The organism is Enterococcus sp. AZ011 (assembly GCF_050548355.1).
Lineage (GTDB): Bacteria > Bacillota > Bacilli > Lactobacillales > Enterococcaceae > Enterococcus > Enterococcus faecalis.
This window is the reverse complement of sequence record NZ_CP172959.1, coordinates 1,677,399-1,735,069: the sequence shown is the minus strand read 5'-3', so window position 1 is coordinate 1,735,069 and position 57,671 is coordinate 1,677,399. Positions and strand designations below refer to the sequence as shown.

The window sequence follows — 57,671 nt, the reverse complement described above, 5'->3', positions numbered from 1 at the left end:
TGTTCTTGAAGAATACGTCAAAAAAGGCTTGCTGAATGATGAAATCTCAACGGTTATTAAAGATTTAGGCTATGCAAAAGAAGTTATCACTGCAGATTCAGCTGAAAAGAAATCTATTGCAGAAGTCAAGAAGAACGGAATTACTAGAATACGTGCAGCTAAGAAAGGCCCTGATTCAATACGACAGGGGCTTTCTTTTTTATTGCAATATGAGCTAATCGTAGACGATCGTTGCGTAAAACTGATTGAGGAATTAGAAAACTACACATGGGCTAAAGACAAGAAAACAGGGGAGTACACCAATGAACCTATTGATAGCTATAATCACGTGATAGATGCTTTACGATACGCAGTAGAACATCGTAGTAAAAAATCACGAGGAATTAAGCTACAGAGCGTGAAGGGGGTTATTTAATGACAGAAAAAGTAAGTAGACCAAATACTGAAAGTAAAATACGTGAATTCGTTGACCTTTTAGGAAATCGTGTCTTTTATTGTGATAAAAACGCAAAGATTGACGAACGCTTGGTGGATAAATACATCAATAAGCATCGAAAATTAATTGGGTTTTACGAAGAATTAGAAAAGCTCTACAACGGTCAACATGATATTTATTATCAAAAAAATAAAGGAATTGGAAAACCTGACCATCGAATTGCAGTCAACTTTGCCCGTTATGTTGTAGATAGTTCTGCAGCTTTCTTTAACGGTAAACCAACAAAGATTACTCATCCAGATGGTGAGGTAAAAGAATTTGTTCAAAATTTCCGTAAACGAAATGAGGAAGAAGACAACGATGCAGAGCTTTCTAAGCTAACTGCTATTTATGGACATGCTTATAAGCTTTTATATCAAAACGAAGAAGCAGAAACGTGCGTGACTTATTTAAAACCTACGCAAGGATTCATTGTTTACGCAGATGACTTATTAAAAGCGCCTATGTTTGCGGTTCTTTACAACAAAATGACAAAGGACGAGCTAACAGCAACTGTTTATCCACAAAATAGCACAGAAACGTTTATTTTTACACAAGACAAGACTTCTAAACGATTGGAAACTAAGAGAGGACCAACCGTTTTTCAGAAAGCCTTGTCTTATTTATTAGGTGGAAAAGAGGCAATCGCTAATCCGTACGGTGAAGTGCCTATGATTGAGTTTATGGAAAATGACGAACGACAAGGACGTATTGAGTCTGTGTGGTCGCTGATTAATAATTACAACGAAGCTCTATCAGAAAAAGCGAACGACGTGAGTTATTTTGCGGATGCCTACTTAAAAATGATAGGGGTAGATTTAGCTGATGAAAACGTTGCTGCCTATTTACGTGATAACCGAGTGATTAATAGTCCTGATCCTTTAAACGAAGGTGAGACTGTAGACATTAATTTTTTAGATAAACCTAGTTCGGATACAACACAAGAAAATCTGTTAGATCGATTAGAGCGGTTAATTTATCAAATGTCTATGACTTATAACGCAAACGATGAAAGTTTTAGCAATAACGCTTCTGGGATTTCGCTAGAATTTAAAATGCAAAATCCTAGGAATTTAGCACAAGCGAAAGCTAGAAAATTTAAAAAAGGGTATGCGCAAATGTACAAAATGATTTTTTCATTGCCTACGAATGTACCTGCTAATAAAGCTAAGGAATGGTTTAATTTAGAATACACTTTTGACTTTAATATTCCGCGCAATATTAAAGACGAAGCGGAAACTGCACAAAAACTTGAAGGGATTGTTTCAAGAGAAACGCAATTAGGCGTATTATCGATTGTTCCTGACGTAACTCAAGAAATGGAACGTATAAAGGACGAAGAAACGGAAGAACGTTTAAATCCACAAGTTGATTTCGGTAAATTTACTCGAACTACGGAAGAAGTGACCGAAGAACATGAGTAATTATTGGGCGGAACGAGAAGCAAAACATATCGAAGAAATGCTGAAACGACATGTGAATTACGAACAAGAAATTCATAGACGGTATTTACAGTTATGGAAAACGATAGAAGCAGAAATTCAACAGTTTTACGTCGCTTATGCAGGGAAAGAGAAGATTAGCATTGATGAAGCGAAACGACGTGCAAGTAAACATGACGTACAAATTTTCGCGGAAAAAGCGAAACGTTATGTACAAACAAGAGATTTTTCAAAAGAAGCTAACGAGCAATTAAGGTTATACAATTTAACGATGAAGGTTAATCGTTTAGAGCTTTTAAAATCGAAAATAGGTTTGTATTTAACAGACAACACTAATCAGCTACAGACCTATTTTACAGCAATGTTAACAGAGGAATCTGTAGCGGAGTTTGTACGACAAGCGGGGATATTAGGCGAGTCTGTTCTTTCCGAAGAAACTTATCGATTGTTTGCTAAAGCGATTATTGAGGGGTCGTTTCATAACACGACATTTTCTCAACGTTTGTGGGCAAACCAAGATGTTTTGAAAGCGAGTATCGATCGCTTATTAACAGTTGGGCTAGTAGCAGGTAAGCATCCAGATATTCTAGCTAGGGAATTACGCAAATTAGTTGTGATTGACAGCTTGCGAGGAAAGGAAACGGCTGATTATGTCGCACGTCGACTAATGATTAGTGAATCCGCAAGAATACAAAGTGAAGTACAAAAGCAAAGCTACGAAAAATATGGGTATGAAGAATACAACCTAATTGTAGAACCAAGCGCTTGTCCTATTTGTGTAGGAATAGCAAGTGCAAATCCACATAAGGTTTCTGAAATGAGTCCAGGAATCAACGCAAGTCCCATTCACAACTGGTGTCGGTGTAGTACTGCACCTGCTTATAAAGACAAAAAGTTCTAGCGAAAGTTAGGCTTTTTTTATTTGCCTTCTTACTGCTTACAGGCGTTAAAGAGAAAGCTGTTTCGATTGATAGGCGTAACCTATTAATTTCGATTAGCCACGTAATGGTTGGAGGTTTTAACATGAACGAAGAAAAACACTTATTATTACCGATGGATTTACAATTTTTTGCAGATGAGCCAAATTCTGATGAGCCAAACTCTGACAATTCAAACGAATCTGGGAATTCATCGACAAAGAATTCTCAAAATCCCAAAAATGAAAATCCAGACGGAAAAGAAACTGGAAAGACTTTTACCCGTGAAGATGTATCAAAAATGATTGCAGCAGAAACTAAGAAAGCAGTGGAGCAAGCAAAATCTGATTGGGAAAAGCAAAAATCTTACGAGCAAATGACTGCGGAAGAACGTGTTAAGGCGAAAGAACAAGAAGCCGCTGACAAAGAAGCACTAGCGGAAAAACGAGAAATGGAAGCCCAAGCCCGCCTCGACCGTTTAACGCGTGCCGAATCTGTTCGTAATGATTTATCCGAGAATGGTCTTTCCGACTACGTAAGTGCTGCACAAGCCGATTTATTGCTTGTGAAAGATACGGACGAGGATACAAAGAAAGCTGTAGATGAATTAAAACAAATTATTTCAAAAGCTAGAGATGGTATCCAAAAAGAATTGCTGAAAGGTCAAACTGTAAACATTGCTACAGCAACAAAAGAGACCGATTGGCGCAGCAATTTGACTAAAAATTTAGAAAAGAAATAGGAGATGAAAATTATGCCAGTTATTTTAGATAGCAAAGATTTAAAAGCAATTGACAAAGAATTTGCCGCAGGCTCTCAGGTTTGGGATTTATTGAAAGGTGGAGCTGCTGCAGTAACTGAAGCGGATTTTGTAGGCGCAAAAGAAGTCCGCATCAACAAAATGAAAGGTTTTACTGCTAGTGATTATAAACGTAACGAAGACAATAAACGTTCTAAAATTGATGTGGCAAAAGAAACGTTTAAACTAGAGAAAGAGCGTTGGTTTGGTTATGACTTAGACACATTAGATCAATCAGAAAATGCTTCCTACGAAGTTCAAGCGCTTGTGGAAGAGCATACTCGTTTAATTGCGATTCCTGAAAAAGATCGAACTGCTGTACAACGCTTATTAGAAGCGGCATTTGCTGAGGCTGCGGATGATGATAGCGAAGGAAAATACGTTGGAAAAACGGTAAAAGAAACCATTACTACAGAAAACTCTTTAGCTTCTTATGACGCAGCAGAAGCGTATATGACAGATGCAGAAATTGTCGGTCCGTTTATTATGTTTGCATCCACTGACTACTATTCAGCATTAAAAAATGCAAAAGGTGTTTCAAAAACATTTACTACGAACGAGCAACAAATTTCAGGTATTAACCGTAAAGTTGCGCAGTTAGACGGTTCAGATACTATTATTCAAAAAGTTGCAAAATCTCGTTTACAGGTAGATTCTACGAAGAAAATTAATTATATTCTTGTGCCTTTGATGGTTTGTTCGCCAGTTGAAAAATACAACTCTATTGATCTAATTCCAGCTTCACAAGACCGTGATGGCTACAGAGACACCATCAAAGGATTAAACTATTATGATGCTATCGTAACTGAAAAAGCTCGTCCTGCCATTTACGTTTCTTACGATTCAAAGTAAGCGCCCCGACCGTTAAAAAGGTAACACCAACGGCAGATGGGGCAGTTGTTGAAGCAGAGTAGGTGAAAAAATGACTCTTTCAGATTATCGCGTACTACTGGATATTTCAGAGGATACCTACGAAAAAGATAAGGCAAAAATTATCAAAATCTGGGACATTACTGAAAAACAGCTGCGAGTAAAATTGAAAGCTGATAAAATACCAGAAAAATTGGACTATATTGTTCCGTCAATTGTAGTGAAACGATATAACCGTTTAGGTTTTGAAGGCATGGAACAACACTCTCAATCAGAAGAAACAATCTCTTATAATTTGGATGACTTCGGGGAATTTCAAGATGAGATTAACGATTATCTTGAAGAACAAGGCTTGATTCGTAAAAGGAAGGTGTCCTTTTTATGAGAACCTGCATTAATTACTACAACAAAAAACACGAGCTGATTTCGGAAAAACTGATAGGTAATGTAACCGAAGTCGGAACGGAAAAACAAATGACCATTTTCCCTAACATAAAGGAGCAGATGGTCATTTTTCGTTTTAGAGATCGCCTAGCTATTCGTTCAGGATTTCTTGAATACTACGATGAAGAAGAACAAAAAAATCGAAAATTTACCGTTGTTAAAAATTTGCGTGTTAGCAAAGGAACTTCGGTTTATGGAAGCGAATATCGATGACTTACCGAGTAGATATTTCAGGATTGGATGATTTAATCGAAGCGATTGAAGAAGCGAAAAAGCTAGACGATGTAAAAGAGGTCGTCAAAAATGATACTGCTTATATGGCAAATCAAATTGCAGAAGAAACACCAGTCAGAAGTGGATACTTAAAACGAAGTGAGACACCTTCTATTAAAGATGATGGAATGACTGGTGAAGTCGAAGCGATGGCTGATTATTCGCCATATGTAGAGTATGGAACGCGTTATATGTACGGACGTTTCTATATGAAAAAGGGCCATGCGGCAGCTGCTAAAAGATTTCTTGATAATATGGAGGCGTTAGTAAAATGACCTTTAAAGATCCGTATTCAGAGCTTTACGAAGCATTATTTATCACTCTGGAGCAAGCAGGCTATGAAACCTATGGGCATTTGCCAGATGATGAGGCTTCTTATCCGTTTGTTTTCTTAGGTGAACAATGGTCTAAGGATAGACAAACAAAAACAAGAACGTTAGGTTCAACAAATATTATGATTCATGTTTATGATCATGACGACAAACGTCGAGAATTAAATCAAGTATTAGCCGATGTGCGAAAAATCGTTCATGAATTGCATCAGACTAAGAACTTTAATTGGTTAGTAACGGAAAGTAGCACAGAAGTGATTTATGAAAATACAACCAATTTTGGTACGAGCCTTGCACACGGTGTACTTGACATCACGTTAGAATTTGAATAAAGAAAGAAGGAAACTAGAAATGGAGAAAGCAATCCAAGGTAAAAAAATTAAGTTAATGTTTCGATTAACACGTGAACGTGCGACAACAGCAGCGAAGTTATTAGCTTTAGAAATTTCACACGAATATAAGTCAGAAACAAAAACAGATACGCAATCAACAAAAGATGGGAATATTCCTACATCAGGAATGCCGTCAGCTTCCATCGAAATGGAATTTTTACGGACAGGCACAGAAACTTACAACATGTTGAAATATGCGTACCGTAACGGGCTAGAAATTGATGTATGGCGCATTAATTTTGATAAAAAAGACCCAAAAACAGGGAAATACGAAGCGGAATTTGGCACAGGTTTATTGGATTCATTCGGAGATTCTGCTGAATCTGATTCTAATTCAAGCATTAAGCCAACTCTAGTTTTAAATGGTGATTTAGTGGAAGGATGGGCAACAGTTGACACTGAAAACGAAGAACTTGCGCGTGCTTTCTTCTACGACACTGTAGCTGGTGCGGAACCAGAGGAGCCTGTAGAAAAATACACACCAAAAACAATTGAAGTACCTAAAGTTGAAAGTATAACGCCGACATCAGATGGCGCCGTTGTAAAAGTGAAGGAGGAAGAATAATCATGGCAATTACTTATCGTATTTACAAAGGTAGTGAAAAAGTAGTTGAAGGAGCAAGTCCATTAACTATTACAGGACTTGATGCAGGAGCAAAAGTAGCAGCAGGAACGTACCATATTGTACGTGTGCAAGATGAAAAAGAATCTGAAAAAGTAGCTATTCCAGCTTTTACCGTATTGGCGGGGCGCTCTTTGGAAAATAAACCAACAGAAGCAAATACTATTCCTGAAATCAAAGAATGGTTAACTGCTCACAGTATTGATTTTACAGGAAAAACAACGAAAACAGATTTATTAGCATTAGTACCATAATTAAAAATTAGGAAGTAGGCGGCAATGTGAAGGCATTGTCGCTTTTTTAGGAGGAATTTTACATGTCAACAAACGTAAAACCTGTCGCAACAATTAACGGAAAAAAATATCCTTTGGTTTTCGGTTTTAAATTTTTAAATGAAATTAACGCATTAAAACCTGACGTTGAAGAAGTGGAAGGCTTCGTTCAATTGGTTGGCGGATTACAAGATGGCGACGCTTTTGCCTTTCAAAAATTAATGCATGCAGCGTTAATTACTTATGATGACTTAACAACGAAAGAAATTGACGACTACTTAGAAACGTCAGATGAGGCTTTAACGTTGTTTGAAAATTTTATCTCTTTCTTGGAGCAAGCACCGTTAACGGCTCTTCGAACGAAAAAAGCACTAGAAGCAATCAAAAAAATCATGGCTTACATGGAACAGATACAAGCCAATCAACAAGAAACGACAGCCTAGATTATGACGAAATAGTTGTCACTTGTTTTCAACATTTCCCCAATATCACTTTAAAAGAAATTGAGCGTATGACTCCTTATGAATTTAATTTACGGATAAAAGCTGTAAATTTACGTGCAATTAACGAAGAAAGGAAACTATACGTTAACGCATTAGCTACACGTATTTTTACAACACCAGATGAAAAAGGGCAACGCTATATTTTTAACGAAGTGAAAGATGTCTATGACTTTGAAAAGCTTGAACGCGATGTGCGAGGGGAAATCTCGCAACGAGAAGTGGAAAAGCTAAGTGAGCTAGAAGAAAACGCTCGTCGATTAGAACAAGCAAGAAAAATTGTTGAGGAAAGGAGGAAACAACGTGACACAAAGTAAAACGGTAACAGCCATACTTACAGCACGTGATAACAATTTTACCAGTGCGATGAATGGCGCTGTGTCTTCGCTAAAAAAACTTAATTCAAATGCTTCTGATATTCCTAGTAATTTGAATACAGTGAATGGTGCGATGAAAAGTTTCGGTGATAAAACCGCAAGTATCGGCCAAAGCATTGAAAAAGTCGGCGGTTCGATGACTAAAGGTATTACACTCCCAATTGCGGGTGCCGTTGGCGCAGTAACAACCGCAGCGGTAAAATGGGAAAGTGCCTTTACTGGAGTTAAAAAGACCAACGATGAGATGGTCGATTCTAACGGTAAAGTCATTTATTCTTATGATGATTTAGAAAAAGGCCTTAGAGATTTAGCAAAAGAATTACCCACTAGTCATGAAGAAATTGCAAAAGTAGCAGAAGCAGCTGGACAGTTAGGAATAAAAACTGATAAAGTTGTCGGATTTACTAAAACAATGATCGATATGGGCGAATCAACAAATATGTCTGCAGATACAGCGGCTACATCCCTAGCTCGTTTTGCTAACATTACGCAAATGTCACAAGATAAATTTAGCAATCTTGGTTCAGCGATAGTTGACTTAGGTAATAATTTAGCGACTACCGAATCAGAGATTACAGAGATGGGCTTACGTTTAGCAGGTGCAGGAAAACAAATTGGCATGACCGAAGGAGACATTGTAGGTTTTGCGGCGGCGTTATCATCTGTTGGTATAGAAGCCGAAGCGGGCGGATCGGCATTCTCTAGATTAATGGTACAAATGCAATTAGCAACTGAAACAGGAGTTGAAGCTTTTGCGCCTCTGAAACAAGCAGTAGCAGAGCAAGGCGTGTCTTGGGAATCTTTTGTGCATGCTGTAAACTGGGGTGGAAAAGAACTGACGGCAGTTTCTAAGCAAATGGGAATACCTACCTCAGAATTAAAGAAAATGTATAAAGAAGCTAGCAAAGCATCAGGTAGTCTGGAAGATTTTGCAAATGTAACAGGTCGAACTAGTGAAGAGTTTGCACAATTATTCAAAAGCAATCCATCTCAAGCACTAATTGAATTTATCCAGGGCTTAAAAGACTCGGAAAAACACGGAATATCAGCTATTAAAGTGCTCGACGATATGGGAATTACAGAAGTTAGATTACGTGATAGTTTATTACGTGCAGCCAATGCAAGTGATGTCTTTGAAGGGGCTGTAAAACGAGGTAACGAAGCGTTTAACGAAAATACAGCTCTAGCAGAAGAAGCTGGTAAACGATACGGAACTACAGAATCACAGTTAAAGATTTTACGTGGTCAATTAAATGATGTAGCAATTACGTTTGGCGGTCCATTAGTAGCCGCATTAAATAGCGCGATAAGTGCTGCTAAGCCTATGATTGAAGCTTTAGCAAATATGGCAGAAGCTTTTGCATCAGCTGATCCAAAAACGCAAGAGTTCATTTTGAAAATGGCTGCGTTAGCCGCTTCTGCTGGCCCTGTGTTAAAAGTTTTTGGGAAAATGACAAGATTTTTCGGCAAAACGATTTCGACAATGTTTGAAACCGCAGGGAATATTGATAGCAAGTGGCAGCAATTTATTATTAAACCTATTGTTAATGGCTCTGGTAGTGCATTACAAGCTGTAAAAGGGTTTGTTTCTAAATATAAATCAAATCTAGCAGGGCTTGAAAGCGCAGGAGTTAATGTAAATGTATTAACAAGATTTACCACGTTAGGAGAGACTATTTCAGGTCTTTTTCCTACGCTAGATACATTTAGAGCAAATCTACGAGCAAGTCAAAGACAGCTAAATATGCTAGGGGAAGGGAATAAAGTTACTAACTTTTTCCGTTCTTTTTCTGCTTCTTTACAATTATCTAACAGCAAATTAGCGAAATTTGCCTCTGTTGTTATTAATCCTGTAGGGTCGCTAAGAAACCTATCCTCTGCAGCTGGCAAATCGGGAACGGTTTTATCAGGGCTTGGCGTAGCCACCTCAAAAGCAGGTGGAGGTTTTAGAACATTTGCGGTAACGGGTATACGATCTATAGCTAGTTTAACAGGAGCTATGTTGAGCAATCCCATAACAGCAATTTTAGTAGCAATAACCGCTACGATAGTTGGTGTAGTGCAAGCTTGGAAATCCAATTTTATGAACATTCAAGGCTACGTGAAAACTGCTTTTAGCGGAATAGTAAAATCGTTTAAAAGTGTACTTCCTAGCTCTGCGAGTGTTACTAAAACAATAAAAGGATTAGGAAATACATTTAAATGGTTAGGTATTGGCGCAATTGTTGGTGTCACTTTTGCAATAGCAGGTTTTGTAGATGGCTTACGTACTATCGTTACTGTAGGAAAAACGGTAGTAAATGCAATAATGGCAATTTCAAACGGTGTAAAAGGACTTTGGAAACGATTAAAAGGCGATTCTAAAGGTGCTGATAAAGCATTTAAAGATATGAAGAAAAGCTTATCTGATATTGAAAAAGATTGGGATACAATGTTTTCTGATTCTGCCTTAAAAAAAGCTGCTAAAAGCACCGAAGAATTAGGTAAAAAGTCCAAAGACACTACTAAAGCAATTTCGTTAAATATGGAAGAATCCTCTTCAAGTGTTGAAAATTATTCTTCAAAACTTGATGAAGCTAAACAGGCAATGACTGAACTTTTCTCACAGCAAAATGGTAGTACGGCTGGCGTAGAAACTTATTTCAAGAATACACTTGATTTAGTTACGAATTTAAAGGAACAACAGAAAAAGGCTGTTGAAACCTATAACAAGCAAATTGAAGCGGCAGAAGGAAAATCAGAAGCAGAGAAGCAAAAGATTTTTGCCAATGCTTCAAGCCAGTATATGAAAGCTGTTCAAACGAATAATAGTGATTTATTGAAGGTATATACTGATTATTCTAACCAATTGAAGAATAATAAAACAGTAGAGGGTCAAGAATTGACAGAACAGCAAAGAGCTACTTTGCAAAATCAAACGAATATTATTCGTGATCAATTATTACAACAGAACCAACAATTTGTTGAGGCTGGTATGAATAAGTTGGCTAATAAACAAGCATTAAGCGAGCAAGAAAAAGAACAAACTTTGACAAGCTTGCGAACGCTTGGGGAAATTCAAGCGCAACAAGTGCAAGAAAATAACGCCCAAATTCAGCAACTAGAAACACAAAAGAACCAAGCAAAAACAGAATCTGAAAAAGCAGCTTTCCAAAATCAAATTACACAATTACAAACGCAAAATGCTCAAATACGACAAAGTGAATTAGAGCAAGGAGCTCAACTTCTATCGATTATTTCACAAAATGGTGCAAATAAAATTGCAGTGACAGCTGATAATTTAGCACAACTTAAAGGCGTTACAGACCAACAGCTTTTAGGCATTTATCAATCTTATGTAAATAATGGTGCTAGCATTGACCAACAAATGGCTTTATTGGCAGGAATGCTACGTCAACGAGGGATTGATGGCTCTAACGGACTGGTTCAGGGATTGCAAAGTAATGATCCAACGAAGTGGGCGAATATGTCAAGAGCTGACATTGTGAATACTTTACAAGCGTTGCCTCCTGACTTATTTAGAAATGGTCAAGACGGGAAAAACCAGTTAATTGATGGATTAAACTCTGGAAAAACACAACTTAATAATGTTGGTAAAGAATTGATGTCTTCGATGAATAGTGGTCAATCTTCGCAAAAATCTAATTCTAAGAAAGCTGCCGCTGATAATAGTAGTGCAGCTGCTTCTGGAACAAGAAGTAAAAGTAATGAACATAAAAATGCTGGTAAAAGCAATGCTCAACAGACAAATGCTGGAATGAATTCTGAAAAAGGAAATGCGAAGAATTCTGGAAGTCAGCTAGGTGCGGCAACAATTCAAGGATATTTAACTCAGTTACCCCCTGCAAATAATGCTGGAAGGTCTTTAGGAAATGCGGTAAGTCAGGGTGCAGGTTCTGTAGATATGAGCCCTGTAGGTTCAAATATGGCTAGAGGTGTTGCTTCTGGTATTCGTGCAAGTCAGGGCGAAGCAGTGGCTGCTATGCAAAATTTAGTAGCCGCCGTTAATGCAGAAGCACAGAAAAAAGCAAAAATTAAATCACCATCACGCCTATTGAAATATGATGTTGGTGTTTTCCTTGCACAAGGTGTAGCTGCAGGTATTCGAGAAGATACGTCGGTTGCCGTACAAAGTGCAAAAGATATGATTTCAAGTATTCATCAATCTATTACGGATAGCCGTTTGATGAAACGTTCAAATGCAATTGAGGTAAAACACTCTATAGATAATACGCCAATGGGAAAAATGGTAGAAATTTTAGAAGAAATACGACATTTAACTGTCGTGATGGATACTGGCCAAGTAGTGGGAGCGCTAGGTAGCCCAATGAATCTTAATTTAGCAGAACAACAAAAGCAAGATGGGAGGTATCGTAGTTGATTGAAATTGTAGAATATATGGCCAAAGGTCGTTTTAATAGCAAAGAACATGGTTTCTACATTATTGAACACGATGCTCCTTCAGCGGAAGAAGTGGAAATTATTGAACAGATCCCTTTCATGCAAGGTCAGTATGATTTTTCCATGCTTACAGGAGAACGAATTTTTAGTAATCGCATTGTCACTGTTACTTTTTGGCGACCTAATACGCCATACGAAGAACGAAAGGCATTAGAGGCGAAAGTAAAAGAAGAGTTGATGATGGATGGAATTGATTACATTGATGATTCTTGGTTACGTTCAGGGCTTCGCTGGTATGGAAAATGCAAAAGTGTGAAAGCAGAAGATGACTCGTCAAGTAATTCATTAACGTTAACCGTAGAATTTGACGTGTATCCTTTTGCTTTAAGGGAAAATATTTCTTATTCCGATGTCTTTGACGAGGACTATTTCACAGACGATAGCGCCGACAATTGGACAGGCTACTATATTCACGGAAAAAGAGAAATTTTTCTTATCAATATGGGAGCGAATGCTTCTAGTCCAACAATAAAGGCAACGTCTACAATGCAATTAACTACTGATGACGGAACAACAATAAAAGTTCCGAAAGGCGAATCGCAAGATTATTTCTTTAAATTAAAAAGAGGGACCAACCACTTAACTATTTATGGCGAAGGTCATATCTCTTTCTTTATGTCTAGTGAGGTGATGGTCTAATGTATCGAGTATTATTGTTTGATAATCCGAACAGAAAGAATCCAAAGATTGTTCATGAGCCATATAGCTATGGTGAGAAAATCAAAGATAGTGAAGTATATTTATCGCTTAACGGATTAGGAATTTCTACTTTTGAATTTACCTTTAATATTAACAATAAATACTATCAAAAGATTGAGCCGATTATTCACTTTATCCAGATTCTGGATGTTACAAGAAATAAAGAAATTTTTTATGGTAGAGTTGCTAAAATCACGAATAAAATGGAAGCATCAGGAAGCTTTTCTCAAACTCTTTTAGCGGAGGATGAGAAAGCTTTTTTATATGATTCTGTTCAAACCTATATGAAACCAACACGGATGACTGTATCTGCTTATTTACAAAAAATACTCGATGCACACAATAAACAAGTTGAAGCGCATAAGCAGTTTCGGCTTGGTGAAGTGAATGTTGTAGATAATGGGGACTTGCTAAGAGGATTAGGCTATCAAAGTACAGCGGATACCATTAAAGAAAAATTGTTGGATAGGCTGGGCGGTACGTTAACACTTCGACGCGTTGGAAATATAAATTATTTAGATTATCTATCTAATTATGGTGTGAACAGTGAAACTCCTTTACAGTTAACCAAAAATCTAAAAAGTGCTACTCGAGATATTGATATTTCTGAATTGTTTACAAGGATTGTGCCCGTCGGTCAAGATATTGAAGATACGTCAAATACTGATATTGAAGTGGGAACAGATTTTTCACGACCTAAATACACCATCGAAAAAGTAAATGGCGGTAAGAATTACCTTGATGATGAAGCGTTAATCAAAAAATTTGGATTAAACACGGGTATTGTAGAATTTTCAAATGTCAAAGACCCATCAATTTTAAAACGTCGAGGGTTGCAATGGCTAAAAGACCAAAGCTTGATGCTGGTAACTTGGACAGTTGAAGCCATTGAGTTAGGGCTATTGGATAAACGGTATGAATTAATCACTTTAGGAAACAGTTATAAAGTAGATAATCAATTTATTTATGCTGTAGAACGATTACAAGTGATTGAGAAAAAATTTAGTATTTTAGAACCGCAAAAGGTTACTTTGACTATTGGTTCGAAAAAGAAAAAACTGACCGATTATCAAAACGAAATAAAAGCTATTCAATCCAATTTAGTAAACGTAAAAAAATTTGCGACGGCAGGAGTTCAAAACATATCAGAGTTGATAAAAAGACAGGAAGAATTTGACAATGATTTATCTGTTCAAAGTAGTAAAGTTAGTTCTTTGGAAGACTTAACCAGTGAATTATCAACAACCGTGACAGAATCGACGGAAGCCTTTAAACAATTAGCAAGTGATTTAACAAATACAGTCGAATCTGTAGGTACTGCTCAAACTGAGATGAAAAAGGCGTTAGACGATTTAATTAAGCGCGTAGAGAAATTAGAAAAATAAGAGAGGTGAGACGGTTGGCACAAGAATTTAAGGATACTCGACCAACAAATGAACCAAATACAACAGTTGATTATCAAGACCCGACCGATGTCGATGAGGTGCAAGATGAAATAAAAAACGGTGTGATTGATCCTATTTCTCAAACGTTCGCTTTGTGGATTCGAACAAAGATGTATCGACGACATGTTCGAGAATCTTTAGCTCGTATGATGGAGTATACCAGTGTTTTATTTAATAAAATAAAGGCTATTTCTGAAAATACAGAAAAACGCCAATCCAAAGTAGAACAACGTCAAACCAATTTAGAGGAACGTTTTAAAGATGTAATCGCAAATGCTACAACAGATAGCGAAGTTATCGATGCTCGAAGTAGTGAACGTTTGGGGAATTTTAAAACGTTGGATGAACGGCTAGAATATTTTGAAAATATTATTGCTTCTGTAATTCCAGTTGGTTTTGATGTAACTATTGTTCACAATTTAGGAGCTCAACCAGTCGTTAATGTTCGTACTTGGACACATGGTATAGGTGTACTGCCTTTAGGTACAGAACCAACAGGGTTATTTGGCGGTAGTGCTTCTCAATCAATTCAAAGCACTGTAAGACATGTTAATTCTTCAGAGTGCATTGTATCTATTCCTTTGGATTATACAACGGAATTTTTACCAGTAAAAATTAATGAATATAAATATTTACTTATAGATGAAAAAAATAGTCGATCCATAGTGTTTGATTTAATTATATAGAAAGGATGTTGAGAATATGGAATTAACCAGAATTTATCGAGGGATGGAGAACGGAGCAGAAGCTATTGAAGAAAATTTTGATAGTCTTGAAAAGTTACTAAATAAGTTATCTGAAACAAATATTTTAAATGTAGGTAAAAAAGTTTGGTCAGGAGCATGGTATATGGGGGAAAATCAATCAATTAATCCGAGTTTACCATTGGATCAATGTCTTTCTGGCTGGTTATTTTTATATCAACCATATAACACAAGTACAAGCCTAGGAGACAATTGGGATTTGAACTATGTATTTGTTCCAAAAACGCATATAGTGGAATTTGGAGGTCGTGCGGTTGTTCATCATTTAGAAACATTGAATGGAGCAAAATACAACAAATATATTTATATAAGCAATACGCAAATTTTAGGCCATAAAAATAATAATACTGCTTCAAAAACTTTTGTATTGACACGGGTGTATGCAATTTAAGAAAGGAGAAAGTTAGCTATGAAAATTTGGATTGAAAATAGAATTGGCTATTTAGAAGGTTATTCTACAATGGAACAACCAGATAATGTTGAGCTTGAAGTGAAAAAAGAACCGTTTGATTTTATGAATTGGCGTTATGATGGCGCACAATTGATTCATGATCCAGAAAATGCACCACAACCAGAGCCAACACCACCAACCGACATTGAGGTATTACAAGCCGAAAATGCGGAATTAAAACAATTGAATTCAAAACTCATGGTTAATGACGTGAATTTAAAAAAAGAGCTTTCAGAAGTAACGAAAAAAGCAGATAATTTTGCGCAAATTAGTGCAAAATCAATGCTTGCGATTAATCAATTAACCAATCAGGTAAAAGAAATTAACGAAAAATTAGCAGAAGGAGTGGAATAAAATGTTTACATTTGATGACATTAAAATGATGTATGACTGGGGCTGTTTTACAGATGAACAAGTAATGGAGTTTGTCCCACTTTGCATTACAGAAAAAGAAGCGAAAGAAATTGTCGGAAAGTAGGTAAGTAGGTTTGGCGTTATTTGATTTTTTGGAGCGTTTTGTAGCAGACCCAGATTATAAAGCAGTATATGTTTTAATGTTGATTTGTATTGCAATGACTATTGATTTTATTAGCGGCACTATCGCAGCCAAGATAAATCCAGAAATTGAGTTTAAAAGTAAAATAGGGATCAACGGAATATTAAGGAAAGTAGCAAGTATTGTCTTGCTGCTTTTTTTCATTCCCTTAGCACCGTTAGTACCTGGTGGCGCTGGTGTGGGGCTATTATATGTTCTGTATGTTGGCTATCTGATGATGGAAATTAAATCGATATTTGAGAACTATCAGAAGATGGGAGTAGTTACGGAGCTATTTGAAGATTTCATAAAAAATTTAAAAAATAAAAAATAGGAAGGTGTCTTTATGAAAAAAATTGTAACGTTGATTATTGTAGCGTTGGTAGCAGTTACTCCTTTAAATGTATTCGCTGCAAAAGGTGATCAAGGCGTTGACTGGGCGATTTATCAAGGCGAACAAGGCCGTTTTGGCTATGCACATGATAAATTCGCTATTGCCCAGATTGGTGGCTACAATGCTAGCGGTATTTATGAACAATACACATATAAATCACAAGTAGCGAGTGCTATTGCACAAGGTAAACGTGCGCATACCTATATTTGGTATGACACTTGGGGAAACATGGATATTGCAAAAACAACAATGGATTACTTCTTACCACGTATTCAAACGCCTAAAAATTCCATCGTTGCTTTAGACTTTGAGCATGGTGCTAGTTCTGACGTAAACGCAAATACGGAAACAATCCTGTACGGTATGCGCCGTATTAAACAAGCAGGGTATACACCAATGTATTATTCATACAAGCCTTTTACGTTGCAGTATGTGGACTATCAGCGAATTATTAAAGAGTTCCCTAACTCTTTATGGATTGCTGCTTATCCTAGCTATGAAGTAACGCCAGAACCATTGTATGCTTATTTCCCAAGTATGGAGGGCATTGGTATTTGGCAATTTACATCCACTTATATTGCAGGTGGGTTAGATGGTAACGTAGATTTAATAGGAATTACGGATAGTGGTTATACAGATACCAATAAACCAGAAACGGACACGCCAGCAACAGATGCAGGCGAAGAAATTGAAAAAATACCTAATTCTGATGTTAAAGTTGGCGATACCGTCAAAGTGAAATTTAATGTAGATGCTTGGGCAACAGGCGAAGCTATTCCAGATTGGGTAAAAGGAAACAGCTATATAGTACAAGAAGTAACTGAGAGTAGAGTATTGCTTGAAGGTATCTTGTCATGGATCAGCAAAGGCGATATTGAATTATTGCCAGATGCGGCAACTGTTCCTGATAAACTACCAGAAGCGACTCATGTGGTACAATACGGCGAAACATTATCAAGCATTGCTTATCAATACGGAACAAACTATCAAACATTGGCTGCATTAAATGGATTGACAAATCCAAATCTTATTTACCCTGGCCAAATTTTGAAAGTAAATGGATCAGTAGTAAGCAACATTTACACAGTTCAATACGGTGATAATTTATCAAGCATTGCAGCTAAGCTTGGTACGACTTATCAAACCTTAGCTGCATTAAACGGATTAGCAAATCCTAACTTGATTTATCCTGGTCAAACATTGAGCTATTGATTTTTTGCAAAATCGGTTGAAATTTAGAGGTACCTCATTTACAATAGAATCACCTTTTCATATTATGACTCTTTTCGATTTAGAAAAGAGGTGCTCCTATCTTATGCCAAGTCCTTAGGTAGGAGCATTTTAATTTTACTCATACGTATCTTAGTTTAAAGCTATTGTATTACATAAGAAAACACCTACCACAGATGCACGTACTTCCCCAAGCAGTTGTCTGTGCGGTAGGTGTTTTTTTAGATTTTACTTGTTAATCATAACCGATTTTCTTTTTTTATAACAAGGTTAAGCTTGAATTTATGAAAAGGATAATGTGTACGGAATTTATCCTAATAAAAAATAGAATTAGCCTATTTCTAAGCTACTATTACTTGAGAACAGTTTCCTTTTAAATAAGTGGAAAATTGTAGTACAGCTACTTTAGCGATATTCCTTAATATCCCAGTTCTAATTTAAAGCCAAACACAATTTTGTTAATAATGTTAATAAGTTGTGAATAATTTTATTGGTTGAATTAACAAAACTAATTTGCTAGAATAATAAAGCAATTACTTGTAGTAAAAGACTACAGGCCCCTTGTATCATAATTGTGCAAGGGGGTTTTTTGTATCGTATATTTATATTTATATTTCATGTCTAGAGTAGATGGATTATAACCTTTTTATAGTATTGATCCATCATGTTTTAATACACTCATTTGCTTTATATGAAGTAGTATGGTATTATAAATAAGTAATCAATTTTGACATGTAACGAGAGCGCTATACATAAGACTATAATTCTCCTTTTGCTTATCAAACATTTTTTGCAACAAATCGCATACAGGGTATGCACAAGGAGGAAACATATATGAACAACGGTACAGTAAAGTGGTTTAACTCAGACAAAGGTTTTGGATTTATTACAGGTGAAGATGGCAATGATGTATTTGCTCATTTTTCAGCAATTCAAGCGGATGGTTTTAAGTCATTAGAAGAAGGACAAGCAGTAACTTTTGATATTGAAGAAGGACAGCGCGGTATGCAAGCTGTTAATATTTTTAAAGCATAATAAAGGTTTTGGTAAAACGTTCCAATTTAATTGGAACGTTTTTTTTATAAGATTAAATTGATAGGCTCTGAATGTTGAAAACGAAAGGAGATCATCATATGGGATTTGGAAAATGGAAAGAAGTTATACCATCAGATAAAAGTAAACAGTTTGAAGAAGGACAGAAAGTATCATTTATTTACAGAAAAGAAATTAGAAGTGGTATAATAGCTGTTTTATTAATTAATTCAGCAGTAATTAACATTATAGACAGTTCTAAGCCAAAAAACAAAAAAGAAAAAACAGTAATTAGTTATGAGAAACTATTATCGATGTATCAATTAAAAGACCCTAGTTTAGATTAGGGTCTTTGTGTTAAACTTAAGACAAGGATTTATGGCATGCTCTTTTTTCTAAACAGATTCTTTACGTGTTAAAGGATCTGTTATTTTTATTTAAAAATTGTTAGCTAGTTAGAGCAAATGGTTCGTAATCATTCGGTTGATTGTTCGAATTTATCATAGTAGTTAAAACGAAATTATCATGTGTATATAGAAAACACCTACTGAAGACGCACAGTACTTCCCCAAGTTGTGTATGTTTAGTAGGTGTTTATTTATAATTGTATATTTGAATTATAAATAAAATACAATTGTTTTGTAAAATGAAAACTTGAAATTTAAAAAAGAAAGCGGTAAAATATCTTTACCAAACAATTTTATTTTTCATTTTATTACTACCTCTTGCCGCCTTTCCCCAATGAGGCGGCATCTTTTTACATAAAAATATTGAACTAAAAAAATAGATATTGTAAAATATTGATACATATTTAAACTCTTATTTTTTACGCAGACCGCCTTTTCTCAATAAGACGGTCGTTTTTTTGTTGAAAATTGAAAATCAGTAAAGTAAAATTATTATATATTAAGCTATAACCAGTAAGAACTATTTTATCCCCAATAAGCTAGTTATTACTTGGACCATTAGCTCAGCTGGTTAGAGCAAAAGGCTCATGACCATTCGGTCGATGGTTCGAATTCATCATGGTCGATAATAGAATTAGACAGGTAGTGAATTATTTTGAAAAGAACAGGAATTCTCTTAGTGAATTTAGGAACACCAAAAGATTCTTCCAAGACGGAAGTAAGGAAGTATTTAAAAACTTTTTTATCAGATAGAAGAGTAATAAAAATACATCCTATAATTTGGAAACCGATTTTGAACGGTATTATTTTGAATATACGTCCAAAAAAATCAGCAAAACTCTATCAAAAAATTTGTACTGAAAATGGATTTCCTCTTTTGGAATATACTGAGAAACAAATGGAAAATTTGAAAAATATATGTCCAGAAGTGGAAGTTACAATTGGAATGTCATACAGTGAACCGAGTATAGAAACTGCTCTAGATACATTATTATCAAAAGAGATTGAAGAACTCAATGTCATACCAATGTATCCGCAATACTCTGGGACAACGGTAGGATCAGTGTTTGATTCCGTTATGAATTATTTTATAAAAAGTGATAGGATAGTGGATATTAAATTTATTCGATCATTTTACAATAATCCACAGTATATAGGTTACTTTTCAAAAAAAATAAATGAAGCTTTGAATGAAAGTCCAATAGATGCTATCGTTTTTTCATACCACGGAATTCCTATGTCTTATGTAAAAGATGGGGATAACTACCCGGAGGAATGTACTAAAACAACAAAATTAATAATGGATAAATTAGGAGATATTCCTTATTATCAAACCTATCAATCGAAATTTGGGCCATCTGAATGGTTAAAACCAGCAACTGATGATACCTTGAAAAAATTACCATCAAAAGGTATTAAAAATATATTAATTGTTGCACCAGGGTTTGTTGTAGACTGTCTAGAAACAATAGAAGAATTGGAACACGAAAACAGAAACTATTTTTTAGAAAATGGTGGGGAATTCTACAAATATGTTCATCCATTTAATGGGGATATTGAATTTGCAAAATTAGTAAAGGACATTATTTCTTTGTAGTAATTTGTTTCAGTTTTTTATTTTAGTTTGAATTTATTAAACAATTTATTCAGGTTTTGCACGAATATATTTACTGGTATAGCATATAGTAGAATTAAGCAAAAATTAAACGGCTTATCTCCAGTTCAGCATAGGAAATAAGCCGCTTAAAAAAGCTTGATTTTTTTGCACTGCAGTTCGAGTCCTGTATGATCCATAAAAATACGTTGTATGAAAAGTCAATTCTTTTGAGATATTTTTGACTTCCTAATTTGATATACTGCGGAAAGTATCTGAGAATTTATTTAACACATTTTTTATTTACTAAAGAAAGTAAAGATCAGAGCTGTGCAAATAGAAATGATTAAAAACATCCCAATGTCATCATCTAATGTTTCAAAAATTTCAACAGGTTTCATAAAATGTTTAATTATTTTTTTCATTATATTCACCTCAAAAAGAGAATAGAATGAAATATTCTACTTATCCATTGATATATCTAACGATTGACTTACAAAATTGAAACAAAAGCCTAAAAGTCAGTTGGTGTGCTTATTATTATAATACAAAAAAGACCTCCATTCTTTTAAGAATAAGGTCTTTTTTTCGTAGTCGCCTTGTAGGCAAACTATTTCAGTTAGCCGTATTCTAAACTCAATAAAATGTCAAATACTCATACGTGTATTTTTACCACAAAATTTACCACAGATTTGCGGTATTATTTACATATCTTAGATTATCAAAAATGACAAAACAGCTATTTAATGCGTATTGTATGATGTTTTTGTTCCTTAAATTGTTACGGAATTTCAGATGGGGAGTGGCAAATATACGAAGAAAATTAACTATTTATAGCGGTTTTATTTTATTAGAGAGTCTCGTTAGTTTTAGTATTGTATGTGTGGTAGCAGGGATATTCTCCCTGGCTATTACACAATTAATTCAGCAAAATTATCAACGGGAGCAAGAATTAACGCGCACTCGTCTAGGATACGAAGCAATTTTATTTTTAGAGCAGACGGGTGATTTACGTTTCAAAGAGCGGATATATCAAGGAGAAACTTACCGATTTTCTTTGATGGAGAACGAGGGAAGAAGGATACTAAAAGTCACAGATTCAAGAGGAGCGATTTTGATTGGTCAATAAAAAATATGCGGGTTTTACAATATTAGAGTGTTTAGTAGCACTAGTCGTTTTAAGTTGTATGTGTCAATTGTTTCAGTTGATGATTCAACAAAGTTTTATCGGAAATCAATATTTGAAAAACAATGATTCGAAATCCTGGCATATTTTTTTAATTCAATTAGAAAAAGAATGTCAAAAGCTCGTTTTCCAAACAGGCTCTGCTCAAGAGATTTCTTTCCTCGACTCAGAAACAAACAAGACTATTTCAATTCAAATCAAAGAAGATAAAATTATTAAGCGAGTCAATGGTAAAGGCTATCAACCGCTGTTAATTGGTATCAAAAATGGACAGTTTAAAAATGAAGGACAATCGTTTACTTTGGAAGTTACTTTTACTTCTGGAAAAACATTTGATAGTTTTTTTCCGATAAAGGGAGAATTTTAATGAGGCAAAAATATTCAGGAAACTTATTGTTCACGGCCATGGCCTTTGTTTATTTGATGAGTTTTCTCGCCCTTCAGTTACTAGAAGAACGTCAGTTAACACAAAAATTTACGCAAGCTACCCAGGAATACTATGCAGGGAAAAGTATCCTTCATTTATTTCTTGCAGATGTTAAACAAAATAGACGAAAGTTAAAAACAGAAGAAAGGCTCGTATACGCGCAAGTGACCCTCGATTATACATACAAAAATGAACAATTAAGAATAACTGTTTTATTAAACAAATCTGGTCGAAAATACCAATATCAAGAGAGAGTTTCTCATCAAAAAAAAGCGGAAACAATACTGGAATAGCGTTGTTTTTCTACAAATTATTAGATTTTAGAAGAAAGACAGTAAAGGCATTGATTATTCTTTCTTTTTTCGTTAAAATAAAACAGGTATGGAAGTTGTTACATTTTGAATAGAATAGAGGTGCTAATTTGTTCCCAGAAAAAATTGAAGAGGCTTTCGAGCCAATGGAACAAGCAATCCAGTTATTGCAACAGTCATTGGATACTTCTTTTTTAGATGCGTATATTGAAAATGGTGAAAATATTTTAGATGATTTTCAAGTACGAGTACTTGACGGAGTACCTAATCCAGAGACAGTGAAACAATTAGAAACGCTGTATCATACGATTAAAAAAATTGATTTAGCTCCTGAAGATGTGCGACGCTTGTCCCAATTACTTTTGTTAAAAGGAACGAGAAAAGAGCAGCTTCAAGCAAATCATCAATTGACACCAGACGGTATTGGCTTTTTGTTTGTTTATTTAGTAGAACAATTAACAAATAAATCAGAGCCATTAAAAATTTTAGATCCTGCTTCAGGAATGGGAAATTTACTGTTAACGGTTCTGCTGAACCTTGAAACAGCTGGTTACAAAGTTTCTGGTTATGGTGTGGATATCGATGAAACACTTTTGGCAGTATCTTCTGTGAACAATGCTTGGTCACAAGCCAATATTCAGTTGTTCCATCAAGACGGATTGCAAGATTTGTTATTGGATCCAGTTGATTTAGCATTAAGTGACTTGCCGATTGGCTATTATCCAAATGATGAGCGAGCAAAGGGATTTGCTGCTGCTGCGGAGGAAGGCCATAGTTATGCGCATCATTTATTAATGGAGCAAGCTATGAAATACGTGAAGCCAGCAGGGTTTGGCTTATTCTTAATCCCGACCAATATTTTAGAGACTGAGCAAAGTGAATTCTTTAAAAATTGGTTGACAAAAAACGTCTATTTACAAGGAATGATACAGTTACCTGATGAATTGTTTAAGTCAGAACAATCACGTAAAAGTATCTTGCTTGTTCAAAACAAAGGTGCAGATGCTGAGCAAGTGAAGGAAGTTTTGTTAGCAAAACTTGCCTCTTTGAAAGATATCAATAAAGTAACGGAGTTCTTTAAACAATTTGAAGCTTGGAAAGCTTCAAATTTAAAATAAAATAGTAACGAAGAGGAGAAAATTATGTCTAAAACAATTGCAATTAATGCAGGTAGTTCAAGTTTAAAATGGCAATTATACCAAATGCCAAATGAAGAAGTGATCGCTAAAGGAATCGTTGAACGTATTGGCTTAAAAGATTCTATCTTCACAATTAAATATGGTGAAGGACAAAAATATGAAGTAATTGTTGATATTGATAACCATGAAGTGGCAGTAAAAATGTTACTAGACCAATTAATCGACTTAAACATTTTAGGTTCTTATGATGAAATTACTGGTGTTGGTCACCGTGTAGTTGCTGGTGGAGAAGAATTTAAAGATTCTGTTGTTATTACAGACGAAGTATTAGAAAAAATTGAAGCTTTATCTGAATTAGCACCTTTACACAACCCAGCGAATGCAATGGGGATTAAAGCATTTAAACATATCTTACCAGAAATCATTAGCGTGGCAGTCTTTGATACGTCGTTCCACACAACAATGCCAGAACACAACTATTTATATAGTGTACCGCGTGAATACTATGAAAAATTTGCTGCACGTAAATATGGGGCACATGGAACTAGTCATCGTTATGTCTCTCAACGTGCTGCAGAAATGTTAGGTCGTCCAATTGAAGACTTAAAAATTATCACTTGTCACTTAGGTAATGGTGCTTCAATCACTGCAGTTGATGGTGGTAAATCAGTCGATACATCAATGGGCTTCACTCCTCTTGCTGGCGTTACAATGGGGACTCGTTCAGGGGATGTTGATGCGTCACTATTGCCTTATTTAATGACAAAACTTGGCTTGACTGATGTACAAGACATGGTTGATATTTTAAACAAAAAATCTGGTTTATTAGGTTTAACAAATGGTTTATCAAGCGACATGCGCGATATTCAATCAAACTTAGATAAACCTGAAGTTCAAACAGCATACAACATTTTTATCGATCGTATTCGTAAATACATTGGTAGCTATGTCACTGTTATGAATGGCGTTGATGCGATTGTCTTTACTGCTGGAATCGGTGAAAATGCAGTTGACGTTCGTAAAGATATTATTGATGGCATGACTTGGTTTGGTTGTGAAATCGATGATGACAAAAATAATGTACACGGTGAAGAAGCAGTTATCTCAACTGATGATTCAAAAATCAAGCTTCTATTAGTACCAACTGACGAAGAGTTAATGATTGCCCGTGACGTAGAACGTCTAAAATAATTAAACGAACATACCTTGTGAGATGCTCTCACAAGGTGTGCTTAATAGGTAAATAAGAAAAAACTGAGCCAACTATCAAAAGTGATAGTTGGCTCAGTTTCTTCTTATTTTTTATTTTTCTTCATTTTTTGGTAATTTGTTGTCTAAATCCGTCCGTACAACGAGAACATCGCAGCTAGCGTTACGGATAACTGATTCAGAGACAGAGCCAATAAATAAACGCTCAACGGCATTTAATCCAGTTGCTCCTAACATAATTAAATCAATGTTGTATTCTTTTGGTAATTCTTTGGCAATAATGTTCTTAGGAGAACCATAGGCTAGAACGCTAGAGACTTTTGTTTGTCCCATATCCACCGCTTGTTGTTGGTAGGTGTCTAAGGTTTCTTTTGCCATTGACATTGCTTCTTCTGCTAGCGCACCATCAAAAGAGGACACTGATTGGAAAGAGCGCGTATCAACAACATGTGCTAATAGTAATTCAGCATCGTTTCGTTTAGCGACGTTGACCGCTTTTTTAAAGGCTAAGTCTGCTTCGTCAGAACCATCGATTGCTATCATAATTTTTTGATATTGTTGTAACATAATAACCGCTCCTTTCAGCGTAAAAAAAATCATTAATTGTTTCTATAATAATTGTAAAACAAACAAAGAAAAAAAGAAACTGAAACCGCTTCTTTTTTTCTGAATATTGGCATTTTTTTGTAAAAAAAACTTCGTTCAAAAAAATCTTTTTGAACGAAGTTTTAAATTCATCGTCTTTTATGACATTTTTTTTGCAAAAGTTAAACTAAACAACGTTGAAAGTAATAAAACAAAAAAGATAAAACCAATTGACAATAACGGGCGATTAAAAATAGCCGCTAGAACACCTAGAATGGCGATAATCAAGTAATAACGCCCAAAACGTTCGATAAACTGTTGACTTTCTGTTGCAGTTTCTTTTTTTAAGAGTGGTAAAAAAGCTGCACTTTTCTTCATCAAATAATAACTGGCTACGCCTGTGACAACGGCGAGTAATAGTACGAGTATACGAATCATCTTGTCCTCCAAAAAAAAACAACTTGCCAGAGCAAATTGTTTAGAAATCTTCATAAAAATGGTAAAATCCGTCGATGCCGGTAATCGTCCTAGAGTATTGAACCCGCAAGATAAGCAGGTGGGTTCCTCGATCGCAGTATTGAACTACCAAAAGAAAAGGCATGTTACCAACTTTGATACAAGCAGGATCCCTAGATATCAATAAAAATGTTCGGTCAACACAGTGAAAGGACAACGCGTACATCACAGATTTACCATCTTTATAATAGCATACTCTCTCAAAATCGGCAACGAGATTGTTTCTTTTTTTGAAAGCGTATTATTTTGTTATTTTTTCTGTTTCCATTCTTGGATACGCTTGAGTTGCTGATGTAAGGCTTGTTCATATTTACCAATATCAATCGGTTCGTAATAACGTGCCTCTTTTAATTTGTCAGGTAAGTATTGCTGATTGACCCAACCGTTTTCAAAATTATGTGGGTATTGATAACCAATGCCACGGTTTAATTCTTTGGCTCCAGCATAGTGGGCATCACGTAAATGATCAGGAACATCTCCCACAGAGCCTTGTCGAATATCTGCCAAAGCAGCATCAATCGCTGTGACTGCAGAATTTGATTTTGGCGATAAACATAAATCAATGACGACACTAGCTAGAGGAATCCTAGCTTCTGGAAACCCTAGCTTTTCGGCGGCTTGAACAGCGGTGACTGTCCGAGCGGCGGCCGCAGGATTCCCAAGACCGATATCCTCGTAAGCAATGACCATTAAACGACGACAAATAATCGGTAAATCACCTGCTTCAACTAAGCGACCCAAATAATGAAGTGCAGCATCTACATCGCTTCCTCGGATCGACTTTTGGAAAGCGGAAATCACGTCATAATGGGCATCGCCATCTTTATCATGGGTTAAGGCTTTTCGTTGCACGCACTCTTCAATAATCGGTAAGGTGATCTTAATTTCGCCTTGTTCATTTTTGGGTGTTGATTTAACAGCTAATTCTAGTCCATTTAGCGCACTACGTAAGTCACCGTTCGTTGCGCGTGTCAAATGTTGTAATGCTTTTTCTTCTAAGTGGACGGGATAATCGCCTAAGCCACGTGTGCTATCGGTTAAGGCTTCTTGAATCGCTTGCTGAATGTCTGTTTCTGTTAAGGGCTTTACTTCAAAAATTTGCGTGCGACTACGAATCGCAGGGTTAATTGTAATATATGGATTTTCGGTAGTGGCTCCAATCATAATAATTCGTCCGTTTTCTAAATGAGGGAGCAAAAAATCTTGTTTTGTTTTATCTAATCGGTGAATTTCATCAAGCAGTAAAATCACTGTGCCACTCATTTTGGCTTCTTCAGCAACGATTTGTAAATCTTTTTTGGTGTCTGTGGCCGCGTTCAACATGCGAAAGGCATAATTTGTTGAACCAGCGATTGCGCTGGCAATACTGGTTTTTCCAGTGCCAGGCGGCCCATAAAGAATCATCGATGAAAGCATTTTGGCTTCGACCATCCGACGAATAATTTTACCAGGGCCGACTAAATGTTGTTGACCAACTACTTCGTCTAAGTGACGAGGTCGCATTCGATAGGCTAAAGGTTGTTGCATAAAAGGACCTCCTTTTTCATAATCATCTTATTATAACATAAAGAACGTACATTCGCTTTTTGGTGGTTTTTTGGGTTTTAGATGGATATAGCGGAAGGTTTCGTGTATGATAGGGAGTGGTGAAAGAAATGAAAGAAACGATAAATATCTTTAACACAAAAACAACTGAAGAAGTGGCGCAACACTTGTTAGGGATGTATTTAGAGCACGAAACAGCAACAGGCGTTTTAGGTGGGTACATTGTGGATGCAGAAGCTTATTTAGGTCCTGATGATGAGGCGGCCCATAGCTTTGGCTTGAGAAAAACGCCACGCTTACAAGCCATGTATGACAAACCAGGCACGATTTATTTATATACTATGCACACGCATTTAATTTTAAATATGGTGACACAAGAACAAGGCAAACCACAAGGGGTGATGATCCGCGCGATTGAACCTGTTGAAGGTGTCGACAAAATGATTGAAAATCGCCAAGGACGTCAAGGCGTGGAATTGACCAATGGACCAGGTAAATTAGTTGCAGCCTTAGGAATTGATAAGCAATTATATGGGCAGTCGATTTTTTCTAGTTCGTTACGGCTCGTGCCAGAAAAACGAAAATTTCCGAAAAAAATTGAGGCACTACCACGAATTGGGATTCCCAATAAAGGTCGTTGGACAGAGTTGCCTTTAAGATACGTCGTGGCTGGCAATCCATATATTTCTAAACAAAAAAGAACAGCAGTAGACCAAATAGATTTTGGCTGGAAGGATGAAGAAAATGAAAAAAGCAACAATGCTCACATACTTAGAGGAACAACTTGAAAAACACTTAGCAGATTACGAAGTAGGCCTTGATTGGGATCGTAAAAACCATACCATCGAAGTCATTGTTCGTTTATATGCAGAAAACAATGAGCAAGTGGCGATTGATGATGTTGATGGTACGCTTTCAGAAGAAGAATTCATTGAATTTGAAGATGGTTTGTTATTTTACAATCCGCAAAAGTCTTTCGTTGATGACGAAGAGTATTTAGTCACAATTCCTTATGAAGGAAAAAAAGGGCTACGCAAAGCAGTTTTAGACGGATTCATTCACTATTTAAAAGTGGTTTTAGATGAAGGGCAAAGTGATTTGTTAGACTTTTTATCAGATGAAACAGCGGAAGTTTTTGAATTGCATTGGGAGCCAGCAGATTTTGAAGCGATGATTAAAAAAGTGGCAGAAACAGAAAAAGAACAATGGATTGCGTATCCAAGTTATTAATTTAGAGGTGAGAACATGAAGTGGACAGAAGTAAAAGTAGAAACGGCTAGCGAAGCAGTTGAAGCAATTTCAAACATTATGATGGAAGCTGGCGCAAGTGGTGTGGCCATTGAAGATGCGTTGGACATTGAAAATTTTGAAAGTGATCTGTATGGGGAAATTTTAGATAAAGAGCAATTCACCCACATTAAAGAAGGGGCGATTGTGATGGCTTATTTTCCTGAAACAACCTTCTTACCAGAAATTTTACCATTTATGAAAGAAAATATTTTACGCTTGCCTGAGTACGGCTTATCCATTGGTAAAAACGAAATGACAATTAGTGAAGTAGCAGAAAGCGACTGGGCAACTGCTTGGAAAAAATATTATCATCCTGTCCGTGTCACACGATTCTTAACGATTGTGCCAAGTTGGGAAGCCTATCACGCACAAGATGAAGCAGAAAAAATTATCACATTGGATCCGGGCATGGCTTTCGGTACAGGTACGCATCCAACGACTCGTTTAACCTTGCAAGCTTTAGAAACTGTTTTACGTGGTGGCGAAACAGTTCTAGATGTAGGAACGGGCTCTGGTGTTTTGAGTATTGCAAGTCGCTATTTAGGGGCTAAAGACGTCTACGCATATGATTTAGATGAAGTAGCAGTTGCAGCGGCAAAAGAAAATATGGATTTAAATCCTATTGCGGCCGATGTTCATGTGTCAGCCAATGATTTACTAAAAGGGATTGACCATTCTGCTGATGTAATCGTCGCAAATATTTTGGCAGATATTATTGTGTTAATGATTGAAGATGCTTGGCGTTTGCTAAAACAAGACGGTACCTTCATTATTTCTGGAATTATTGAAGATAAAAAAGCAATGGTTTTAGAAGCACTAACGAAAGTCGGTTTTGTGGTGGACCAACTCTTTAATCAAGGCGATTGGTATGCGATTATCTTGAAGAAACCAGAGGAAGAGTAAAATGCAACGGTATTTCATGAAAGAAGATTATCAAGAAAAAGATTTGTATAAAGTCGCAGATGAAAACTATCATCATATTGTGCGAGTTATGCGAATGACGCCGAATGATCGTTGTTATTTAGTATTTCAAAATAAAACTGCCATTTTAGCTGAGATTGTGGAAATTGATTCAACATCTGTTTACTTTAAAGAAATTAGTAAAGAAGAAATGGACAAAGAATTGCCAATTGAAGTGACGATTGCGTGTGGGTTACCAAAAGGGGACAAGTTAGAATGGATTGTTCAAAAAGGCACGGAGCTAGGTGGCAATCAGTTTATCGGCTTTCCTGCGAAAACTTCCGTTGTCAAATGGGACCACAAAAAAAGAGCAGCCAAAGAAAAAAGATTACAAAAAATTGCCACAGAAGCGGCGGAGCAATCGCATCGGCAGCAGACACCAAGTGTTTCTTTGGTGGAAAAAACACAAGAAATCATTGCGCAATTTGACTCATATGACACAGTCTTGGTTGCGTATGAAGAATCAGCAAAACAAGGAGAAAAAAGTCAATTAGCACAAGTATTATCCACTTGCCAGCCAGGCGCACGTTTGTGTGTGCTCTTTGGACCTGAAGGTGGCTTTGCACCGCAAGAAATTGAACAATTTCTGCAGGCTGGGGCGAAACTTTGCGGGTTGGGTCCGAGAATTTTACGAGCAGAAACAGCACCGTTGTATCTTTTAAGTGCGGTTAGCTACCAAATGGAACTTTTAAATTAAACGAAAGCCCGCCTGTAAAATTCTTGTAGGCATTCTCTTTGAATAAACAGAGAGTAAAAAAGCGACAGTGATTGAAATTTAAGGGAAATTTAGTATAATAGAGTTGTTGAAAGTGCTACTGTTTCAAGTGGTACTTTTCTTTTTTATTAAAATAGATAAAACGTGAACGAAGTGTTCTTTATCCAAAGGTCACCTTCATAGAGGAGTGAATACCATGCCAAAAGAAGAAATACTGACAGGCCCAGCGGTCATCAAAATTGTAAGTACCTATATGGGACCAGAACATGTTGAGTTGGTTCAAAAAGCATTAACTTATGCTGAAAAAGCACACGAAGGTCAAGTCCGACAATCAGGTGAACCTTACATCATCCATCCGATTCAAGTGGCAGGCATTCTGGCTGAATTACATATGGATCCCCATACTGTAGCAACAGGATTTTTACATGATGTTGTCGAAGATACGGACGTAACACTGGACGATTTAAAAGAAGAATTTGGCGAAGACATCGCAATGTTAGTCGATGGCGTAACGAAACTAGGAAAAATTAAATATAAATCTCATGAAGAACAATTAGCCGAAAATCATCGGAAAATGTTATTGGCAATGGCGCAAGATTTACGGGTCATTATGGTGAAACTAGCCGATCGTTTGCACAATATGCGCACATTAAAACATTTACGTGAAGATAAGCAACGACGGATTGCGCAAGAAACTTTAGAAATTTATGCGCCTTTAGCACATCGCTTAGGGATTAGTCGAATTAAATGGGAATTAGAAGATACGGCCTTACGTTATATTAACCCCAACCAATACTATCGAATTGTTAATTTGATGCAAAGCAAACGCGATGAACGTGAAGCTTATGTGGCAGAAGCAGTCGAAGATATTCGTTTAGCTACGGAAGATTTAGAAATTTACGCAGAAATATATGGTCGACCAAAACATATTTATTCAATCTATCGTAAAATGAAGGACCAAAAGAAACAATTTAATGAAATCTATGACTTATTAGCCATTCGTGTTATTGTCGATTCCATTAAAGATTGCTATGCCGTGTTAGGGGCGATTCATACACGTTGGACACCAATGCCAGGTCGTTTTAAAGATTATATTGCTATGCCAAAAGCGAATATGTATCAATCTATCCATACGACAGTTATTGGACCAAAAGGGAATCCAGTAGAGGTCCAAATTCGGACCCATGAGATGCACCAAATCGCCGAATTTGGGGTGGCGGCTCACTGGGCCTATAAAGAAGGCAAAGCGGAAAAAATTGAAACAGATGAACTGACGAAGCAAGTCGATTGGTTCCATGAAATTATTGAATTACAAGATGAAAGCTATGATGCTTCTGAATTTATGCAAGGTGTGAAAGAAGACATTTTTAGCGACAAAGTCTATGTCTTTACGCCAAGTGGAGATGTAACCGAACTGCCAAAAGGCTCCGGACCACTAGATTTTGCTTACAGTATCCATACTGAAATTGGGAATAAAACAACCGGTGCGAAGGTCAACGGCAAAATGGTACAGTTAGACTATGTCCTAAAAAATGGGGATATTATTGAAGTCCTAACATCACCGAATTCTTTCGGACCTAGTCGCGACTGGTTGAAAATGGTTAAAACAAGTAAAGCTAAAAATAAAATCAAACGTTTCTTTAAAGAACAAGACCGTGAAGATAATATTATTAAAGGGCATGATGCTGTCATTAAATACATGACAGAAATCGGCTTTACACCAAAAGAATTTTTAACGAAGAATAAAATGGCGGAAGTGCTAGATAAATTTAAATTTCAAACGGAAGATGATTTATTTGCGGCAGTAGGTTATGGCGAAGTAAGTGCGCAAGTAGTGTGCAATCGTTTAACAGAAAAAGAACGCCGCGAACAAGAGTTGGAACGCCAACGTCAAGAAGCAGAAGAGTTGTTAAATCAACCAGCTAAAAAAGAATCAGAAAAAATGAAAGTTCGTCATGAAGGCGGCATCGTGATTCAAGGGGTGGACAACCTATTGATTCGTTTAAGCCGCTGTTGTAATCCAGTGCCTGGTGATGAAATCGTTGGTTACATTACCAAAGGACGGGGCGTTTCAATTCATCGTGCGGACTGTCCTAACGTACAACATCAAGAAGAACTAGCACAACGTCTAATTGAAGTTGAGTGGGAAGATACTGAGCACAGTCGCAAAGAATACGCTGCCGATTTGGAGATTTACGGCTATGATCGTAGTGGCTTACTAAGTGATGTTTTACAAGTCATTAGTTCGATGACAAAAAATTTAGTCGGCGTTGAAGCTCGTCCATCCAAAGATAAGATGGCCCAGATTCATGTCACTGTAAAAATTCAAAACCTTTCTCATTTAAAAACCATCGTTGACAAAATTAAAAGTGTACCAGATGTTTATAGTGTTCGTCGAACCAATGGGTAAGTGTTAAAAGTGAGGAAAAAAAGATGAAAGTAGTTATTCAAAGAGTCAGTCAAGCACAAGTTGCGATAGAAGAGCAGATAGTGGGACAAATCAAACAAGGCTTCATGGTGCTGGTGGGCATTCATCAAGAAGACACGCCAGAAGATGTGGCTTATGTTGTTGGCAAAATTAGTAAATTACGTGTTTTTGAAGATGACGAAGGAAAAATGAATCGCAGTATTCAAGAGATTGAAGGATCAATTTTGAGTATCTCTCAATTTACCCTCTATGCAAAAACTAAAAAAGGCAATCGTCCCAGTTTTATTGAAGCGGCTCGTCCAGATGTGGCGATTCCTTTGTATGAATTATTTAATCAACAATTAGAAGCAGAAGGAATAGCGGTAGCCACAGGAGAATTTGGCGCGGATATGCAAGTGTCGTTAACCAATGATGGTCCAGTGACCATTGTGATCGATACACGAGAAAAATAATTGATTTTCCTGTCGGAACCTCTTGACTTTCTAAGAGAACTTTAGTAGTTTATAGATAATATTAAAAATCTACGAAGGAACGAGTAAGTTTCATCTGTCTGCGAAGAGAGAGTTGCCGTGGCTGAGAGCAACTTCAACAGTGAAAGTGAAAGACATTCTGGAGATGGACGGAAGAAAAGCCGTCCCGTTACGAGCGTTAATCGTTGAGGAAAGAGTAAAATCTTTCAAAACTAGGTGGTACCGTGTAAAAGAGACTTTTACGCCCTTGTATGTTCAACATACAAGGGCTTTTTTCATTTTTAGAAAAAAGAAAATGGCGCACACATTTTTGTGGAATGATAGAAGGAGAGAAAGACAATGAGTTATCAAAAACCAAAAGGAACAAACGATATTTTGCCAGGAACTTCTGAAAAATGGCAATTTGTGGAAGAAACAGCTCGTTTGATTTTTAAAGATTATCAATACCAAGAAATCAGAACCCCGATTTTTGAACATTATGAAGTAATATCTCGCAGTGTTGGCGATACTACAGATATTGTTTCAAAAGAAATGTATGATTTTTATGATAAAGGAGACCGTCACGTGACGCTACGTCCTGAGGGGACAGCGCCAATTGTTCGGGCCTTCGTTGAAAATAAATTATATGGTCCGGAATATACGAAACCATATAAAACCTATTACATGGGGCCGATGTTCCGCTATGAACGCCCACAAGCTGGTCGTTTGCGTCAATTCCATCAAATTGGTGTGGAAGCATTTGGTAGTGAAAACCCAGCATTGGATGTTGAAATCATGGCTATGGCTTTGGACTTCTTCAAACAATTAGGCATCCAACAAATCAAATTAGTTATTAATTCTTTGGGGGATAAAGAAACACGTGCTACGTACCGTCAAGCATTAATCGATTATTTAGAGCCCCATATGGCAGAATTAAGCGAGGATTCACAACGTCGCTTACACGAAAATCCATTGCGGGTGTTAGACAGCAAAGATAAAAAAGACAAGGTGATTGTCGCAGAAGCGCCCTCCATTTTAGATTATTTAAATGAACCATCTAAAGCACATTTTGAAGCAGTAACTGATATGTTAGATTTACTAGAAATTCCTTATGAAATTGATAGTAATATGGTTCGCGGCCTGGATTATTACACACACACAATTTTTGAAATTATGAGTGAAGCGCCTAAAATGGGTGCGCAATCAACTATTTGTGCAGGAGGCCGATACAATGGTTTAGTTGAAGAATTAGGCGGCCCAGACACACCAGGTTTTGGTTTTGGTATGGGCATTGAGCGAGTGTTGTTAACAATGGAAGCTGAAGAAGTCGTGATTCCAGCGTTATCTGAATTAGACGCATATGTGGTTGGGATTGGTTCAGAAACCAACGTCGCAGCTTTGCAACTTGTTCAAAGCATTCGTAACTTTGGTTTCTCAGCTGATCGTGATTACATGAATCGCAAACCAAAAGCGCAATTTAAAACGGCCGATAAATTACAAGCAAAATTAGTTTTAACAATCGGTGAAAATGAATTGAATGAAGGCATTGTCAACGTAAAATCAATGGCAACACGCGAAGAAAAAGCCTTCCCGTTAAGTGCTATTCATGATTCATTTGATGAAGTGTATGACGAAATGATGACAAAAATGATTGAAGAATAAAAAGGAGAGATTGAGAAATGGCAAAACGCACAACCTATTGCGGCAATGTATCTGCCGAATTTATTGAAAAAGAAGTTGTATTAAAAGGATGGGTTCAAAAACGTCGTGACTTAGGAGGCGTTATCTTTATTGATTTACGTGACCGTGAAGGAATCGTCCAAGTGGTCTTTAACCCAGAAAAGTCAAAAGAAGCATGGGAAATTGCTGATAAATGTCGTAGTGAATACGTCATCGAAGTTAAAGGTCAAGTCGTTTATCGTGATAAAGAAGCGATTAATCCAAAAATGAAAACTGGCGAGTTTGAAGTGATGGCGACTGATATTACGATTTTAAATACTGCGAAAACAACGCCATTTACCATTGAAGATGACAATAACGTTAATGACGAATTGCGCATGAAATATCGTTATTTAGATTTGCGTCGTCCATCAATGACAAACAACATTAAATTACGTCACCAAGTAACGAAAACAATCCGTCACTATTTAGATAATCATGACTTTTTAGACATTGAAACTCCTTATTTAGGCAAATCAACACCAGAAGGCGCTCGCGATTATTTGGTTCCTTCTCGTGTCCATGCCGGTCATTTTTATGCTTTACCACAATCACCACAACTCTTTAAACAATTATTAATGGGGGCAGGCTTCGATCGCTATTACCAAATCGTTCGCTGTTTCCGTGATGAAGATTTACGAGGCGACCGTCAACCAGAATTTACACAAATCGATATCGAAACGACCTTTTTAACACCAGAAGAAATTCAAACATATACAGAAAATATGTTGGCTGAAGTGATGAAAGAGACAAAAGGAATTGAGATTTCTGTTCCGTTTCCACGAATGAGCTATGACGAAGCGATGGCACGCTATGGTAGCGATAAACCCGACACTCGTTTTGCTATGGAATTAATTGATGTTGCAGATGTAGTGAAAGACGTAGACTTCAAAGTTTTCCAAGCAGCGTTGGAAAATGGTGGACATGTGAAGGCTTTGAATGCAAAAGGCGCCGCAGATAAGTATTCTCGTAAAGATATGGATAACTTAGGTAAGTATGTGAGTCAATTTGGCGCAAAAGGCTTAGCTTGGTTAAAAGTTGAAGAAGATGGCTTAAAAGGACCAATTGCTAAATTCTTAACAGAAGTTAGTGATGAATTAATTGCTGCTACCAATGCAGAAGTCGGTGATATTTTAATGTTTGGTGCCGATAAACCTGAAATCGTAGCCGCTGCTTTAGGTGCGGTACGTACACGTTTAGGTAAAGAATTAGGTTTAATTGATGAATCGAAATTCAATTTCTTATGGATTGTGGATTGGCCGTTGTTTGAATATGATGAAGAAGCTGGCCGCTATGTTTCTGCTCATCATCCATTTACACAACCAAAAGCAGAGGATGTGGCCCGCTTAGCAACAGACCCAGCCTCTGTGTATGCGGAAGCTTACGATGTTGTCTTAAACGGCTACGAATTAGGTGGCGGCTCATTACGGATCCATACACGAGAATTACAAGAAAAAATGTTTGAAACGTTAGGTTTTACAAAAGAAGAAGCACAAGACCAATTTGGTTTCTTGCTAGACGCATTAGATTACGGCTTCCCGCCACATGGAGGGATTGCTTTAGGGCTAGACCGCTTAGCAATGCTATTGGCTGGGGAAGAAAATATTCGTGAAGTGATTGCCTTCCCTAAAAACGGGAAAGCAATTGACCCAATGAACAACGCACCAAGTTTAGTTTCTCCATTACAATTGTTTGAATTAAACATTGATGTAACAGCCATTGACGAATAAGTGTTAAATCCAAAGAAAGAGTGACTTCATTGACGGATGAGGTCACTCTTTCTTTAGGAAGGAAAAAGATAACGAAAGACTTAAAAAGTGGCTGAGCTAAAAATCTGCCAATTGGCTGTTTTTTCTTTTTAGAAAACTTTGTATGATAACTGAGTGTATAAAGGAGCGAAACAAATGACAAAAATAATTTTAACAATTGGCGGTTCCGATCCTTTTTCAGGTGGCGGGATTCAAACAGATTTAAAAACGTTTGAAAATCATCAAGTCTTTGGCTTATCAACTTTAACTTGCCTTGCTACAGCCCCCAAGAATCATTTTCAGATTCATGACCTTGAGACTTCTTTGGTGAAAGAGCAACTCGCTTCCATACCTGCCGGGAGTTTAGACGGCATCAAGATTGGCTTGATTCACAGTGAAGAAAGTATGTTACAAATTGCAACCTTTTTGAAAAAGCACGCAGGTCTGCCGGTGGTGTTGGATCCTGTCTTGGCTTTTAAAGAAACGACTTCAGTTTATGAAAAAAGATACATGCAGTTATTGATTGAAAAACTTTTTCCATTCGCAACGATTATAACGCCTAATTTAAAAGAAGCAGAATTACTCATTGGCAGAAAATTAACAACCGTCGAAGAAGTCCAACAAGCGGCGGAAGAGTTAAACTCTTTAGGAGCGGCAACGGTGGTGATTAAAGGTGGTAATCGTTGGCTTGGCCAAGAAGCACGTGACTTTTTTTATGATGGACAACAACATATTCAATTGGTCAAAGAAAAAGTAATGGCCCACACCATTGATGGCGCTGGTTGTTCCTTTGCCTCTGCAATTGGTGCGAATTTAGTTAAAGGATATCCGTTAATTGAAGCAGTTGATTTAGCAAAAACATACGTTCATGAAGCCATTGTTTCTGGGGTCCAGCTAAATGCAGCTTTTGGAAGTGTGTGGCATGAAGGATTACTAGCAGGAGGTGTGGCGGATAATGACAAGAAAAATTAGTCTATATGCAGTAATTACCGCTTTAACAGTAGCTGTGTCAATGGTCTTTATTATCCCCGTCCCAGCAACAAATGGCTTTGTTACATTGGCGGATGCAGGGATTTACATTGCTAGTTTACTTTTTGGTCCGATCGGTGGCTTGACAGTCGGAGCTTTAAGCGGTGGCTTAATTGATTTATTGTCAGGCTATCCACAATGGTTCGTTTTTTCGTTATTGATTCATGGCGGACAAGGTTGGTTAGCAGGGCACTTCTTTAATAAAAATAAAAAGATGCAAACGCTAGGATTACTTTTAGCCAGTCTCCTCATGATTAGCGGGTATGCTTTAGCGACTAGCTGGCTTTACGGCGTGGGTGCGGGGATTGCCTCTTTACCAGGGAATATCATTCAATCCTTATTTGGGGTGATTGTAGCATTGCCTCTGAGTCAAACATTAAAACGTGTGTTACCAAAAAATGGTCGTTTAGAAGAAAGAAGGATGAACAAATGACTATCGATGAAAAAATGTTAAAAGAACAGTTAGTGACAATTACAGAAGAAGTCATTACAGCAGGAAATTTACAAAAAGGGGACCTATTTGTTTTAGGTTGTACCACCAGCGAGGTAGTAGGTGGCGTCATTGGTAAAAATTCCAGTGCCGAAGTAGGACAATGGATTGTCTCAACCTTAATTGAACAATTAGATAAAAAAGGCATCTCTTTAGCTGTCCAAGGATGCGAACATATTAATCGTGCTTTAGCGATGGAACGTCGTGTGGCTGAAGAAAAAGGCTTTGAAATTGTCTCGGTAGTACCACAATTACATGCTGGCGGTTCTTGTTCAGTGGCTGCCTTTGAAAAATTTGATGAACCTGTGGAAGTGGAGCATATTGTTGCTCAAGCAGGGATTGACATTGGCGATACATCTATCGGTATGCATGTAAAACATGTGCAAGTTCCTCTTCGCTTGAGCATTCGAACGTTAGGTGCGGCCCATGTTACAGCATTATATTCTCGTCCTAAATATATTGGTGGACCAAGAGCCCATTATGAAACAACCCAAGAACGAAATCGTTAAGATTTCGTTCTTTTTTCATTTCTATAAACATTTGATGAATCTTCCGTAATTATTATAGGAATCTCTTTTTTTCTCTCGGTAAACCACGTATAATATGAAAAGAAATGTAATTTATTGAAAACCTGAAACGAGGCTATTATTTATGAAAAAAATTTATGACGGACTGCCAGTTCATGACTATACAACAAAATTTTCCGTGTCGATTGTCTATGCTATTCTTGCATCAATTGCCATGAACTTTTTCTATCAACCAGGAAATATTTATTCCAGTGGCTTAACAGGCTTGGCACAAATTTTAACAACCCTCTCAACAAAAATTGTCGGTTTTAATGTGCCTGTCTCCATTACATTGTATCTGTTAAATGTGCCGTTATTCTTTATTGCGTGGAAAAAAATAGGTAAGAAGTTTACAATTTTTACTTTCATTACCGTGACTTTAACTTCATTATTTATGCATATTGTTCCGCAAACGGTGATGACTCAAGATCCAATTATCTGTGCTATTTTTGGTGGGGCGATTTCTGGATCAGGAATTGGTTTTGTTTTAAAAAACGGGGTTTCTTCTGGGGGCTTAGATATTCTAAGCATTACCATTCGGAAAAAAACGGGGCGTTCCGTTGGCTCGATTTCAATTTATTTTAACGCACTAATTGTCTTCGTTGCAGGTTATTTATTTGGCTGGCAGTACATGTTCTACAGTGCGTTATCAATTTTTGTAAGTGGAAAGGTCACAGATGCTGTTTATACTAAGCAAAAGAAAATGCAAGTTATGATTGTCACTAAAAACCCAGATCGAGTCGTGGATGAGATTCAAAAGAAAATGCGCCGTGGTATTACAATTATTCATGAAGCGGAAGGGGCATATCGCCACGACCGCCAAACTGTTTTGCTAACTATTGTGACACGCTTTGAGTTGCCAAGTTTAGAAGCAGCCATGAAAGAAAGTGATCCGAATGCCTTTGTCAGCATCTCAGATAATGTTAAAATTTTAGGACGTTTTTACGAAGAAGATTACAAATAAAAGGATATGAAGCAACGAGAGAATGGCTGTGTCTATTCCTTCGTTGCTTTTTTTGAAAAATAAGTAAAAAATGCTTTGTGAGAGGACCTGAAATTCCCATTTAAACAAGAAGTTAATTGAAAGACGTTCGTGAATTCCTTTGCTTTTGGTTTAATTAGATCTAATTATTCGGAAATAAGTCGCTATTGTTTCCCACAAACGAATGCTTTGTTTGGATTTGAAAGAAAACGATGAAAAAAGAATCATTTTTATTGAAAAGACCTAAAAAAACTGGTACACTAAGTGTGTAATTGATAAGTACTTTTAATACTGTTATGAATAAATAGTAGGAAAAACGAACATCAATTCTATTTTTTTAAAGTTCATAGGTCGTTTTCAGTCTTACTTGGACATATTTCGACCCACAAAAGGAGCGCATCATGTTAAAAGAATTTAAAATGATTGAAGCAGTTGCTCCAGATATGCTCGATGTATTACAAGAAAGATTCCAAATTCTTCGCAATATTTATTGGATGCAACCTATTGGACGTAGAAGTTTATCAGAAACGATGGGAATTACAGAGCGAGTCTTGCGTACAGAAACAGATGTTTTAAAGCAACTCAACCTGATTGAACCTTCAAAAAGCGGGATGACATTAACAGAACGCGGTTTGGAAGTCTACCAAGGCTTAGAATTAGTCATGAATCAATTGCTTGGCATGCACCAAATCGAAAAAGAAATGACACAGTACTTTGGCATTCAACGTTGTATCGTTGTTGCAGGAGATAGTGATATCCAAAAGAAAGTTCTTTCGGACTTTGGAGATGTCTTAACCAATACGCTGAATTTACTCTTACCTAATGGTGAGAATACAATTGCGGTTATGGGTGGGACAACAATGGCCATGGTGGCCGAAAATATGGGATCACTAGAAACTGAAAAACGTCATAATTTGTTTGTTCCAGCCAGAGGAGGGATTGGTGAAGCAGTTTCTGTCCAAGCCAATTCAATTAGTGCTGTAATGGCCAACAAAACGGGTGGTAACTACCGGGCGTTATATGTCCCAGAACAATTGAGTCGTGAAACGTATAATAGTTTATTACAAGAACCCTCGATTCAAGAAGTTCTTACGTTAATTAGTCATGCCAACTGTGTGGTGCACAGTATTGGTCGAGCGTTGCACATGGCGGCACGCCGAAAAATGTCTGATGACGAAATGGTTATGCTCAAACAAAAAAATGCCGTGGCAGAATCGTTTGGTTATTTCTTTGATGAAGAAGGAAAAGTGGTCTATAAAATTCCACGAATTGGCCTTCAATTAAAAAACTTACAAGAAATTCCCTATGTCGTCGCAATTGCGGGCGGCAAAACGAAAGCCAAAGCCATTCGCGCATATATGAAAAATGCACCAAAACAAACGTGGCTCATCACAGATGAAGCTGCTGCAAACGAGATTTTAAAAGGGGTAACCCTTTAAAATAAAAAATTTTTGATTTTCATAAGGAGGAAATCTTTAATGACAGTTAAAGTAGGTATTAATGGATTTGGACGTATCGGACGCTTAGCTTTCCGTCGTATCCAAGATGTAGAAGGAATCGAAGTAGTTGCAATCAACGACTTAACAGATGCTAAAATGTTAGCACACTTGTTAAAATATGACACAACTCAAGGCCGTTTCAACGGTACAGTTGAAGTTCACGAAGGTTCATTCAACGTTAACGGCAAAGAAATCAAAGTTTTAGCTAACCGTAACCCTGAAGAATTACCATGGGGCGAATTAGGCGTAGACATCGTATTAGAATGTACTGGTTTCTTTACTTCTAAAGAAGCTGCTGAAAAACATTTAACTGCTGGTGCAAAACGTGTAGTTATTTCAGCTCCTGGTGGTAACGATGTACCAACAATCGTTTACAACACAAACCATGAAACATTAACTGGAGAAGAAACTGTAATTTCAGGCGCTTCTTGTACTACAAACTGCTTAGCTCCAATGGCTAAAGCTTTACATGACAACTTTGGTGTTGTTGAAGGTTTAATGACAACTATCCACGCTTACACAGGTGACCAAATGACATTAGACGGACCACATCCTAAAGGCGACTTCCGTCGTGCGCGCGCTGCTGCTGCAAACATCGTACCTAACTCAACTGGTGCTGCTAAAGCAATCGGCTTAGTAATCCCAGAATTGAACGGTAAATTAGATGGCGCTGCTCAACGTGTTCCTGTAGCTACTGGTTCATTAACTGAATTAGTTACTGTATTAGACAAAGAAGTTACTGTTGATGAAGTGAATGCAGTAATGGAAAAAGCTGCTAACGAATCTTATGGTTATAACACAGACGAAATCGTTTCTTCTGATATCGTAGGTATGACTTACGGTTCATTATTCGATGCAACTCAAACAAAAGTTATGACAGTTGGCGACAAACAATTAGTTAAAACTGTTGCTTGGTATGACAACGAAATGTCATACACTGCTCAATTAGTTCGTACTTTAGAATACTTCGCTAACTTATAAGATTCATTCTTATCATTAGTGAAATTTGAACAATTGTGAAATAATAAGCGGGGAAGCAACGCGCTTCTCCGCTTTCTTTTTTTAAAAAAGAAAAATCCTAAAATTGACAATACAGGAGGTCTACTCATGGCTAAAAAGACAATTAAAGATGTAGATTTAAAAGACAAAAAAGTCCTTGTCCGTGTTGACTTTAACGTTCCGTTAAAAGATGGCGTGATCACAAACGATAATCGTATCGTAGCGGCTTTACCAACAATCAAATACGTGATTGAAAATGGCGGAAAAGCAATTCTTTTCTCTCATTTAGGTCGTGTAAAAACAGAAGAAGACAAAGCTGGCAAATCATTAAAACCAGTGGCTGAACGTTTAAGCGAATTACTAGGTCAACCAGTTACTTTTGTTCCAGAAACACGTGGTAAAGAATTAGAAGACGCTGTTAACAATATGAAAGACGGCGACGTTTTAGTATTTGAAAACACTCGTTTTGAAGATGTTGACGGCAAAAAAGAAAGCGGCAATGACGCTGAATTGGGTAAATACTGGGCTTCTTTAGGCGATGTATTTGTCAATGATGCTTTTGGTACTGCACACCGTGCACATGCCTCAAACGTTGGAATTGCTTCAACTGGTATCCCAACAGTTGCTGGTTTCTTAATGGAAAAAGAAATTAAATTCATCGGCGAAGCTGTTGAAAATCCAAAACGTCCATTCGTAGCAATCTTGGGTGGCGCAAAAGTTTCTGACAAAATCGCTGTCATTGAAAACCTAATTGAAAAAGCCGATAAAATTTTAATCGGTGGCGGTATGGCTTACACATTCATGAAAGCACAAGGCTATAGTGTTGGTTTATCTTTACTTGAAGAAGATAAAGTGGACTTAGCGAAAAGCTTAATGGAAAAAGCTGGCGACAAATTAGTTTTACCGGTTGATACAGTTGTCTCTAAAGAGTTCAGCAATGACGCTCCTTTCCACACGGTTCCTTCAACTGAAATCCCAGATGATGAAGAAGGCTTGGATATTGGTGAAAAAACAATTGAATTATTTGCTAACGAATTACAAGGTGCGAAAACAGTTGTTTGGAATGGACCAATGGGCGTATTTGAAATGAGTAACTTTGCCAAAGGAACAATTGGTGTTTGTGAAGCGATTGCTAATTTAGAAGACGCAACAACAATCATCGGTGGCGGGGACTCTGCTGCTGCAGCAATTCAATTAGGCTACGAAAACAAATTCTCTCACATCTCAACAGGTGGCGGAGCAAGTTTAGAATTATTAGAAGGCAAAACTTTACCAGGTTTAGCTTCTATTAACGATAAATAATCAGTTTAAAAGACAATATTTTTAAAAAAAGAAAAGGATGTGCTTTTCATGCGCAAACCAATTATCGCTGGTAACTGGAAAATGAACAAAACTTTAAGCGAAGCACAAAGCTTTGCAGAAGCAGTAAAAAATGCTGTTCCATCAAACGACGTTGTTGACGCTGTGATTGGATCTCCAGCATTATTCTTAGCTCCTTTAGCTTGGAACCTAAAAGATTCTGAAGTGAAATTAGCTGCACAAAACTGCTACTGGGAAAACGCTGGTGCCTTCACTGGTGAAAACTCACCAGCTGCAATTGCAGATTTAGGTGTAAACTATGTGATTATCGGACACTCTGAACGTCGCGAATATTTCCACGAAACAGATGAAGATATCAATAAAAAAGCCAAAGCAATCTTTGCAAATGGTATGACACCAATCTTCTGTTGTGGTGAAACTTTAGAAACGTATGAAGCTGGTAAAACAGCGGAATGGATCGAAGGTCAAATCACTAACGGCTTAGTTGGTTTATCAAACGAACAAGTTGCTTCAATGGTTATCGCTTACGAACCAATCTGGGCAATCGGAACTGGTAAATCTGCAGATGCTAATATTGCAGATGAAATCTGTGGTGTTGTTCGTTCAACAGTTGAAAAATTATACGGCAAAGAAGTTTCTGAAGCTGTTCGTATTCAATACGGTGGTTCTGTTAAACCAGAAAACATCGCTGAATATATGGCAAAAGAAAACGTTGACGGTGCTTTAGTCGGCGGCGCAAGCTTAGAAGCAGATTCATTCCTAGCTTTATTAGATGCTGTAAAATAAGAAATCACTAACGGTAACGTTTTCTCAATGACTTTTGCAAAAAAATGTTTGCATAGTTTGCGAGAATTAACTACAATCATACATGAGGGAATCCCCTTAGTATAAATACAAACTCAAAGGAGAGACAAAACATGTCAATTATTACTGATATTTACGCACGCGAAGTCTTAGACTCACGCGGTAACCCAACAATCGAAGTAGAAGTTTACACTGAAAGCGGAGCTTTCGGCCGTGGAATGGTTCCTTCAGGAGCTTCAACTGGTGAATACGAAGCAGTTGAATTACGTGATGGCGACAAAGCTCGTTACTTAGGTAAAGGTGTTACTAAAGCTGTAGATAACGTAAACAACATCATTGCTGAAGCAATCATCGGTTACGATGTACGCGATCAAATGGCTATCGATAAAGCAATGATCGATTTAGATGGAACTCCTAACAAAGGTAAATTAGGTGCTAACGCTATTCTTGGTGTGTCTATCGCCGTAGCTCGTGCTGCTGCTGATTACCTAGAAGTGCCTTTATATCATTACTTAGGCGGATTCAATACAAAAGTATTACCAACTCCAATGATGAACATCATCAACGGTGGATCACATGCTGACAACAGTATTGACTTCCAAGAATTCATGATCATGCCTGTAGGTGCGCCTACATTCAAAGAAGCTTTGCGTATGGGTGCAGAAGTATTCCACGCATTAGCTTCAATCTTAAAAGGTCGCGGCTTAGCTACTTCAGTAGGTGACGAAGGTGGTTTCGCTCCTAACTTAGGTTCAAACGAAGAAGGTTTCGAAGTAATCATCGAAGCTATCGAAAAAGCTGGCTATGTTCCTGGTAAAGACGTTGTTCTTGCTATGGATGCTGCTTCTTCAGAATTCTACGACAAAGAAAAAGGCGTTTACGTTTTAGCTGACTCAGGCGAAGGCGAAAAAACAACTGAAGAAATGATCGCGTTCTACGAAGAATTAGTTTCTAAATACCCAATCATTTCAATCGAAGACGGCTTAGACGAAAACGACTGGGACGGATTCAAAAAATTAACTGAAGTATTAGGCGACAAAGTTCAATTAGTTGGTGACGATTTATTCGTAACAAACACAACTAAATTAGCTGAAGGTATCGAAAAAGGTATCGCTAACTCAATCCTAATCAAAGTTAACCAAATCGGTACTTTAACTGAAACATTTGAAGCAATCGAAATGGCTAAAGAAGCTGGCTACACTGCAGTTGTATCTCACCGTTCTGGTGAAACAGAAGATTCAACAATCTCTGATATCGCTGTTGCAACAAACGCTGGCCAAATCAAAACTGGTTCATTAAGCCGTACTGACCGTATTGCTAAATACAACCAATTATTACGTATTGAAGATCAATTAGGCGATGTAGCTGAATACAAAGGCTTAAAATCTTTCTACAACTTAAAAAACAAATAATTCATTTAATGAATAACGCTTAAAGGGACAATTGGTTAATGAACCAATTCTCCTTATACTCGGACGTAAAAACACGCCTTTCTGCAAAGAAAGGCGTGTTTTTTTTTTATATTTATAAAAATATTGAAAAAAATAGATTAGAAATAACTTCAACCGTACATCGCTCTATAATCACTTGTTTAAAAATAACAAAACATTAACAAAACAACATTATATAAAAATTTAATAAAACAAAATAATTGTTATTTTATAATTTTAGTATTGACTGGTTTCAGATAACGCTGTACGCTTAAAGAAATAGTATAGAATTTCACAAAAAATGAAAACACAAATTTAACTTGGAGGATGTTGAGTAGTGAGCAACGGGAAAAAGATTTTTATTAGTCATAGTTCAAAGGATCAAGAATATGTGGATGCGTTTATCCAATTGTTGAAAAAGTTTGGGTTTCGAACACAGGATATTTTTTATAGTTCCACTATTGAAACAGGTGTACAGCCAGGAGAATTAATTTTTGACACGATTAAAAGGGAGCTAACCAATCAACCTGTCATGCTGTATTTTTTATCTGATCATTATTATCAGAGTATTCCATGTTTAAACGAAATGGGTGCTTCTTGGATGCTATCAGATAAACACTATCCAATTGCGTTAAATAATTTTTCTATGAAAGATATGAAAGGTGTTATTAGCAGTGAGCGTTTGGCGATTGCGTTTAATGATAAGACAAGTACTAATGAAATCAACTGCTTATTAAAAAAGTTATCTCATGACACAGATGTACAAGCTGAGCCAGATTTTGAACTAAACGTTGAGAAAAATATTCAGCCATTCCAAAATAAACTGACACAACTGATTCGGCAAGCAAGTTATTTAAAACCTGATGAAAAGGGATATTTTGAAACGACTCTTAGCACTCATCGTCCTGTGTATGGCACAGCAAAAGGGGTGTATGACTGTTTTAAATTACCTAGCTTAATTGAGCCTAAAAGTTTAGGTTTAGACACGCTATCAGAGGATGAAAGCCATTGGCTATTCTTTTTTCTTACGTGGGGAACTTTTCAAGAAGGCGAAAAAGTGCGGTTTAAATTGAAAAAGGATAAGGCGTATAACAATCGGGAATTTAGTGATATTGGTAAATGTAAAAATATTTACGTCTCTTATTTAGAGAAGGTAGAGTAATTGGAGGAGGTAATAAATGAAAATGAATTGGCGTCAGTTGGTTGGTACATATCGTATTTCTGATAATGGTAAACAATATCAAAATGACTGGTTAAATAAGCAAGTTGATTTAGCCACAGAACTTCGTAAATCTTTTGATAGTGACTATCGTAGAGTAATTAAAAGTGATGCATTTAGACGCTTACAAGACAAAACACAAGTTTTTCCTTTAGAACGTAATGATTTTGTAAGAACACGTTTAACACATAGCTTAGAAGTGGCAATGCATAGCAGGGATATACTTAGATTAGTTATTTCACAGTTGAACGAACGAAACATTGAGGTTATGGAATTATCAGAATGCTATCGGTTGTTAGAAACAGCTGCATTAATCCATGATATCGGCAATCCCCCTTTTGGACATTTTGGGGAAGAAGCCATTCGTATTTGGTTTGAAAAAAATGGTCCTTTGTATGCTTGTTGGTCTGATTTTTCGGAGCAACAACAAAATGATTTTCTTAACTTTGAAGGCAACGCTCAAACCATCCGACTTTTAACAAAACTGCATCATGATAATGGGACTTCTAAAGCAGGAATGAAACTAACCGCCACGACATTAGATACAGTTATCAAATATACGGCATCTTCAGATCAATTAAATAAGCAACAGCTTTTGTCTAAAAAAGTTGGCTATTTTTACTCGGAAAAACAAGTGTTTAACGCCATTAAATTTGCGACAGGAACACAAAATAAGCGACACCCATTAGTCTTTTTGTTAGAAGCTTCAGATGATATCGCCTATACTTTTTCAGATATCGAAGATGCCTATAATTATGGTTTATACAGCTATCAAGATTTAAAGCAGTTTGTTGATGCGCAAACAGGAACAAAAAAATTTTTAATGTTAGAAAAAGATAAAACAGAAGAAGCTACCTTACAAGAATTTTTGAGAAAGACACAAAGGGCTGTTTGTCAAAGCGTAGCGAAAAATTTTGCTAATCATTATGACTTAATTATGAGAGGTATCTATCATAATGAAATTATCATTGAAGATTGTGATGAAGTGAAATGCTTTCAGGCATTAAAAAACTTTTCTAGAGCCTATGTTTTTCAAACAAAAACAATTTTGGATCAAGAGGTATTGGGCTTCAATATCATCAATCGTTTACTAGATGAATTTGTTCCAGTCGTACTGAAATATGAAAAAGTTTCCATGAATAAGTATGAGGAGCGAATCTTTAATAATATTTCGGAAAGCGCGAAAGCGTTGTATAGAAGAGAAGCAAAGAACGCTACAGAAGCAGAAAAAGACTATTATCGTTTGAAAATGGCGGTGGACTTTGTATGTAATATGACGGATGGATATGCCAAAAAAGTTTATGATACATTATTCACTTAAAATTTGAGAAAAAGCTTCTCAGCGGTTGCCGCCGCTGAAGAAAACTAGTTCATTGCACAGGCTGATCGTTTCAGTAAAAATTTTAAAGATGCTAGTAATTTCACTGAAAATCGGGTACACTAAAATTAGCTAGTGTAACTAGCAAAAAAGGCAACTGGAATAGATAGGTTGTGCTGTCTATGAAGGGCTTTGTTTGTCAGGTGGTGCTGACATGCAAAGTGCCTTTTTTCTTTTTCTCAACATTTTAAGGACAAAAAACGATTGCAACATGTCACAATCGCTAACCTCGGAGAAAAAGGAATTTTTCTCCAATGGCCATTTCGATAACCTGTTGTGTGTTTCGAAACATTCAGAACGGTGGTGCGTTCTTTCAGTGCCTAATTATCCAATTCGTTTCTTGTTCCTCTATTTACAGTATACTGAATGAAAGCCTATTCTGCAATGATAGAATCAGGTTCCTGTGATTAAATAACATAAAAAATGGGCTCCTTATATAAAGAAAAATAACAAAAGAAATTTTGAATATTGACGTTTTTTTTAGGTACGTTATGATAAACGAGAGGTGATTTTATGTTAAAAACGCAAATTGTTGATTATTTACGCAATCAAACAGCTTTTTTTGAACCATCTTTAGTCAGTGAAATTTTCACAGCAAGCAATATTGCAACGACATTTTCTATCAAACGAAATACAGCTAGTCACTATTTAAATCAGTTAAACGAAGAAGGAATTCTAGTTAAGATCAATACACGACCGGTTTACTTTTTTCATAAAGAAGCGTTTCAGCAACAAAACTATCTTTTAAAAAGAACTGTTTATCAAAGTTTCCAAGAAATGATCGATGAACAGCCTGTTTTTGATCGCAAAAGTGATTTTTTTCAGTCGGTCATTGGTTATCGCGGTAGTTTAGCCCAGACCATCGAACAATTAAAAATGGCAGCGCTTTATCCTGGCGGTGGATTGCCTGTCTTAATTACAGGTGAAAGTGGTACGGGTAAAAGTTTTTTAGCATCCTTATATTATCAGTTTTGTCTTTCAAAAGAACTACTTGACGATTCAGCACCTTTTGTAACAGTTAATTGTGCGCAATATGCCAACAATCCAGAGCTTTTAACTAGTCAATTATTTGGACATCTTAAAGGCGCTTTTACGGGAGCAGATTCCGATAAAATTGGGGCCTTTCAAAGTGCAGAAGGGGGCGTTTTATTTTTAGATGAAGTTCATCGTTTGAGTCCTGAAGGGCAGGAAAAATTGTTTACATTTTTAGATCAGGGTATTATTTATCGAATGGGTGAAACCAATCGGCCCATTCCTGTTACGTGTCGGTTGTGCTTTGCCACAACTGAAGAAATTTCTAGCACCTTTTTAACGACATTTTTAAGACGAATTCCTATTCAAATTAAAATCCCAAGTCTTGCTGAACGCACTCAAGCGGAAAGAAAACAATTAATTATGCGAGCATTTTATGAGGAACAGCAAGCTATTCAAAAAGCAGTTACTATCACGCCACAAGTTATCCAACTTTTAGAAAACCACCATTATGTAGGCAATGTAGGTGAATTAAGAAATAATATAAAAATTATTACTGCACGCAGCTTTGCCGCCAATCTTGATAAATGTGTTATTCCAATCACTTTGCACGATCTACCGAAAGAATTTCTGGATCAATCAATCAAACTAGCTCCTGATGAAAATGAATTGCCTATTCGTTTAGATGAGCAAACAAATCTGGTTAGTTTGTTAGAGGAAACAGAGCTTGCGCAAAGAAGAATTATCCAGAGTTATGAACGAATCCTTCGTCTTTATGTCTCTCACCATCATCATCTTTCCACTGCTAATAACGATATCTCGAAAGAAATTGAACGCTTATTCGATGATTTATTATTTGAAAAGAAGCGAGAGAAAAATCACGAAATGCTATTGTTTATTACGCAAAATATCCGTCAATTATTGGAAACGATTGAATCGTCTTATCAAATTCGGTTTAATGGCAGTTTAGTCTATGCATTAAGCACCTATCTGTTTCAACGAAGATGCATTGATTGGTTTCCAGAACAAGAACCTACAACAGTCATTGACGAACTTTTAACAGAAGTTCAAACCAAATTAGCAACTAGTTATGGCTACGCTGAACAACTGTTAACTTTAGTGAAACGTTCATTAGATATTGAACTATCCCAGATGGATCGAATTATTGTCACCATTTATCTTCACTATTCGGGTTCAGTAAAGAAAAGTCACTATCCGAAAGCGGTGATTGTTGCCCACGGATATGCCACAGCAAGTAGTATTGCGAATGTTGCAAATCGGCTGTTAAATGTGCCAATTTTTCAATCGTTTGACATGCCGTTAGATGTTACTCCCAAAAAAATTTCCGAACACTTAATTCACTATATGGAACGTCAAGAAACGAGGAATGGTTTAGTAATTCTTTTTGATATGGGTTCATTGAAAGAAATTTATCAGTATTTTCCGGCAGAAGAAGAAGGTCCTTTTTTATTAATGAATAATGTGACAACAAGCTTGGCTCTGTCTATAGGAGAAGCCATTAAAGACGAAGTTTCTTTTGAAGAATTGCCCCAAAAAGCGTTAACGGTTCATCCAAATGAATGGGAAATCATATTACCTGAAAATAAAACGGAACGTGTCATTTTAACAACGTGTAGTACCGGAATTGGCACAGCCGTTAAAATTAGAGATTTACTTGAAAAAAGTTTACCTGCGGAAGCACAATTAAAGATTATTCCTTGTGAATATAATCAATTACGTAATGCAGAGTCGATCAAAGAAAGTTTTCCAGAATATGAGATTGTCGGCATCATCGGTACAAACAACCCGTCTTCAAATGACCTCCCGTATATCTCTTTAGAAGAGTTGATTGCAGGAAAAGGAATTACGACCCTTTTAGAATGGACAAAGAGAGAATTAACTAAAGATATGCTGTCCTATGTAAATCATGAGTTGATTCGTAACTTTTCATTAGATCGGGTCATTCAATCAGTGACGATTTTAGATACAGAAAAAATTATTCGACAAGTAGAAGTCTTTTTAATTCAATTAGAAGAGCGGTGGCAACAAACAATTCAAAATGATCGTAAATTAGCGGTATATGTCCATGTCAGTTGTTTAATTGAACGATTAATCCGGAATGAACCTATTGAAAATTATAATGGCGCTGAACAACTAAAGCAGTGTCAAAGAACGGTCTTGCAAGAGTTAAAAGAGGCGTTTAGTGTCATTGAAAAAGTTTATAGTGTCAATATACCTGAATCGGAGCTTTTTTATGTCTATGATGTGTTGTTTGGAAAAACGGAGTTTAACAACGCAGAAAGCGATTTTTAAAATAAAAAGGAGGGAGTGCCACTTTTTTGGCACTCTTTTTGCTATATAAAGAAGTAAGTGAGGTGAAGAAAATGGAACGTAAAATTATTCTGGCAACACATGGTAATTTCGCTGCAGGGATTCAGACATCATTAGCTTTAATTTGTGGTGAAACAAAGAATGTGGAATGTCTTTGCGCTTATATGGAACAACCTTATGATTTAGCTAAGACGGTCAAAGACATTTTAAAGAACAATCAACAAAATGAATTAATTGTGATTACAGACCTATTTGGCGGAAGCGTGAATAACGAATTCTGTAATTATGTGGGGAAACAAGCAATGCATTTAATTTCAGGATTAAATTTAGCAACATTAATTGAAATATATACCCAAATAAATACTGTTGATTCATTAGTTGATTTAGTAAAACGTGCCGTTGAAAACGGACAAGAAAGTCTTTGTTATTGTAATGAGTTATCTAGTAAAGAAATTTTAGAAGAAGAATTTTAGGAGGAAATGAAATGATTAAATTGTTAAGAGTCGATCATCGCTTGTTACATGGTCAAGTGGCTTTTTCATGGACCCAAGGCTTAGGAGCCGATTGTATTTTAATCGCAAATGATGACGTACCTAAAAATGATATTCGAAAAACAACCATTAAGCTAGCTAAACCAGCAGGAGTAAAACTGGTCATTAAAACGATTGAAGATGCGATTGCCGCACTAAAAAGTGGTGTTACAGAAAAATACAAACTTTTTATTGTAGTTGAAAGTGTGGAAGATGCTTATCGATTGGCTACTGCTTATCCAGAAATAAAAGAAATTAACTTAGGAGGAATGAAAGTAAGGGAAAATACTCGAAACATTTCTAAAGCAATTAATATCACACCGGATGAAGAAAAAATGGTTAAAGAATTGGTCGCAAATGGTTGTGAAGTTGAAATTCGACAAGTCCCAAATGACAAAAAAGTAGCAGCATTAAATGTCTTGTAGAAAGGAGAAATACAAATGATAGGACAAGCGATTCTTTTAGGTTGCATCGCTTTTATTGCGCAGTCGGAATATGCTTTAGGTACCTCGTTGCTTTCAAGACCAATTGTAACCGGTTTATTTGTCGGAATTGTATTAGGTGATGTTAAAACGGGCGTAATCATGGGCGCGACCTTAGAGTTAGCTTTCATCGGTTCTTTTTCAGTGGGCGCATCAATCCCACCTGATGTAGTGACTGGTGGGATTCTTGGTACAGCGTTTGCTATTACTGCTGGCGCAGGAACAGAAACAGCCTTAGTCTTAGGCTTGCCAATCGCAACGTTAACGTTGATTCTTAAAAATATTTATTTGGGTTTGCTCATCCCAATCATGAGTCAAAAAGCTGATCAGTATGCTGAAGAAGGAGCATATAAAGGGGTGGAGCGCATGCATTTACTTGCAGGCTTTGGCTTATCGTTCATGCTAGCGCTCATTGTAACTATTTCATTTGCCGTGGGCAGCAACACCATTAAAGGCTTACTTGATCTGATCCCTGAATTTATTCAACATGGGTTGTCTGTTGCAACGGGGATTATTCCAGCGCTAGGATTTGCGATGCTTGCACGCTTACTGATTAACAAACAAGTAGCGCCATATTTCTTTTTAGGCTTTGTCTTAATGGCCTACTTTAAGTTACCTGTAACAGGAGTAGCAATTTTGGGTGCCATTACAGCAGTAATTGTTGTGAATATCATGAATTATGCCAAAGGAAAGAATGAAACAATACAAACAACAAGTGGGGAGGTAATTGATGATGACGAAGACTTCTAAAACTAAGACAGAAAACTTAATTACAAAAAAAGAGCTTAATCAAGTCTTTTGGCGTTCATTTCAAATGGAATTTTCATGGAATTATGAACGTCAGATGAATATGGCTTATGTCTATGCCATGATCCCTATTTTAAAGAAATTATATCCTCAAAAAGAAGAAATGGCGGCAGCTTTAAAACGGCATCTTGCTTTCTTTAATACCACGCCGCATATCGTGACGTTTATTTTAGGAATTAATGCTGCAATGGAAGAAGAAAATGTTCTGGACGAAAATTTTGAAGTTGGAACAATCGATAGTATTAAAACCTCGTTAATGGGACCTTTAGCTGGTTTAGGTGATTCCTTTTTCTGGGGAACCTTACGCTTGATTGCAACAGGTGTTGGAACTTCGTTAGCTTTACAAGGGAATGTGTTAGGGCCAATTCTATTTTTACTCATTTTTAACGTCCCCCATGTGATTGTTCGTTATTTACTGAATCGTTGGGGCTATAAATTAGGAACTGGTTTTCTCAAAAAAATTCAAGCAAATGGCATGATGGAAAGTCTCACATTAGGCGCTTCAATAATTGGCTTGATGGTGGTAGGTGCTATGACCGCCTCCATGATTGATTTAACTATCCCGATTACAATCAGCGGAAGTGGGAAAAATGCAGTCACGGTTCAAAGTATCTTTGACGATATCATGCCTAAATTATTACCGCTTGCATCTTTTGGTTTTGTTTTTTATTTATTGAAAAAAGAAGTAAAACCTTTAGCGATTTTAGGTGGCATGGCAATTGTCGGAATTCTCGGCTCATTAATTGGTCTATTTTAGGAGGCAAAATATGAAAACGATGCTGGATTATATAAATGAGGAGCAAGCAGCTCTAACTCAGATTCTTAACCAATTTCAATTAACTGATACAGACGTTTCAAAGGTCACGCACTGTCTAATTTTAGCAACTGGCTCGTCACATAACGCTTGTCAGGCGGCTAAAGTTTACCTTGAAGAAGTGGCGCCTATTTATGTGGAAATCCAAGAGCCGTTCAATTTTACTCATTATGGCAAAGTGGATGATCGGTTTGATCTGGTCATAGCGGTTTCGCAAAGTGGTAAAAGTGCTTCAACAATTGATGCCATTGCAAAAATTAAAAACCAAACGTCTGTAAAAACAGTGGCCTTGACAAGTGATGTCACCAGCCCGATTACGGAGGTTGTGGATGAAGTCCTGGATTTAAAAATGGGGCTTGAAACAGTTGGTTTTGTCACAAAAGGCTATACGGCAACACTTTTAAATTTATTTCTATTTGGTTTGAAACTGGGCTATCAAAAGCATCAATTAACAAAAGTAGAGGTTGGAGAAGAATTAGCAAAACTTGCCAAAGCAATTCAGGAAATCGATTCGGTGATTTATAAAACCAAACAATTTTGGCAAAAAACGAAAAAAGAATTAACAGAGGGGACACGATTTATCGCAATTGGTTATGGGCCCAATATTGGTACGGCGAAAGAGTTTGAGACGAAGTTTACAGAAACAGTTCGCTTACCTTCCCAAGGATTTGAAGTCGAAGCGTATATGCATGGGCCTTATCTTGAAGCGGATACTACACATCTTTTGTTTTTTATTGAAAATCAAAGTCCTATTCAAGCACGTAGCCAAGCCTTGAAAAATTATCTAGCCAGTTATGTTGGCCAATGTTACACAATTACAACGGGTTCAACGAGAGCATCAAATACGTTAGATTTAGCAAGTGATGTCGAAGAAAAAATTAGTCCTTTATTGTTAGTTATTCCATTTCAATATTTGGCGTATCAAGTAGCTACAAGTAAAGGAATTGATTTATCTCAACGGATTTTTGATGATTTTGATTGTGTCCTAAAAAGTAAAATAGCAAAGAAAGAGGGAAATCAGTCATGTTAAAATTTAATGAAGAACAACAAATCAAAGACATACGAGGTGCCTTAGCCTTGCGTTCAGATGTTGAAAAAGTTGTTGATCAAGTTTGGACGAAAGGATTTGATGCGGTTTATTATTTAGGAATCGGCGGTACTTATGCTTCAGCCATGCAAGCAGTTACTTATGCGAATGGAAAAAGTAATTTACCAATCTATGTTCAACATGCTGCTGAGTATTACACAACAGGCAATAAACGTTTAACAGAAAAATCATTCGTCATCTTGTCTTCCGTTACTGGGACAACACAAGAAGTGGTGCAAGCCGTTCAAGAAATCAAAAAGGTCGGCGCAACGCTATTTGGTTTTATTGATGCAAAAGATAGTCTTTTAGCAGATTTATGTGATTATGTGGTGACTTATCCAGCCCCAGGAACTGAGCAAATCAAGTTCTTTATGGTAGCTGATCGTTTAATGCAAAAAAACAACGAATTTACAGATTACGAAAATTATTACCAAGAATTGGAAGAATATTTGCCTACAGGTTTAGCTGAAGCCGAAAAAAGTGCCGATGCGTTTGGCTTAGCTTTTGCGGAAAAACATCGTCATGATAGCATTCACTATTTTATTGGCGCAGGGAACCAATGGGGAGCGGTCTATTCTTATGCAATGTGCTATTGGGAAGAGCAAAGTTGGCTTCGCTCAAAATCAATTCATGCAGCAGAGTTCTTACATGGGACGCTAGAAATTGTAGATGAAACTACGCCAGTAACGTTGTTTATCGGAGAAGACGATCAACGACCATTGGCAGAACGAGTAGCAAAATTATTGCCGAAAATCTGTGCCAATTATACAATTATTGATTCGAAAGCGTATGAACTTCCAGGAATTAGTGAAAAATATCGTGGCCGAGTTGTTTCATTTCTCCTAATGCATGCGGTAACGCAACGCATTGATGCGCATGTAGAAAAATTAAATTGTCACCCATTAGAGATTCGTCGTTATTATCGTCAATTTGATTACTAAGACAAAATAGCCTCTTTTTCCAGCAAGCCTGTGGTAGACTGAAGAGAGAATACTTCAGAAAGTAGGAAAACCAATGACAAAACCGAAAATCTATACAATGACCTTTGCCAGTGTTTACCCGCTATACATCCAAAAAGCAGAACGTAAAAATCGAACGCAAGCGGAGGTTGACGAAATTATTTATTGGTTAACTGGTTATGATGAAAAAGGCTTGCAACAACAATTGGCTCAAAAAGTAACGATGGAAACATTTTTTGAAGAAGCACCCAATTTTAATGAAAACGCCCAATTGATCAAAGGCGTAATTTGTGGCTATCGCGTGGAAGAAATTGAAGATCCTTTAATGCAAAAAATCCGTTACCTAGATAAATTAATCGACGAATTGGCCAAGGGAAAAGCGATGGAAAAAATTTTAAGAACATGAAGAGGTCGGGACAGAAGTGTTTAACTCCGAGAAATAAGAAGGAATTTCCGAAAATTGTTCTTTAATTTTTGGAGAATTTCGGCTTATTTCCGAAGGAGTTGCTTCTGTTCCCGCCGTTTATCAGTTTTTGAGCGTGGGACAAAAATTCAAAGTGATTTTTGTCCCACGCTCTTCATGTTTTCTTGTACACGGAATTTAACTATTTCCTGTATTAATGAAAGAGGTAACTCTTGCGTGTAGGGAAATTGAATGGCACCTTTCGAGGTTTTAAAAGGGCGTAATTCTTTGCTGAAACGTTGGATGGCTGATGGCGTAGGATAGAAACCTAAATGTTGCTTGGCCGCCGCAAAATGCACTAAATTGCCATTTAAGTAAAAGGTCGGCATTCCATAAGCGATTTTTTCAGTAGTCTCCTGAGGAACAACCGCTAAAATTGCTTGGTAGAGTTCTGTTAACTGTGTTTGATGTTGGGGTTGCTGGCGAATATAGTTTGCAATGATGGTCATATAAAAACACCTCCGTTTGTTTCAGTATACTATGTAAAAAATAAAAGGCGAAGAAGATACAAAAAAACCGTCTAGTATTTTTTCTTTACTAAACGGCTTTTAGCTTA

63 protein-coding genes, 1 tRNA gene and 1 other RNA gene (1 of these 65 only partly in view) are annotated in these 57,671 nt (G+C 36.8%); 60 read left to right on the top strand and 5 right to left on the bottom strand.

Annotation, left to right across the window (positions count from 1 at the left end; genetic code table 11):
- From IGL36_RS08440 to IGL36_RS08290, 31 genes are all read left to right on the top strand, one after another.
- Window positions 1–415 carry the final stretch of a PBSX family phage terminase large subunit gene (locus tag IGL36_RS08440; protein ID WP_002381730.1) on the top strand. The gene continues 869 nt to the left of window position 1, outside the view, so 415 of the gene's 1,284 nt are visible here — the last part of the coding sequence; its start codon lies off the left edge, out of view; it ends in the stop codon at window positions 413–415.
- The gene (locus IGL36_RS08435) at window positions 415–1,899 is read left to right on the top strand and encodes a phage portal protein (RefSeq protein ID WP_002381731.1); all 1,485 of its coding nucleotides are present in this window, start codon (window positions 415–417) and stop codon (window positions 1,897–1,899) included. Before IGL36_RS08440 ends, IGL36_RS08435 begins: the two co-directional genes overlap by 1 nt.
- Entirely contained in the window at window positions 1,892–2,818 is a 927-nt protein-coding gene (locus IGL36_RS08430; RefSeq protein ID WP_002363365.1) for a minor capsid protein, read from the top strand. The genes IGL36_RS08435 and IGL36_RS08430 overlap by 8 nt, the downstream gene beginning before the upstream one ends.
- A gap of 122 nt (window positions 2,819–2,940) precedes the next feature.
- Window positions 2,941–3,576 (top strand): DUF4355 domain-containing protein, encoded by a 636-nt coding sequence (locus IGL36_RS08425; protein WP_010717040.1) that lies wholly within the window; start codon window positions 2,941–2,943, stop codon window positions 3,574–3,576.
- A gap of 12 nt (window positions 3,577–3,588) precedes the next feature.
- A complete protein-coding gene (locus IGL36_RS08420; RefSeq protein ID WP_002363368.1) occupies window positions 3,589–4,485 on the top strand; it encodes a hypothetical protein in 897 nt (298 codons plus the stop codon).
- Between the two features lie 70 nt (window positions 4,486–4,555).
- Window positions 4,556–4,888: a phage head-tail connector protein gene (locus tag IGL36_RS08415; RefSeq protein WP_002363369.1), complete on the top strand. Its 333-nt coding sequence runs from the start codon at window positions 4,556–4,558 to the stop codon at window positions 4,886–4,888.
- A complete protein-coding gene (locus IGL36_RS08410) occupies window positions 4,885–5,160 on the top strand; it encodes a hypothetical protein (RefSeq protein ID WP_002364301.1) in 276 nt (91 codons plus the stop codon). The genes IGL36_RS08415 and IGL36_RS08410 overlap by 4 nt, the downstream gene beginning before the upstream one ends.
- On the top strand, window positions 5,157–5,495 hold the full coding sequence (locus tag IGL36_RS08405) for an HK97-gp10 family putative phage morphogenesis protein (protein WP_002381734.1): 339 nt from the start codon (window positions 5,157–5,159) through the stop codon (window positions 5,493–5,495). Before IGL36_RS08410 ends, IGL36_RS08405 begins: the two co-directional genes overlap by 4 nt.
- Window positions 5,492–5,884, top strand: coding sequence for a tail completion protein gp17 (gene gp17 / locus IGL36_RS08400; RefSeq protein ID WP_002381735.1), 393 nt, complete (start codon window positions 5,492–5,494; stop codon window positions 5,882–5,884). Before IGL36_RS08405 ends, gp17 begins: the two co-directional genes overlap by 4 nt.
- A gap of 19 nt (window positions 5,885–5,903) precedes the next feature.
- Window positions 5,904–6,509: a phage major tail protein, TP901-1 family gene (locus IGL36_RS08395; protein WP_002381736.1), complete on the top strand. Its 606-nt coding sequence runs from the start codon at window positions 5,904–5,906 to the stop codon at window positions 6,507–6,509.
- A gap of 2 nt (window positions 6,510–6,511) precedes the next feature.
- Window positions 6,512–6,820 (top strand): hypothetical protein, encoded by a 309-nt coding sequence (locus tag IGL36_RS08390; RefSeq protein WP_002381737.1) that lies wholly within the window; start codon window positions 6,512–6,514, stop codon window positions 6,818–6,820.
- 62 nt (window positions 6,821–6,882) lie between these two features.
- On the top strand, window positions 6,883–7,281 hold the full coding sequence (locus tag IGL36_RS08385) for a tail assembly chaperone (protein ID WP_002363376.1): 399 nt from the start codon (window positions 6,883–6,885) through the stop codon (window positions 7,279–7,281).
- Between the two features lie 68 nt (window positions 7,282–7,349).
- Complete coding sequence (locus IGL36_RS08380; protein ID WP_002364305.1) at window positions 7,350–7,655, top strand: hypothetical protein; 306 nt, start codon at window positions 7,350–7,352, stop codon at window positions 7,653–7,655.
- Complete coding sequence (locus IGL36_RS08375; RefSeq protein WP_430609051.1) at window positions 7,642–12,096, top strand: phage tail tape measure protein; 4,455 nt, start codon at window positions 7,642–7,644, stop codon at window positions 12,094–12,096. Before IGL36_RS08380 ends, IGL36_RS08375 begins: the two co-directional genes overlap by 14 nt.
- Window positions 12,093–12,815, top strand: a complete 723-nt coding sequence (locus IGL36_RS08370) for a hypothetical protein (RefSeq protein ID WP_002363380.1) — start codon at window positions 12,093–12,095, stop codon at window positions 12,813–12,815. Before IGL36_RS08375 ends, IGL36_RS08370 begins: the two co-directional genes overlap by 4 nt.
- Window positions 12,815–14,260 (top strand): phage tail spike protein, encoded by a 1,446-nt coding sequence (locus IGL36_RS08365; RefSeq protein WP_002378447.1) that lies wholly within the window; start codon window positions 12,815–12,817, stop codon window positions 14,258–14,260. Before IGL36_RS08370 ends, IGL36_RS08365 begins: the two co-directional genes overlap by 1 nt.
- A 5-nt stretch (window positions 14,261–14,265) precedes the next feature.
- Window positions 14,266–15,006 carry a hypothetical protein gene (locus IGL36_RS08360; RefSeq protein ID WP_002363383.1) on the top strand — a complete coding sequence of 247 codons (741 nt, stop codon included), beginning with the start codon at window positions 14,266–14,268 and terminating at the stop codon, window positions 15,004–15,006.
- Between the two features lie 16 nt (window positions 15,007–15,022).
- Entirely contained in the window at window positions 15,023–15,475 is a 453-nt protein-coding gene (locus IGL36_RS08355) for a hypothetical protein (RefSeq protein WP_002363384.1), read from the top strand.
- Between the two features lie 18 nt (window positions 15,476–15,493).
- On the top strand, window positions 15,494–15,889 hold the full coding sequence (locus IGL36_RS08350; protein ID WP_002363385.1) for a hypothetical protein: 396 nt from the start codon (window positions 15,494–15,496) through the stop codon (window positions 15,887–15,889).
- A gap of 1 nt (window position 15,890) precedes the next feature.
- Window positions 15,891–16,013 (top strand): XkdX family protein, encoded by a 123-nt coding sequence (locus tag IGL36_RS08345; RefSeq protein WP_002368228.1) that lies wholly within the window; start codon window positions 15,891–15,893, stop codon window positions 16,011–16,013.
- A gap of 10 nt (window positions 16,014–16,023) precedes the next feature.
- A complete protein-coding gene (locus tag IGL36_RS08340; protein WP_002378446.1) occupies window positions 16,024–16,404 on the top strand; it encodes a phage holin family protein in 381 nt (126 codons plus the stop codon).
- Window positions 16,405–16,416: 12 nt separating this feature from the next.
- Window positions 16,417–17,676 (top strand): LysM peptidoglycan-binding domain-containing protein, encoded by a 1,260-nt coding sequence (locus IGL36_RS08335; protein WP_002381740.1) that lies wholly within the window; start codon window positions 16,417–16,419, stop codon window positions 17,674–17,676.
- A gap of 852 nt (window positions 17,677–18,528) precedes the next feature.
- Window positions 18,529–18,729 (top strand): cold-shock protein, encoded by a 201-nt coding sequence (locus IGL36_RS08330; RefSeq protein ID WP_002357053.1) that lies wholly within the window; start codon window positions 18,529–18,531, stop codon window positions 18,727–18,729.
- 71 nt (window positions 18,730–18,800) lie between these two features.
- Window positions 18,801–19,073 carry a hypothetical protein gene (locus IGL36_RS08325; protein WP_002378444.1) on the top strand — a complete coding sequence of 91 codons (273 nt, stop codon included), beginning with the start codon at window positions 18,801–18,803 and terminating at the stop codon, window positions 19,071–19,073.
- Between the two features lie 612 nt (window positions 19,074–19,685).
- A tRNA-Ile gene (locus IGL36_RS08320) sits at window positions 19,686–19,759 on the top strand.
- 29 nt (window positions 19,760–19,788) lie between these two features.
- Complete coding sequence (gene hemH / locus IGL36_RS08315) at window positions 19,789–20,730, top strand: ferrochelatase (protein WP_002357056.1); 942 nt, start codon at window positions 19,789–19,791, stop codon at window positions 20,728–20,730.
- Window positions 20,731–21,484: 754 nt separating this feature from the next.
- Window positions 21,485–21,856 (top strand): type II secretion system protein, encoded by a 372-nt coding sequence (locus IGL36_RS08310; protein ID WP_181035210.1) that lies wholly within the window; start codon window positions 21,485–21,487, stop codon window positions 21,854–21,856.
- Window positions 21,846–22,280 carry a competence type IV pilus minor pilin ComGF gene (comGF, locus tag IGL36_RS08305; RefSeq protein ID WP_002398461.1) on the top strand — a complete coding sequence of 145 codons (435 nt, stop codon included), beginning with the start codon at window positions 21,846–21,848 and terminating at the stop codon, window positions 22,278–22,280. Before IGL36_RS08310 ends, comGF begins: the two co-directional genes overlap by 11 nt.
- Window positions 22,280–22,633 (top strand): competence type IV pilus minor pilin ComGG, encoded by a 354-nt coding sequence (gene comGG / locus IGL36_RS08300; protein WP_002360027.1) that lies wholly within the window; start codon window positions 22,280–22,282, stop codon window positions 22,631–22,633. Before comGF ends, comGG begins: the two co-directional genes overlap by 1 nt.
- 128 nt (window positions 22,634–22,761) lie before the next feature.
- Entirely contained in the window at window positions 22,762–23,769 is a 1,008-nt protein-coding gene (locus IGL36_RS08295; RefSeq protein WP_002357063.1) for a class I SAM-dependent methyltransferase, read from the top strand.
- A gap of 24 nt (window positions 23,770–23,793) precedes the next feature.
- Window positions 23,794–24,981 carry an acetate/propionate family kinase gene (locus IGL36_RS08290; protein WP_002398460.1) on the top strand — a complete coding sequence of 396 codons (1,188 nt, stop codon included), beginning with the start codon at window positions 23,794–23,796 and terminating at the stop codon, window positions 24,979–24,981.
- A gap of 111 nt (window positions 24,982–25,092) precedes the next feature.
- Here IGL36_RS08290 and IGL36_RS08285 read toward each other — a convergent pair whose 3' ends face one another.
- From IGL36_RS08285 to IGL36_RS08270, 4 genes are all read right to left on the bottom strand, one after another.
- Window positions 25,093–25,566 (bottom strand): universal stress protein, encoded by a 474-nt coding sequence (locus IGL36_RS08285; protein ID WP_002357065.1) that lies wholly within the window; start codon window positions 25,564–25,566, stop codon window positions 25,093–25,095.
- Window positions 25,567–25,743: 177 nt separating this feature from the next.
- Window positions 25,744–26,076: a hypothetical protein gene (locus IGL36_RS08280; RefSeq protein WP_002357068.1), complete on the bottom strand. Its 333-nt coding sequence runs from the start codon at window positions 26,074–26,076 to the stop codon at window positions 25,744–25,746.
- A 7-nt stretch (window positions 26,077–26,083) separates the two neighbouring features.
- A non-coding RNA gene (ssrS, locus tag IGL36_RS08275) (6S RNA) lies at window positions 26,084–26,277 on the bottom strand.
- Window positions 26,278–26,349: 72 nt separating this feature from the next.
- Window positions 26,350–27,627, bottom strand: coding sequence for a replication-associated recombination protein A (locus tag IGL36_RS08270; RefSeq protein WP_002360030.1), 1,278 nt, complete (start codon window positions 27,625–27,627; stop codon window positions 26,350–26,352).
- A 128-nt stretch (window positions 27,628–27,755) separates the two neighbouring features.
- On the opposite strand from IGL36_RS08270, the gene IGL36_RS08265 reads away from it, so the two are divergent.
- The 29 genes from IGL36_RS08265 to IGL36_RS08125 all read left to right on the top strand — a co-directional run bounded on the left by IGL36_RS08265 (window position 27,756) and on the right by IGL36_RS08125 (window position 57,058).
- Window positions 27,756–28,433 (top strand): DNA-3-methyladenine glycosylase, encoded by a 678-nt coding sequence (locus IGL36_RS08265; RefSeq protein WP_010717036.1) that lies wholly within the window; start codon window positions 27,756–27,758, stop codon window positions 28,431–28,433.
- Window positions 28,390–28,875, top strand: coding sequence for a DUF3013 family protein (locus tag IGL36_RS08260; RefSeq protein WP_010717035.1), 486 nt, complete (start codon window positions 28,390–28,392; stop codon window positions 28,873–28,875). Before IGL36_RS08265 ends, IGL36_RS08260 begins: the two co-directional genes overlap by 44 nt.
- A gap of 15 nt (window positions 28,876–28,890) precedes the next feature.
- Complete coding sequence (gene prmA / locus IGL36_RS08255) at window positions 28,891–29,838, top strand: 50S ribosomal protein L11 methyltransferase (protein ID WP_002357075.1); 948 nt, start codon at window positions 28,891–28,893, stop codon at window positions 29,836–29,838.
- A gap of 1 nt (window position 29,839) precedes the next feature.
- Window positions 29,840–30,592, top strand: coding sequence for a 16S rRNA (uracil(1498)-N(3))-methyltransferase (locus IGL36_RS08250; RefSeq protein ID WP_002357078.1), 753 nt, complete (start codon window positions 29,840–29,842; stop codon window positions 30,590–30,592).
- A gap of 214 nt (window positions 30,593–30,806) precedes the next feature.
- A complete protein-coding gene (locus IGL36_RS08245) occupies window positions 30,807–33,020 on the top strand; it encodes a RelA/SpoT family protein (protein WP_002357079.1) in 2,214 nt (737 codons plus the stop codon).
- A 23-nt stretch (window positions 33,021–33,043) separates the two neighbouring features.
- Window positions 33,044–33,490 carry a D-aminoacyl-tRNA deacylase gene (dtd, locus tag IGL36_RS08240; RefSeq protein ID WP_002357080.1) on the top strand — a complete coding sequence of 149 codons (447 nt, stop codon included), beginning with the start codon at window positions 33,044–33,046 and terminating at the stop codon, window positions 33,488–33,490.
- Window positions 33,491–33,629: 139 nt separating this feature from the next.
- Window positions 33,630–33,851, top strand: a complete 222-nt coding sequence (locus IGL36_RS08235) for a hypothetical protein (RefSeq protein ID WP_002383130.1) — start codon at window positions 33,630–33,632, stop codon at window positions 33,849–33,851.
- Complete coding sequence (gene hisS, locus IGL36_RS08230; protein ID WP_002362049.1) at window positions 33,848–35,149, top strand: histidine--tRNA ligase; 1,302 nt, start codon at window positions 33,848–33,850, stop codon at window positions 35,147–35,149. The genes IGL36_RS08235 and hisS overlap by 4 nt, the downstream gene beginning before the upstream one ends.
- Before the next feature lie 17 nt (window positions 35,150–35,166).
- Window positions 35,167–36,936: an aspartate--tRNA ligase gene (gene aspS, locus IGL36_RS08225; RefSeq protein ID WP_002360034.1), complete on the top strand. Its 1,770-nt coding sequence runs from the start codon at window positions 35,167–35,169 to the stop codon at window positions 36,934–36,936.
- Window positions 36,937–37,089: 153 nt separating this feature from the next.
- A complete protein-coding gene (locus tag IGL36_RS08220) occupies window positions 37,090–37,926 on the top strand; it encodes a bifunctional hydroxymethylpyrimidine kinase/phosphomethylpyrimidine kinase (protein ID WP_002385835.1) in 837 nt (278 codons plus the stop codon).
- Window positions 37,910–38,416: an ECF transporter S component gene (locus tag IGL36_RS08215; RefSeq protein ID WP_002357086.1), complete on the top strand. Its 507-nt coding sequence runs from the start codon at window positions 37,910–37,912 to the stop codon at window positions 38,414–38,416. The genes IGL36_RS08220 and IGL36_RS08215 overlap by 17 nt, the downstream gene beginning before the upstream one ends.
- Entirely contained in the window at window positions 38,413–38,982 is a 570-nt protein-coding gene (locus IGL36_RS08210; protein ID WP_002365825.1) for a TIGR01440 family protein, read from the top strand. The genes IGL36_RS08215 and IGL36_RS08210 overlap by 4 nt, the downstream gene beginning before the upstream one ends.
- A 142-nt stretch (window positions 38,983–39,124) precedes the next feature.
- Window positions 39,125–40,003, top strand: coding sequence for a YitT family protein (locus tag IGL36_RS08205; protein ID WP_002357090.1), 879 nt, complete (start codon window positions 39,125–39,127; stop codon window positions 40,001–40,003).
- A gap of 419 nt (window positions 40,004–40,422) precedes the next feature.
- Entirely contained in the window at window positions 40,423–41,460 is a 1,038-nt protein-coding gene (locus IGL36_RS08200) for a sugar-binding transcriptional regulator (protein ID WP_002357092.1), read from the top strand.
- Window positions 41,461–41,499: 39 nt separating this feature from the next.
- Window positions 41,500–42,501 (top strand): type I glyceraldehyde-3-phosphate dehydrogenase, encoded by a 1,002-nt coding sequence (gene gap / locus IGL36_RS08195; RefSeq protein WP_002357093.1) that lies wholly within the window; start codon window positions 41,500–41,502, stop codon window positions 42,499–42,501.
- A gap of 126 nt (window positions 42,502–42,627) precedes the next feature.
- Window positions 42,628–43,821 (top strand): phosphoglycerate kinase, encoded by a 1,194-nt coding sequence (locus IGL36_RS08190; RefSeq protein ID WP_002357094.1) that lies wholly within the window; start codon window positions 42,628–42,630, stop codon window positions 43,819–43,821.
- 48 nt (window positions 43,822–43,869) lie between these two features.
- Entirely contained in the window at window positions 43,870–44,625 is a 756-nt protein-coding gene (tpiA, locus tag IGL36_RS08185) for a triose-phosphate isomerase (RefSeq protein WP_002362045.1), read from the top strand.
- A gap of 131 nt (window positions 44,626–44,756) precedes the next feature.
- Window positions 44,757–46,055, top strand: a complete 1,299-nt coding sequence (eno, locus tag IGL36_RS08180; RefSeq protein WP_002357098.1) for a phosphopyruvate hydratase — start codon at window positions 44,757–44,759, stop codon at window positions 46,053–46,055.
- 355 nt (window positions 46,056–46,410) lie between these two features.
- Entirely contained in the window at window positions 46,411–47,235 is an 825-nt protein-coding gene (locus IGL36_RS08175) for a toll/interleukin-1 receptor domain-containing protein (RefSeq protein ID WP_002360036.1), read from the top strand.
- 16 nt (window positions 47,236–47,251) lie between these two features.
- Entirely contained in the window at window positions 47,252–48,613 is a 1,362-nt protein-coding gene (locus IGL36_RS08170; protein ID WP_002380420.1) for a deoxyguanosinetriphosphate triphosphohydrolase, read from the top strand.
- Window positions 48,614–48,824: 211 nt separating this feature from the next.
- The gene (locus IGL36_RS08165) at window positions 48,825–49,040 is read left to right on the top strand and encodes a hypothetical protein (protein WP_002357102.1); all 216 of its coding nucleotides are present in this window, start codon (window positions 48,825–48,827) and stop codon (window positions 49,038–49,040) included.
- Window positions 49,041–49,183: 143 nt separating this feature from the next.
- Entirely contained in the window at window positions 49,184–51,955 is a 2,772-nt protein-coding gene (locus IGL36_RS08160) for a sigma 54-interacting transcriptional regulator (protein ID WP_002379570.1), read from the top strand.
- Between the two features lie 71 nt (window positions 51,956–52,026).
- Entirely contained in the window at window positions 52,027–52,446 is a 420-nt protein-coding gene (locus IGL36_RS08155) for a PTS sugar transporter subunit IIA (RefSeq protein WP_283939299.1), read from the top strand.
- An 11-nt stretch (window positions 52,447–52,457) separates the two neighbouring features.
- Entirely contained in the window at window positions 52,458–52,928 is a 471-nt protein-coding gene (locus IGL36_RS08150; protein ID WP_002357106.1) for a PTS sugar transporter subunit IIB, read from the top strand.
- A gap of 15 nt (window positions 52,929–52,943) precedes the next feature.
- On the top strand, window positions 52,944–53,735 hold the full coding sequence (locus IGL36_RS08145; protein ID WP_002357107.1) for a PTS mannose/fructose/sorbose/N-acetylgalactosamine transporter subunit IIC: 792 nt from the start codon (window positions 52,944–52,946) through the stop codon (window positions 53,733–53,735).
- Complete coding sequence (locus IGL36_RS08140; RefSeq protein ID WP_002384383.1) at window positions 53,716–54,549, top strand: PTS system mannose/fructose/sorbose family transporter subunit IID; 834 nt, start codon at window positions 53,716–53,718, stop codon at window positions 54,547–54,549. Before IGL36_RS08145 ends, IGL36_RS08140 begins: the two co-directional genes overlap by 20 nt.
- A gap of 10 nt (window positions 54,550–54,559) precedes the next feature.
- Window positions 54,560–55,636, top strand: coding sequence for an SIS domain-containing protein (locus IGL36_RS08135; RefSeq protein WP_002398456.1), 1,077 nt, complete (start codon window positions 54,560–54,562; stop codon window positions 55,634–55,636).
- Window positions 55,630–56,634 carry an SIS domain-containing protein gene (locus IGL36_RS08130; RefSeq protein WP_002365817.1) on the top strand — a complete coding sequence of 335 codons (1,005 nt, stop codon included), beginning with the start codon at window positions 55,630–55,632 and terminating at the stop codon, window positions 56,632–56,634. Before IGL36_RS08135 ends, IGL36_RS08130 begins: the two co-directional genes overlap by 7 nt.
- A 73-nt stretch (window positions 56,635–56,707) precedes the next feature.
- Window positions 56,708–57,058, top strand: coding sequence for a DUF2200 domain-containing protein (locus tag IGL36_RS08125; protein WP_002360043.1), 351 nt, complete (start codon window positions 56,708–56,710; stop codon window positions 57,056–57,058).
- A 146-nt stretch (window positions 57,059–57,204) separates the two neighbouring features.
- Here the strand turns inward: IGL36_RS08125 and IGL36_RS08120 are convergent, their stop codons facing one another.
- Window positions 57,205–57,564: an iron chaperone gene (locus IGL36_RS08120; RefSeq protein WP_002398455.1), complete on the bottom strand. Its 360-nt coding sequence runs from the start codon at window positions 57,562–57,564 to the stop codon at window positions 57,205–57,207.
- Between the last annotated feature and the right edge of the window lie 107 nt (window positions 57,565–57,671).

Excerpts from the sequence above, each read along its gene's own strand:
- IGL36_RS08435 (WP_002381731.1), top strand. The coding sequence starts at position 415 with ATGACAGAAAAAGTAAGTAGACCAAATACTGAAAGTAAAATACGTGAA.
- IGL36_RS08430 (WP_002363365.1), top strand. The coding sequence starts at position 1,892 with ATGAGTAATTATTGGGCGGAACGAGAAGCAAAACATATCGAAGAAATG.
- IGL36_RS08425 (WP_010717040.1), top strand. The coding sequence starts at position 2,941 with ATGAACGAAGAAAAACACTTATTATTACCGATGGATTTACAATTTTTT.
- IGL36_RS08420 (WP_002363368.1), top strand. The coding sequence starts at position 3,589 with ATGCCAGTTATTTTAGATAGCAAAGATTTAAAAGCAATTGACAAAGAA.
- IGL36_RS08415 (WP_002363369.1), top strand. The coding sequence starts at position 4,556 with ATGACTCTTTCAGATTATCGCGTACTACTGGATATTTCAGAGGATACC.
- IGL36_RS08410 (WP_002364301.1), top strand. The coding sequence starts at position 4,885 with ATGAGAACCTGCATTAATTACTACAACAAAAAACACGAGCTGATTTCG.
- IGL36_RS08405 (WP_002381734.1), top strand. The coding sequence starts at position 5,157 with ATGACTTACCGAGTAGATATTTCAGGATTGGATGATTTAATCGAAGCG.
- gp17 (WP_002381735.1), top strand. The coding sequence starts at position 5,492 with ATGACCTTTAAAGATCCGTATTCAGAGCTTTACGAAGCATTATTTATC.
- IGL36_RS08395 (WP_002381736.1), top strand. The coding sequence starts at position 5,904 with ATGGAGAAAGCAATCCAAGGTAAAAAAATTAAGTTAATGTTTCGATTA.
- IGL36_RS08390 (WP_002381737.1), top strand. The coding sequence starts at position 6,512 with ATGGCAATTACTTATCGTATTTACAAAGGTAGTGAAAAAGTAGTTGAA.
- IGL36_RS08385 (WP_002363376.1), top strand. The coding sequence starts at position 6,883 with ATGTCAACAAACGTAAAACCTGTCGCAACAATTAACGGAAAAAAATAT.
- IGL36_RS08380 (WP_002364305.1), top strand. The coding sequence starts at position 7,350 with ATGACTCCTTATGAATTTAATTTACGGATAAAAGCTGTAAATTTACGT.
- IGL36_RS08365 (WP_002378447.1), top strand. The coding sequence starts at position 12,815 with ATGTATCGAGTATTATTGTTTGATAATCCGAACAGAAAGAATCCAAAG.
- IGL36_RS08355 (WP_002363384.1), top strand. The coding sequence starts at position 15,023 with ATGGAATTAACCAGAATTTATCGAGGGATGGAGAACGGAGCAGAAGCT.
- IGL36_RS08350 (WP_002363385.1), top strand. The coding sequence starts at position 15,494 with ATGAAAATTTGGATTGAAAATAGAATTGGCTATTTAGAAGGTTATTCT.
- IGL36_RS08345 (WP_002368228.1), top strand. The coding sequence starts at position 15,891 with ATGTTTACATTTGATGACATTAAAATGATGTATGACTGGGGCTGTTTT.
- IGL36_RS08335 (WP_002381740.1), top strand. The coding sequence starts at position 16,417 with ATGAAAAAAATTGTAACGTTGATTATTGTAGCGTTGGTAGCAGTTACT.
- IGL36_RS08330 (WP_002357053.1), top strand. The coding sequence starts at position 18,529 with ATGAACAACGGTACAGTAAAGTGGTTTAACTCAGACAAAGGTTTTGGA.
- IGL36_RS08325 (WP_002378444.1), top strand. The coding sequence starts at position 18,801 with ATGTTGAAAACGAAAGGAGATCATCATATGGGATTTGGAAAATGGAAA.
- IGL36_RS08310 (WP_181035210.1), top strand. The coding sequence starts at position 21,485 with ATGATGTTTTTGTTCCTTAAATTGTTACGGAATTTCAGATGGGGAGTG.
- comGG (WP_002360027.1), top strand. The coding sequence starts at position 22,280 with ATGAGGCAAAAATATTCAGGAAACTTATTGTTCACGGCCATGGCCTTT.
- IGL36_RS08290 (WP_002398460.1), top strand. The coding sequence starts at position 23,794 with ATGTCTAAAACAATTGCAATTAATGCAGGTAGTTCAAGTTTAAAATGG.
- IGL36_RS08285 (WP_002357065.1), bottom strand. The coding sequence starts at position 25,566 with ATGTTACAACAATATCAAAAAATTATGATAGCAATCGATGGTTCTGAC.
- IGL36_RS08280 (WP_002357068.1), bottom strand. The coding sequence starts at position 26,076 with ATGAAGATTTCTAAACAATTTGCTCTGGCAAGTTGTTTTTTTTTGGAG.
- IGL36_RS08270 (WP_002360030.1), bottom strand. The coding sequence starts at position 27,627 with ATGCAACAACCTTTAGCCTATCGAATGCGACCTCGTCACTTAGACGAA.
- IGL36_RS08265 (WP_010717036.1), top strand. The coding sequence starts at position 27,756 with ATGAAAGAAACGATAAATATCTTTAACACAAAAACAACTGAAGAAGTG.
- IGL36_RS08260 (WP_010717035.1), top strand. The coding sequence starts at position 28,390 with ATGAAAAAAGCAACAATGCTCACATACTTAGAGGAACAACTTGAAAAA.
- prmA (WP_002357075.1), top strand. The coding sequence starts at position 28,891 with ATGAAGTGGACAGAAGTAAAAGTAGAAACGGCTAGCGAAGCAGTTGAA.
- IGL36_RS08250 (WP_002357078.1), top strand. The coding sequence starts at position 29,840 with ATGCAACGGTATTTCATGAAAGAAGATTATCAAGAAAAAGATTTGTAT.
- IGL36_RS08245 (WP_002357079.1), top strand. The coding sequence starts at position 30,807 with ATGCCAAAAGAAGAAATACTGACAGGCCCAGCGGTCATCAAAATTGTA.
- dtd (WP_002357080.1), top strand. The coding sequence starts at position 33,044 with ATGAAAGTAGTTATTCAAAGAGTCAGTCAAGCACAAGTTGCGATAGAA.
- hisS (WP_002362049.1), top strand. The coding sequence starts at position 33,848 with ATGAGTTATCAAAAACCAAAAGGAACAAACGATATTTTGCCAGGAACT.
- aspS (WP_002360034.1), top strand. The coding sequence starts at position 35,167 with ATGGCAAAACGCACAACCTATTGCGGCAATGTATCTGCCGAATTTATT.
- IGL36_RS08215 (WP_002357086.1), top strand. The coding sequence starts at position 37,910 with ATGACAAGAAAAATTAGTCTATATGCAGTAATTACCGCTTTAACAGTA.
- IGL36_RS08210 (WP_002365825.1), top strand. The coding sequence starts at position 38,413 with ATGACTATCGATGAAAAAATGTTAAAAGAACAGTTAGTGACAATTACA.
- IGL36_RS08205 (WP_002357090.1), top strand. The coding sequence starts at position 39,125 with ATGAAAAAAATTTATGACGGACTGCCAGTTCATGACTATACAACAAAA.
- IGL36_RS08200 (WP_002357092.1), top strand. The coding sequence starts at position 40,423 with ATGTTAAAAGAATTTAAAATGATTGAAGCAGTTGCTCCAGATATGCTC.
- gap (WP_002357093.1), top strand. The coding sequence starts at position 41,500 with ATGACAGTTAAAGTAGGTATTAATGGATTTGGACGTATCGGACGCTTA.
- IGL36_RS08190 (WP_002357094.1), top strand. The coding sequence starts at position 42,628 with ATGGCTAAAAAGACAATTAAAGATGTAGATTTAAAAGACAAAAAAGTC.
- tpiA (WP_002362045.1), top strand. The coding sequence starts at position 43,870 with ATGCGCAAACCAATTATCGCTGGTAACTGGAAAATGAACAAAACTTTA.
- eno (WP_002357098.1), top strand. The coding sequence starts at position 44,757 with ATGTCAATTATTACTGATATTTACGCACGCGAAGTCTTAGACTCACGC.
- IGL36_RS08170 (WP_002380420.1), top strand. The coding sequence starts at position 47,252 with ATGAAAATGAATTGGCGTCAGTTGGTTGGTACATATCGTATTTCTGAT.
- IGL36_RS08165 (WP_002357102.1), top strand. The coding sequence starts at position 48,825 with ATGCAAAGTGCCTTTTTTCTTTTTCTCAACATTTTAAGGACAAAAAAC.
- IGL36_RS08160 (WP_002379570.1), top strand. The coding sequence starts at position 49,184 with ATGTTAAAAACGCAAATTGTTGATTATTTACGCAATCAAACAGCTTTT.
- IGL36_RS08155 (WP_283939299.1), top strand. The coding sequence starts at position 52,027 with ATGGAACGTAAAATTATTCTGGCAACACATGGTAATTTCGCTGCAGGG.
- IGL36_RS08150 (WP_002357106.1), top strand. The coding sequence starts at position 52,458 with ATGATTAAATTGTTAAGAGTCGATCATCGCTTGTTACATGGTCAAGTG.
- IGL36_RS08145 (WP_002357107.1), top strand. The coding sequence starts at position 52,944 with ATGATAGGACAAGCGATTCTTTTAGGTTGCATCGCTTTTATTGCGCAG.
- IGL36_RS08140 (WP_002384383.1), top strand. The coding sequence starts at position 53,716 with ATGATGACGAAGACTTCTAAAACTAAGACAGAAAACTTAATTACAAAA.
- IGL36_RS08135 (WP_002398456.1), top strand. The coding sequence starts at position 54,560 with ATGAAAACGATGCTGGATTATATAAATGAGGAGCAAGCAGCTCTAACT.
- IGL36_RS08130 (WP_002365817.1), top strand. The coding sequence starts at position 55,630 with ATGTTAAAATTTAATGAAGAACAACAAATCAAAGACATACGAGGTGCC.
- IGL36_RS08125 (WP_002360043.1), top strand. The coding sequence starts at position 56,708 with ATGACAAAACCGAAAATCTATACAATGACCTTTGCCAGTGTTTACCCG.
- IGL36_RS08120 (WP_002398455.1), bottom strand. The coding sequence starts at position 57,564 with ATGACCATCATTGCAAACTATATTCGCCAGCAACCCCAACATCAAACA.